The 57,671-nt window shown below is 57.1% G+C and carries 48 protein-coding genes (2 of these 48 running past the window's edge); 12 read left to right on the forward strand and 36 right to left on the reverse strand.

Annotation, left to right across the window (positions count from 1 at the left end):
• Together PQR40_RS07790 and PQR40_RS07795 are read left to right on the forward strand one after the other, a co-directional pair.
• Positions 1-89: the 3' end of a CaiB/BaiF CoA transferase family protein gene (locus PQR40_RS07790; protein ID WP_408233214.1), read on the forward strand. The gene continues 1,111 nt to the left of window position 1, outside the view; 89 of the gene's 1,200 nt are visible here — the last part of the coding sequence; its start codon lies off the left edge, out of view; its stop codon occupies positions 87-89.
• Between the two features lie 2 nt (positions 90-91).
• Entirely contained in the window at positions 92-916 is an 825-nt protein-coding gene (locus PQR40_RS07795; RefSeq protein WP_408233217.1) for a citryl-CoA lyase, read from the forward strand.
• Here the strand turns inward: PQR40_RS07795 and PQR40_RS07800 are convergent.
• Both PQR40_RS07800 and bla read right to left on the reverse strand, forming a co-directional pair.
• Positions 904-1,668, reverse strand: coding sequence for an IclR family transcriptional regulator (locus tag PQR40_RS07800; protein ID WP_408508701.1), 765 nt, complete (start codon positions 1,666-1,668; stop codon positions 904-906). The two genes, PQR40_RS07795 and PQR40_RS07800, sit on opposite strands and share 13 nt — an antisense overlap.
• Before the next feature lie 183 nt (positions 1,669-1,851).
• A complete protein-coding gene (gene bla, locus PQR40_RS07805) occupies positions 1,852-2,790 on the reverse strand; it encodes a class A beta-lactamase (RefSeq protein ID WP_408508702.1) in 939 nt (312 codons plus the stop codon).
• 99 nt (positions 2,791-2,889) lie between these two features.
• Between bla and PQR40_RS07810 the strand changes: the two genes are divergently transcribed.
• Positions 2,890-3,777 carry a LysR family transcriptional regulator gene (locus tag PQR40_RS07810; protein ID WP_408508703.1) on the forward strand — a complete coding sequence of 296 codons (888 nt, stop codon included), beginning with the start codon at positions 2,890-2,892 and terminating at the stop codon, positions 3,775-3,777.
• Here PQR40_RS07810 and PQR40_RS07815 read toward each other — a convergent pair.
• Both PQR40_RS07815 and PQR40_RS07820 read right to left on the reverse strand, forming a co-directional pair.
• Positions 3,774-4,028, reverse strand: a complete 255-nt coding sequence (locus PQR40_RS07815; protein ID WP_408233229.1) for a hypothetical protein — start codon at positions 4,026-4,028, stop codon at positions 3,774-3,776. The genes PQR40_RS07810 and PQR40_RS07815 overlap by 4 nt on opposite strands.
• A 46-nt stretch (positions 4,029-4,074) precedes the next feature.
• Positions 4,075-4,578, reverse strand: a complete 504-nt coding sequence (locus PQR40_RS07820) for a lecithin retinol acyltransferase family protein (RefSeq protein ID WP_408391541.1) — start codon at positions 4,576-4,578, stop codon at positions 4,075-4,077.
• A gap of 458 nt (positions 4,579-5,036) precedes the next feature.
• Between PQR40_RS07820 and PQR40_RS07825 the strand changes: the two genes are divergently transcribed.
• Positions 5,037-5,324 carry a hypothetical protein gene (locus PQR40_RS07825; RefSeq protein ID WP_054035641.1) on the forward strand — a complete coding sequence of 96 codons (288 nt, stop codon included), beginning with the start codon at positions 5,037-5,039 and terminating at the stop codon, positions 5,322-5,324.
• A gap of 5 nt (positions 5,325-5,329) precedes the next feature.
• Positions 5,330-6,100, forward strand: a complete 771-nt coding sequence (locus tag PQR40_RS07830; protein WP_408508704.1) for a PP2C family protein-serine/threonine phosphatase — start codon at positions 5,330-5,332, stop codon at positions 6,098-6,100.
• 78 nt (positions 6,101-6,178) lie between these two features.
• Here the strand turns inward: PQR40_RS07830 and PQR40_RS07835 are convergent, their stop codons facing one another.
• The 9 genes from PQR40_RS07835 to PQR40_RS07875 form a co-directional block, all read right to left on the reverse strand.
• Positions 6,179-7,537, reverse strand: a complete 1,359-nt coding sequence (locus PQR40_RS07835) for a sigma-54 interaction domain-containing protein (RefSeq protein ID WP_408508705.1) — start codon at positions 7,535-7,537, stop codon at positions 6,179-6,181.
• Positions 7,534-10,590, reverse strand: coding sequence for a peptidase domain-containing ABC transporter (locus PQR40_RS07840; RefSeq protein WP_408508706.1), 3,057 nt, complete (start codon positions 10,588-10,590; stop codon positions 7,534-7,536). The genes PQR40_RS07835 and PQR40_RS07840 overlap by 4 nt, the downstream gene beginning before the upstream one ends.
• 88 nt (positions 10,591-10,678) lie before the next feature.
• Positions 10,679-11,431 (reverse strand): peptidylprolyl isomerase, encoded by a 753-nt coding sequence (locus tag PQR40_RS07845; RefSeq protein WP_408508707.1) that lies wholly within the window; start codon positions 11,429-11,431, stop codon positions 10,679-10,681.
• A 37-nt stretch (positions 11,432-11,468) separates the two neighbouring features.
• Complete coding sequence (locus PQR40_RS07850) at positions 11,469-12,842, reverse strand: beta-barrel domain-containing protein (RefSeq protein WP_408508708.1); 1,374 nt, start codon at positions 12,840-12,842, stop codon at positions 11,469-11,471.
• Positions 12,820-15,447, reverse strand: a complete 2,628-nt coding sequence (locus PQR40_RS07855; protein WP_408508709.1) for an FHA domain-containing protein — start codon at positions 15,445-15,447, stop codon at positions 12,820-12,822. Before PQR40_RS07855 ends, PQR40_RS07850 begins: the two co-directional genes overlap by 23 nt.
• A 217-nt stretch (positions 15,448-15,664) precedes the next feature.
• Positions 15,665-17,077: an efflux transporter outer membrane subunit gene (locus tag PQR40_RS07860; protein ID WP_408233399.1), complete on the reverse strand. Its 1,413-nt coding sequence runs from the start codon at positions 17,075-17,077 to the stop codon at positions 15,665-15,667.
• A 319-nt stretch (positions 17,078-17,396) separates the two neighbouring features.
• Positions 17,397-17,672, reverse strand: a complete 276-nt coding sequence (locus PQR40_RS07865) for a hypothetical protein (RefSeq protein WP_408339340.1) — start codon at positions 17,670-17,672, stop codon at positions 17,397-17,399.
• Between the two features lie 293 nt (positions 17,673-17,965).
• The gene (locus tag PQR40_RS07870; protein WP_408508710.1) at positions 17,966-18,400 is read right to left on the reverse strand and encodes a DUF4399 domain-containing protein; all 435 of its coding nucleotides are present in this window, start codon (positions 18,398-18,400) and stop codon (positions 17,966-17,968) included.
• Positions 18,401-18,446: 46 nt separating this feature from the next.
• Positions 18,447-18,950, reverse strand: a complete 504-nt coding sequence (locus PQR40_RS07875) for a DUF4399 domain-containing protein (protein WP_408508711.1) — start codon at positions 18,948-18,950, stop codon at positions 18,447-18,449.
• A 401-nt stretch (positions 18,951-19,351) separates the two neighbouring features.
• On the opposite strand from PQR40_RS07875, the gene PQR40_RS07880 reads away from it, so the two are divergent.
• The gene (locus PQR40_RS07880) at positions 19,352-21,370 is read left to right on the forward strand and encodes an SUMF1/EgtB/PvdO family nonheme iron enzyme (RefSeq protein ID WP_408508712.1); all 2,019 of its coding nucleotides are present in this window, start codon (positions 19,352-19,354) and stop codon (positions 21,368-21,370) included.
• A 97-nt stretch (positions 21,371-21,467) separates the two neighbouring features.
• On the opposite strand, the gene PQR40_RS07885 is transcribed toward PQR40_RS07880, so the two are convergent.
• Positions 21,468-23,678: a serine/threonine protein kinase gene (locus PQR40_RS07885; RefSeq protein ID WP_408508713.1), complete on the reverse strand. Its 2,211-nt coding sequence runs from the start codon at positions 23,676-23,678 to the stop codon at positions 21,468-21,470.
• 415 nt (positions 23,679-24,093) lie between these two features.
• On the opposite strand from PQR40_RS07885, the gene PQR40_RS07890 reads away from it, so the two are divergent.
• The 4 genes from PQR40_RS07890 (at position 24,094) to PQR40_RS07905 (ending at position 27,142) form a co-directional block, all read left to right on the forward strand.
• On the forward strand, positions 24,094-24,366 hold the full coding sequence (locus tag PQR40_RS07890; protein ID WP_408233270.1) for a hypothetical protein: 273 nt from the start codon (positions 24,094-24,096) through the stop codon (positions 24,364-24,366).
• Between the two features lie 88 nt (positions 24,367-24,454).
• Positions 24,455-24,739, forward strand: a complete 285-nt coding sequence (locus PQR40_RS07895; RefSeq protein ID WP_408339344.1) for a hypothetical protein — start codon at positions 24,455-24,457, stop codon at positions 24,737-24,739.
• Between the two features lie 183 nt (positions 24,740-24,922).
• Positions 24,923-25,150: a hypothetical protein gene (locus PQR40_RS07900; RefSeq protein WP_408508714.1), complete on the forward strand. Its 228-nt coding sequence runs from the start codon at positions 24,923-24,925 to the stop codon at positions 25,148-25,150.
• A gap of 339 nt (positions 25,151-25,489) precedes the next feature.
• On the forward strand, positions 25,490-27,142 hold the full coding sequence (locus PQR40_RS07905; protein WP_408508715.1) for an MFS transporter: 1,653 nt from the start codon (positions 25,490-25,492) through the stop codon (positions 27,140-27,142).
• Positions 27,143-27,192: 50 nt separating this feature from the next.
• Here the strand turns inward: PQR40_RS07905 and PQR40_RS07910 are convergent, their stop codons facing one another.
• Positions 27,193-27,675 carry a hypothetical protein gene (locus PQR40_RS07910; RefSeq protein WP_408233282.1) on the reverse strand — a complete coding sequence of 161 codons (483 nt, stop codon included), beginning with the start codon at positions 27,673-27,675 and terminating at the stop codon, positions 27,193-27,195.
• 1,014 nt (positions 27,676-28,689) lie between these two features.
• On the opposite strand from PQR40_RS07910, the gene PQR40_RS07915 reads away from it, so the two are divergent.
• Positions 28,690-28,905, forward strand: coding sequence for a hypothetical protein (locus PQR40_RS07915; RefSeq protein ID WP_408508716.1), 216 nt, complete (start codon positions 28,690-28,692; stop codon positions 28,903-28,905).
• Between the two features lie 394 nt (positions 28,906-29,299).
• Here the strand turns inward: PQR40_RS07915 and PQR40_RS07920 are convergent, their stop codons facing one another.
• The 16 genes from PQR40_RS07920 to PQR40_RS07995 all read right to left on the reverse strand — a co-directional run bounded on the left by PQR40_RS07920 (position 29,300) and on the right by PQR40_RS07995 (position 51,104).
• A complete protein-coding gene (locus PQR40_RS07920; RefSeq protein ID WP_408508717.1) occupies positions 29,300-30,280 on the reverse strand; it encodes a glycosyltransferase family 2 protein in 981 nt (326 codons plus the stop codon).
• A 124-nt stretch (positions 30,281-30,404) separates the two neighbouring features.
• Positions 30,405-31,364, reverse strand: a complete 960-nt coding sequence (locus tag PQR40_RS07925; protein ID WP_408508718.1) for a glycosyltransferase family 2 protein — start codon at positions 31,362-31,364, stop codon at positions 30,405-30,407.
• A gap of 44 nt (positions 31,365-31,408) precedes the next feature.
• On the reverse strand, positions 31,409-32,866 hold the full coding sequence (locus tag PQR40_RS07930) for a lipopolysaccharide biosynthesis protein (protein WP_408508719.1): 1,458 nt from the start codon (positions 32,864-32,866) through the stop codon (positions 31,409-31,411).
• Positions 32,867-34,096: 1,230 nt separating this feature from the next.
• Positions 34,097-35,152, reverse strand: a complete 1,056-nt coding sequence (locus PQR40_RS07935; protein WP_408508720.1) for a glycosyltransferase family 2 protein — start codon at positions 35,150-35,152, stop codon at positions 34,097-34,099.
• A gap of 8 nt (positions 35,153-35,160) precedes the next feature.
• Positions 35,161-36,231, reverse strand: a complete 1,071-nt coding sequence (locus PQR40_RS07940) for a glycosyltransferase family 4 protein (protein ID WP_408508721.1) — start codon at positions 36,229-36,231, stop codon at positions 35,161-35,163.
• A gap of 20 nt (positions 36,232-36,251) precedes the next feature.
• Entirely contained in the window at positions 36,252-37,394 is a 1,143-nt protein-coding gene (locus tag PQR40_RS07945) for a glycosyltransferase (protein WP_408508722.1), read from the reverse strand.
• A 71-nt stretch (positions 37,395-37,465) separates the two neighbouring features.
• The gene (locus PQR40_RS07950) at positions 37,466-38,788 is read right to left on the reverse strand and encodes a GH39 family glycosyl hydrolase (protein WP_408508747.1); all 1,323 of its coding nucleotides are present in this window, start codon (positions 38,786-38,788) and stop codon (positions 37,466-37,468) included.
• Position 38,789: 1 nt separating this feature from the next.
• Positions 38,790-39,995 (reverse strand): hypothetical protein, encoded by a 1,206-nt coding sequence (locus PQR40_RS07955; protein ID WP_408508723.1) that lies wholly within the window; start codon positions 39,993-39,995, stop codon positions 38,790-38,792.
• 39 nt (positions 39,996-40,034) lie between these two features.
• Complete coding sequence (locus PQR40_RS07960) at positions 40,035-41,213, reverse strand: glycosyltransferase (RefSeq protein ID WP_408508724.1); 1,179 nt, start codon at positions 41,211-41,213, stop codon at positions 40,035-40,037.
• A gap of 154 nt (positions 41,214-41,367) precedes the next feature.
• On the reverse strand, positions 41,368-42,288 hold the full coding sequence (locus PQR40_RS07965) for a glycosyltransferase (RefSeq protein ID WP_408508725.1): 921 nt from the start codon (positions 42,286-42,288) through the stop codon (positions 41,368-41,370).
• Positions 42,289-42,291: 3 nt separating this feature from the next.
• Complete coding sequence (locus tag PQR40_RS07970) at positions 42,292-44,505, reverse strand: succinoglycan biosynthesis protein ExoP (RefSeq protein WP_408508726.1); 2,214 nt, start codon at positions 44,503-44,505, stop codon at positions 42,292-42,294.
• A gap of 5 nt (positions 44,506-44,510) precedes the next feature.
• Complete coding sequence (locus PQR40_RS07975) at positions 44,511-44,951, reverse strand: low molecular weight protein-tyrosine-phosphatase (protein WP_408508727.1); 441 nt, start codon at positions 44,949-44,951, stop codon at positions 44,511-44,513.
• Positions 44,948-46,141 carry a polysaccharide biosynthesis/export family protein gene (locus tag PQR40_RS07980; RefSeq protein WP_408508728.1) on the reverse strand — a complete coding sequence of 398 codons (1,194 nt, stop codon included), beginning with the start codon at positions 46,139-46,141 and terminating at the stop codon, positions 44,948-44,950. Before PQR40_RS07980 ends, PQR40_RS07975 begins: the two co-directional genes overlap by 4 nt.
• Positions 46,142-46,550: 409 nt before the next feature.
• A complete protein-coding gene (locus tag PQR40_RS07985; protein ID WP_408508729.1) occupies positions 46,551-47,267 on the reverse strand; it encodes a carboxypeptidase regulatory-like domain-containing protein in 717 nt (238 codons plus the stop codon).
• A gap of 19 nt (positions 47,268-47,286) precedes the next feature.
• Entirely contained in the window at positions 47,287-49,665 is a 2,379-nt protein-coding gene (locus PQR40_RS07990) for a YjbH domain-containing protein (protein WP_408508730.1), read from the reverse strand.
• A 23-nt stretch (positions 49,666-49,688) separates the two neighbouring features.
• On the reverse strand, positions 49,689-51,104 hold the full coding sequence (locus PQR40_RS07995) for an undecaprenyl-phosphate glucose phosphotransferase (RefSeq protein WP_408508731.1): 1,416 nt from the start codon (positions 51,102-51,104) through the stop codon (positions 49,689-49,691).
• Positions 51,105-52,016: 912 nt separating this feature from the next.
• Here PQR40_RS07995 and PQR40_RS08000 point away from each other — a divergent pair.
• The gene (locus PQR40_RS08000) at positions 52,017-52,172 is read left to right on the forward strand and encodes a DUF3309 family protein (protein WP_201073954.1); all 156 of its coding nucleotides are present in this window, start codon (positions 52,017-52,019) and stop codon (positions 52,170-52,172) included.
• A 102-nt stretch (positions 52,173-52,274) separates the two neighbouring features.
• Here PQR40_RS08000 and PQR40_RS08005 read toward each other — a convergent pair whose 3' ends face one another.
• From PQR40_RS08005 to PQR40_RS08025, 5 genes are all read right to left on the reverse strand, one after another.
• The gene (locus tag PQR40_RS08005) at positions 52,275-53,636 is read right to left on the reverse strand and encodes a four-carbon acid sugar kinase family protein (RefSeq protein ID WP_408508732.1); all 1,362 of its coding nucleotides are present in this window, start codon (positions 53,634-53,636) and stop codon (positions 52,275-52,277) included.
• Positions 53,637-53,666: 30 nt separating this feature from the next.
• Complete coding sequence (locus PQR40_RS08010; protein WP_408508733.1) at positions 53,667-54,965, reverse strand: ribulose-bisphosphate carboxylase large subunit family protein; 1,299 nt, start codon at positions 54,963-54,965, stop codon at positions 53,667-53,669.
• Positions 54,962-55,501, reverse strand: coding sequence for a VOC family protein (locus tag PQR40_RS08015; protein WP_408508734.1), 540 nt, complete (start codon positions 55,499-55,501; stop codon positions 54,962-54,964). Before PQR40_RS08015 ends, PQR40_RS08010 begins: the two co-directional genes overlap by 4 nt.
• A 104-nt stretch (positions 55,502-55,605) precedes the next feature.
• A complete protein-coding gene (locus PQR40_RS08020) occupies positions 55,606-57,492 on the reverse strand; it encodes a TRAP transporter large permease (protein WP_408508735.1) in 1,887 nt (628 codons plus the stop codon).
• Between the two features lie 123 nt (positions 57,493-57,615).
• Positions 57,616-57,671: the final stretch of a TRAP transporter substrate-binding protein gene (locus PQR40_RS08025; RefSeq protein WP_325047203.1), read on the reverse strand. Its footprint extends 970 nt past the window's final position; the window shows 56 of its 1,026 coding nt (coding positions 971-1,026); its start codon lies off the right edge, out of view; its stop codon occupies positions 57,616-57,618.

A 57,671-nucleotide genomic window follows, 5' to 3' on the forward strand; every position in this document is an offset into this window, starting at 1 on the left:
TTCTGTCGGCTCACACGCGTGAGCACCTCGCCTCGCTCGGTTACGACGACGCGCAAATCGACCACCTACGCTCCGAAGGAGTGATCTGAATATGACGCAAGCATTCGACGCCGCCAAACTCGCCGCCGAGTACTGGAGCACCTCGATCATCGATATTCATCCTGGCTCGATCAAGGTGCGTGGATTCCCGATTCAGGAGTTGATTGGCAACGTCAGCTTCCCACAGATGATCTGGCTGATGCTGCGCGGCGAACTCCCTGATGCCGCACAAGCGCGTTTGTTCGAGGCGGCGCTGGTAGCGTCGGTCGATCATGGTCCGCATGCGCCGTCGATTGCGATCTCGCGGATGGCGACCAGTTGCGGTTTGCCGTTGAACGGCGCGATGGCCTCGGCGATCAATGCGCTGGATGACGTACATGGCGGCGCTGGTCAGCAAGCGGTCGAACTGTACGACTCAATTGCCGAACGCATGAAAGCAGGCGCCACGTTGGAAGAAGCCGTCGAGCAAGGTGTCGATGCGTTTACCGCCGAACATGGCAAGTATTTGCCCGGCTTCGGGCACCGTTTTCACCCGGTCGATCCACGGGCCATCCGGCTTCTTTCTCTCGTGGACGAAAGCGTCGAACAGAAAAGTATTGGCGGCCAATACGCCGCTATCGCGCGCGGCATTGAAGCGCTCCTCAAGCAGCGCAAGAACAAACCCGTGCCGATGAATATCGACGGTGCAACCGCCGTGATTTACGCGGAACTCGGTTTTGCACCGGAACTGGCACGCGGGGTGTTCTGCCTGTCACGCGCGGTCGGCATTCTGTCGCATGCATGGGAGCAACGCGGACGCAACGAGCGCAACAAAGGCCCGATGCCGCGTCAGATGAGCTACACCTACACGGGCAAGCCCGAGCGTCACCTCTCCTGAACCGCGGCCGCGCGCCGCTGCGCGTTGCGCATCGCGCGCGAGTCGCCGCCCAATGCATCGGTTGCGCGCGCAGCGCAATCGAACAGCGCGCCGAGATTGCCCTCCAGAAACGCCTGATCGATGCGGGAACTCGGGCCCGCGAGTGTGAGCACGCCACGCACACTCTGGCGCACGCCGAATACCGGCATCGAAATCCCGGCCGTCTCCCGATCGCGCTCGCCGATCGACACACAGTAGAAGTCCTCGCGAATCTTCTCGTACGGATCGCCCGGCATGCCGCCGAACGCCAGCAACGCAAGGCCGCCCGAGCCGCTTTCCAGCGGCAGCACATCGCCTTCGCGCACGTGAAAACGCACCGCATGCGTCGAGTCCACACGGTGCAGGCACACACGCACCGCCTCGTCGCGTACATAGAAGGACACGCTTTCGCCGCTCGTTTCCGCGAGTTCGCGCATCAGCGGCACCAGAATATCGCCGAGGTTCAGGCTGCGCTGGTACAGCGCGCCGAGCATGAAAGTCGCGGAGCCGAGTTGATAGCGGCCGTCGTCCAGACGCAGCAGCAGGCGGTGCTGGATCAGCGAGCCCGCGAGCCGCAACAAGGTGCTCTTGTAGAGCCCCGTGCGCGCCGCGAGTTCGGCAAGCGTGAGCGCCGCGTCGTCCGGTCTGAAGGCGAACAGAATCGCGCAAGCACGATCGATGACGGCAACGCCTTCGCTTTCCTTAGAGCTTGATTTGTCCGCTGGCGTTGGCATGAGTTAGCGTAAGTCACGTCGCTTCATATCGAAGCTGAAATTTTACGCCATGACGCGGGGCTGTCATACCTGTCAGCGGTTGTTCTGAGCCGAAACGGCGAGAAAACGGGGGACATGCGCCATTTTTCCCGACAGCAGGCACGCTTACACGCCCACCGGTTCATCCGCGGCTCGTACTCGCCACTATTGCACCGACGCCACCACCAGCGCGCCGACGTTTGCAATCGCCGCATTGCAGCGCGCCGCGTCGCCGTTCGTTCCGGTCAGGTAGACGGTGACGAGAATCGGCCCGCGTCCCGGTGGCCACAGAATCGCGACGTCGTTTGCCGTGCCGTGATCGCCCGTGCCGGTTTTATCGCCGACGCCCCAATCCTTCGGCAGCTTCGCGCGAATCCGTTCGCCGCCGGTCTGATTGGCGGCGAGCCAGGCAAGCAGCTGCGCACGCGACGACGAGGACAAACGCTCGCCCAGCAGAAGTTCGCGCAGGTTGCCGAGCATTGCGTTGGGCGTGGTGGTGTCGCGCGGATCGCCCGGCGTCGCTTCGTTGAGCGTCGGCTCGTTGCGGTCCAGACGCGTAATGCCATCGCCGATACTCCGTGCGAACGCAGTCAAGGCGGCGGGCCCGCCAAAGCTCGCCAGCAGCAGATTGGCCGCAGTGTTGTCGCTGAGCGTAATGGCCGCCTTGCACAAGTCGGCGACGCTCATCCCTGCGTCACCAGTGAGCTCACGGGTGTGCTTACTGGTGGCCGGCGAGTACGGCACAAGATCGCTTTTAGAAAACACGACGCGCCGCTGCAAGTCCTCCTGACCGCGATCCGTGCGCGTCAGCACGAATCCCGCCGCCAGCAGTTTGAACGTGCTGCACATCGGAAAACGCTCGTCCGTCCGCAAACCGGCGTGCAACCCGGACATCGTGTCGACGATCGAAACGCCGAGCCGCCCGCCGCTTTCCGCTTCGATCTGCGCGAGCCGTTGACGGATAACATCCGCCTTGGCCATGCCGCCGTCCTGCTTCGTGGCGCCCGCCTTCACCACTTTTCCGAAAGCGCCTCCACTCCCAACCGCAATCCCTGCTATCGAAACGCCAAGCATCCCACCCGCGAACTTCCGTCTTGTGATCATCGCCGCTCCTTATGTGAAGCCGCAACTATCGGTTTTCCTGCATCCGCTGGCAAACGATGATAAGTTAGTCGATACCCTAGAAAATCTTATGCTTCCACCATGAGACCGTATCTCCCGTTAAATGCGCTGCGCGCCTTCGAGTCGTCGGCGCGACATCTGAGCTTTACACGCGCCGCGCTCGAATTGAATGTCACCCAGGCGGCCGTGAGCCAGCAGGTCAGAACGCTGGAGGAGCGGCTGGGCACCGCGCTCTTCAAACGTCTGCCCCGCGGGCTGGCCATGACGGAAGAAGGTCTGGCGCTACGTCCGGTCCTCACGGACGCGTTCGATCGCATCGAAGCCGTGCTCAAGCAGTTCGAGGGCGGCCATTTTCACGAGGTGTTGACGGTCGGCGTGGTGGGCACCTTCGCGGTGGGCTGGTTGATGCCGCGGCTCAAGTCGTTTCGCGACGCGCATCCGTTTGTCGAACTGCGGCTGCTGACGAACAACAATCTGGTCGATCTCGCCACAGAAGGCCTCGACTTCGCGATTCGTTTCGGCGACGGCACCTGGCCCGGCTCGCTCGCCACCCGGCTGCTCGACGCGCCGCTCGCGATTCTGTGTGCGCCGGAGATCGCGCGGCGTCTGTCCGAACCTGCGGATCTCGCCAACGAAACCTTGCTGCGTTCCTATCGCGTCGACGACTGGATGACATGGTTCGCGGCCGCCGGCATCCCGCCCCGGCCGATTCGCGGACCGGTGTTCGATTCGTCACGGCTCATGGTGGAAGCGGCCATGCAGGGTGCGGGTATCGCGTTGGCGCCTGCGCTGATGTTCGATCACGAGATCGCCACGGGCCGGCTGGTGCGCCCGTTCGAGGTGGAAGTGCATGCCGGCAGCTACTGGCTGACGTGGTTGAAGGGCAAACCGATGACGCCGGCGATGTTGCTGTTCAGTCAGTGGATCGTCAAGGAAGCGGCGCTGCACATGCAAAGCACACCAAGCTAGCAAACTGTCGCGCGGCGATGGCCGTTCATGGCGGGCCGCTCGGCTTGCGGCGGGAACACGTTCCACGAGCCGTCGTCGTGACGAAAAAAGAAGATCGACAGCAAACCGCCCGGCCGCAGTGCTTCCACGCAGACGTAGCGCCGATGCTGCGACGCGCTGTGGCAAAACCGCACGACACGCGCGGGCATCGACGGTGTCGGCGCGAGCCATTTATCAACGGCCCAGTGCAAGGTCTTTTCTGCGGCAACCATGATGCGCTCCTTAAATCCTTGAATTCTTTAACTCGTTCCCACTCGCTCACGCGATCTGGGCGGCAACCTGACCATCCTTCACGCCACTTTCGACAAACGCCTTCACCAGACACACCAGCGCGCGCATACCGGCGCGGGGATGCCTTAAGCAGCAATGCACCTGTTCGCTGCGGCTTTCGCCAAGCAGGCACCACGCGCAAAAATGCTCGCAGTTGTTCGTCAGCAGGCGGTAGCGGTTTTCGCCGAGGCGGGAGCGCGCACGGCGTACGGCTTCATCGCCGATGTAGCGGGCGCTGGGCGTCGGGCGGATTGTCAATGGATGACCGGCGGCGAAGCGGGTTAATTCCACCTCTTCAACCGGGCCGCGATGCGCCGAGCTCGCGAAGCCTGCGTAATGGACTACGCGGCCATTACCAACGTAAATGCCGTGATGCTCGTAGCCGCTCCGTTGCGTGACGAGATGCGCGCCGATCGGCAGGTCGATGGTCGACGCTTCATTGCTGCATGCGTCGCGGCCTTCGCTGCTCGTCGGAAGATGGTTCGTGTTCATGGCCGGCCTCGCTTCGATATCCAACACTGTTGCGAGATCTTTTGCATCATCCGGGCCATGTGCGGAAAAGCCTTTGTTTAAAGGCGTGGCAGGAATTGCGAGGTGTTGTGAGCGCAGCATGTGTCCGTAGTGAGCCGACACAATTCAAGGCAATCTGTTGGCAAACGTCGATCATTTGAGGTGCTGGCTGAGCCGCAGCGAGTCGGCAAGTCAGGGGCCGGGCGTCTGCCCAATGTGTTGGGTCTCGCACCGTTGCGCGCGCCCGGATGTTGGTCGTATCCCAACCTCCGCACCTCCGCATGAACAGGCACCCCACGCCAAGCAGGCGGAATCGCCGCGCTATCAACGGGTTACGAGAAAGCGCGCGCTCGAACCGCAAATTGGCATGGCACTTGCACCATCACGTTCAATTCCTTTTCAACCGCATGCCCGACGCACGCGGCCAACCGGAGAACGACATGGCTTCCATCACAGTGAACGACCTCTCGCTGAACCTCGCGCTCGACCGTAAAGCCATGGCGGCAATCCGTGGCGGCGGCGGTGCGCCGTGGGTGTACGGCTGGATTCAGCCCTACGTGCGGGAAACGCCGAGTATCGGTCCGGTGGTGAACCTGTACGACATCTCGAACAACTTCTATGCTAACCAGATGATCAACACGTTCCAGTCGGTGGACGTGCGCAACACCGGCGCGAACTCGAATATCAACGTCTCGCCCGACGCACGCAGCAGAAACGATACGGTGTAGCCCTTGTGACCTGTCCGAGCCAATTTCGATGGACGTCGTCCGCACGTTCCGACGTCGGACGCGTCCGTGAAATCAACGAAGATGCCTGCCTCGACCAGCCCGAACCCGGGCGCTGGGCCGTCGCCGACGGCATGGGCGGGCACGCGGTCGGCGATCTGGCGAGCCGGCTGGTGATCGACGCGCTGAGCCGGCTCGCGCCGCCGCTCGCCATGAAAACCTGTATCGCCGACGCACGGGCACGGCTGCAAAAAGCCAACCGCCAACTGAGGGACGAAGCCGCGCGCCGCCAGGTGCAACGGATTGGCAGCACCGTCATCGTGCTGCTCGCGTGCGACCGCTTCTGCGGCTACCTCTGGGCTGGCGACAGTCGTCTCTATCTGTATCGCGAAGGGCAGTTGCGGCAACTCACGCGCGATCATAGTCAGGTGGAAGAGCTCAAGTCGCTCGGCATGATTACCGACGAAGAAGCGCGGCATCACCCGGCGCAGCACATGATCACGCGCGCGGTCGGCGCAACGGATGTACTCGAACTCGATGACGATGCAATCGAAGTCGCGGATGGCGACGTCTTCCTGCTATGCAGCGATGGTCTGAGCAACGAAGTGAGCGATGCGGAAATACTGGCAGTGCTGACTACGGCGGCGTGTGAGCGCGCGTCCGATGAACTGGTTGAGTTGGCCATTGCACGTGGCGGACGTGACAATGTCACCGCAGTCGTGGTGCAAGCTGAAGATCCGTATGCGTCCGACAAAACCTTGCTTAATCCGGCGCCTTGAAAGCATGGGCTTGAAAGCACTACGTCGAATACGGTAAAGGCGCCTTAGGGCACCTCCGCGTACCTCAGGCACGCAGCCTCAGCTATCGCTGTCGTCTTCATCGTGCTCATCAGCGCCGTTTTGGCTCGTGGGTGACGCATTCCGATTGCGAAAGTCCTTTGAATGCAAACCATGCTTCTTCAGGAGCATTTGCAAATGCGAGCGGTTCATATCGATGCGCCGCGCCAGTTCCGCAACGGTGCCGCTCACTTCGCGAAGGCCGCGCTCCAGGAAGGCTTTTTCCGCATCGTCACTCGCGGCGCGCTTCGCGTCGCTTAGCGACATCAGATTCGCCACGCTGATCTGCTCCTGCCCGGTCGCGGCGGCCGCATTCGACAAAACCGCGGCTGCGCCAGGCGCGGCCGGCCGCATATCCATCGGCAGATGATCGATATCCGCCATATCTCCAGCCAGACACGACACGCGATACATCACGTTGCGCAGTTCGCGAATATTGCCTGGATACGCATAGTTCAGCAAAAAGTCCCGCAGACGCGGCGTCAATCTAACCGGCCTGCGTTTTAGCGTGCCCGCGGCTTCATCGCCGAACCATGCGATCAGCAGCGGAATCTCATCGCGCCTTTCGCGCAGCGGCGGCAACGTGACGTGAATCACGCTGAGACGGTAGAACAAATCCTCGCGAAACCTACCCTCTTCGCTCAATTTCCGCAGATTGCGATTGGTTGCCGCGACGATGCGCGTATCGACGGCAATCGTCTCATCGGAGCCCACACGCTGGATCTCGTGCGCTTCCAGCACGCGCAGCAGCTTCACCTGACCGGCCAGCGGCAACTCACCGATTTCGTCGAGAAAGATCGTGCCTGTATGCGCGCTTTCGAATTTTCCCTTGCGGTCATTTGAGGCCCCTGTGAACGCGCCCTTGCGATGACCGAACAATTCCGACTCCAACAGATTCTCCGGAATAGCGCCGCAATTCACGGAGATAAACGGCTTATCCGAGCGCGAGCCATTTGCGTGGATCACCTTCGCCATCAGTTCCTTGCCGGTGCCGCTTTCGCCGTCGATCAACACCGGCAAATCGGTCGGTGCCGCTTTCTCGGCGATTTCGAGCGATTCGAGCAAACGCGGATTGTCGCCAAACGTCCCTTCAAAAATGAAACTGCGCTCGATCAATGCTTTTCTACGCGCGCCACGTGATTGATCGCCGGGCGCAGCAGGCTCAGCGGCCGTTGCGGCCTGCACAAACCGCTCCCTGTGCGAGAGCTGCATGACCTCGTCGCGCAACGACGTGGCTTGCCGGAGTAGTTTGTCGATGTCGGTACGCTCGAGACGGGATGACCAGCGCAGCGTCGAACGCAGAATTTCGATACGCTCGATCAGGCCCGCGTACGAAATCGCCGGGCTGGGCTCTTCTACCTGGTCGAGTATCTTCATCACGCGCTCAACTGTTTCTGGACCAACTGGTAGTACATGCCGCCGCGCTGGATCAGTTCATCGTGACAGCCCTGTTCGACAATCGCCCCTTCATACAGCACCAGAATCTTGTCCGCACGCATGATGGTACTGAGCCGGTGCGCAATGATCACCGCGGTTCTGCCTTTCAGAATGTCGTGCATATTGCCGAGGATATTGCTTTCCGATTGCGAATCCAGCGCCGAGGTCGCTTCGTCGAATACCAGCAGACGCGGATCGTGATACAGCGCCCGCGCGATGCACAGCCGCTGGATCTGCCCGCCGGATAAACCAATGCCGCGTTCACCGACAATCTGCTCGTAGCCGAGCGGCATCTTGCTGATGAACGCGTGCGCGTCGGCCATTTTCGCGACTTCTTCGATACGGCGCCGTTCGGGCGCGTCGTCGCCACTTGCTATGTTCTCGGCGATCGTGCCGGAAAACAGCAGATTGCTCTGCATGACATAGCCGATCTGCGCGCGATAATAGGCTTTGTCGACCACGCCAAGATCGTAGCCGTCGATGGTCATCTTGCCTTCGGTGGGGGCGTAGAAGCCGACCAGCAGCTTGGCGAGTGTCGTCTTGCCCGAACCGCTGCGACCTACAATCGCTACCAGTTCACCGGGCTTGATCTCGAAGCTGATATTTTCCAGGACATACGCCGAATCGTTCTCGCCGTAGCGGAAATAGACCCCGTTGAGGCTGATTTCGCCTTGCAGTTCAGGCAGCATCACGCGCGAAGGCAAATCCTGCGGCTTCTGTTCCGGTTCGATATCGAGCACGTCGCCGAGGCGTTCCATCGCCACGCCTGCGTCGTTCAGCATGCTCCATAAGCCGACCAGTCCCATCAGCGGACCCAGCACGCTACCCATGAACGCATTGAAGGCAATCAACTGACCGATGGTCATTTCGCGCGCCAGCACCAGATTCGCGCCGACCCAGAGAATAGCGATCGTTGTCGCCGCGTTCAGCAACTGGCTGCCAAGCCCAACAAGAATACTGAAGGCATGTGCCCGGTATTGCACTTCGAGCGCCTTCGCGTACTTTTTCTCCCAGCGCAACCGTACCGGCCGTTCGATGCCCATACCCTTGATGGTCTCGACGCCAGCGAGCGCTTCCATCAAAAATGACTTCGATTCGGTCGACGCCGTGAACACCTCACGCGCATAGTTCTTGATCTTCGGCGTGGCCAGCGCGGTCAGCGCCATGATCGGTATCACAAACGCGATTAGGACCAGCGTCATCTTCACGTTGTAGACGAACATGATCGTGAAGTAGATGAACACCATCAGCAGATTGAGCGCGGTAGTCACCGTGGATTCGGTGAGGAAGGCGCGGATCGTCTGGTTCTCCTGGAAGCGCGCGAAGATATCGCCGGTTTTCCGTTTGGCGAAAAACGAAAACGGTAGCGACAGGGTGTGCTTGAAGAACTGCGACATCATCGCAAAGTCCATATTACGCACCATAAAATTCGCGAGATACGCACGGATCGACGACATCAGTTGCGAAAACACATTGGCGATAATCAGGCCGCCGATCAGCAGATGCAGCAGGCTGACGTTCTGATGCACGATCACGCCGTCGAGAATATTCTGAATAATCAGCGGTGGAATCACACCAAGCACCTGAATCACGAAGGTGGCGAGGAACAGGTGGCCGAGAATCTTCTTGTACGGCCTGAGATACCCGACAAAGCGTATCCACGGCGAACGTGCGGCGGACATCTGCAAGAGATTCGGTCCACCGGTAAATAACAGACAAGTGCCGCTCCAGCCGCGCTCGAAATCCTCCACCGTCATTTTTCTAAAGCCGAGTGCCGGATCGGCAACCCACACGTATTCCTTCGAAAGCCCGTACACCACCACATAGTGATAACCTTCCCAATGCACAATGAAGGGCAGATCGAAACCGCGCAATGAATCGAATGTGCATTGCACGCCGCGTGCAGTGAAGCCGAGCGACTCGCCCGCGCGCGCGAGACTGTCGAGTGTGGCGCCTTGTGTCGTGACGTTGGCGAGTTCGCGCAGCTTGCCGAGCGTCATTGGGATGCTGTAGTGGCGGCATACCATGGCGAGACACGCGGCGCCACAATCCATTTCTTCAGCCTGTTCGACCAGCGCGAAGCGTTTGATGACCTTCTCGCCGAACTCAGGTTTGGTCTGTAAGTCGAGCATCAAGGGCAACTTGCGCCGCTGTTCGAGGCGCTTTTGCCGTTGCAATTCGCGGTCGCCGTAACGAATCCGCTCATCCAGAACTTCGCGCAGTTTCGGGTTGCGCTCCAGAATGAAGTGGACGGTTCGTTCGGGAATCACCAGCAGCCGCGTATCCGTCGTTGCCACGACTGACGCCATCTGCTCCTGCCGCATCAAACACGCTTTCTCGCCGAATATTTCGCCTTCCCCCAGCGTCGCAAGCGTGTAGTCGTGGCCTTCCTCATGACGGACAATGCGCACTTCGCCTTGCCGCACGACGTAGAGCCGCCGGTCGTCGCGCCCGTCCTGCTTGAGAATTTCCTTGCCGCCGGCCGCCCGCTTCACGCCGACGCTGCGCACATATTCTTCGAGTTCCGCCTTGTTGAGTTTGCCGCGCAGATCGAACAACTGTGCGACGAAACCGCCGGCCGAACTGATCGCCACGTAGCTCGCAATAAAGGCCAAGGCAGCCTGATTGCCGGCGAGCACCGGTTCGATCGCGGCGCGAGGAATGAACAGCAATTCGGTTTTCGCGGACGCCCGCACCGACGCCTCATGTACATACGCGCGCAACATCGCAATGTCGGCGAAAATCTCGCCGGTTTTGCGCACGCCCATGCTGGTTTCCTTGCCGTGTTCCTCGGTGAAGATACGTACCGAGCCCGAGCGAACCACATAAAGGCCGTCAGCTGTCTCGCCTGCTGAACACACTGTCTCGCCAAACGAATAAAAGCGTGCCTGCGCATATTCGGCAAGACGCTCGATCTCGTCGCGCGAAAACGGCGAGAGGATTTCCACCGAGGTGAGAAATTCGGCAGTGGGGGGCGCGGTCTGGGGTGCATCCATGTGCTTGCGGACCTCGGTTCGGCTTTGCGTTACCTGGTATTTCGATTTTGCGTTGCGGCGTCATGTGAGGTGACGCGATATACGCCGGCTAGCGTGCTTCGATCACGTGTTCCTGCGCGCGCGCAATCAGCCAGCTCTCACGCAGCAGGCGCCGCACTTCAGCGGCCACATCCGCGTCGAGCGTGGCGGGATATTTCGCCGTCACGGCGAAAATCTCGAAGCACGAGCGATCCGCGGACGGAAACGGCCCCAGCAGATCACCCACCGCTGCATTGAAAATCTTCGCCTCGATATCTGGCTTCAGCGATCCGCGCAGCACCTTGCCAATCACGCCGCCTGCTTCGCGGGTATCCGCAATTGAATGCTCGCGCGCCATGTCGGCGAAGCTCTCGGGATCGTCGTGCAGGTACGAGATCATCTCCTTCGCCTTGCCCTCGCTGTCGAGCACGATATGGCTCACCTCGATCGCGTCGAACTTCGGCGAATTCAGCGCGAAGTAATCCCTGATCGCCGCCTCGTTACCGACCACGTCGAGCATTTTTTCCTGATACAGCCCGTCCGTAATGAACGCCTCGAACTCGTCGAGACTCACGGCGAGCGCATCGAGGTACTGATTCATATCCGTCGCGCGATGCAAGCCGCGCACACGGCGGAACTGATCGGCGCGCTGCTGGATTTCGTCCGTAGTGACGGCAATGCCCTGTTTCTTTGCCGCATGCACCGTGAGCTTGTCGCGCACAATCTGCTCGATCAGGCTCTCGAACTGGCCGGTCAATTTCAGAAGACGAATGAACTCGGAAACGTCCACGACTTCGTCATCGATTCGCACTATCGCGGTCATGTCATCCGCTCCTTTGATTGACGTGTAATCGGCGCGCTCAACCTGCTACCTGCCTGAACGGGTCGAGACCCAGATCGATCAGGCGCCGCTCGCGCACCACGATCTCCGCGCTCGCCGTCATGCCGTAGCGCAGCGGATAGCGGGTGTCGGCGATCTGGTAGTAGTTCTTGTCGAGCGTGACGCGGCCTTCGTACACCGGCTGCTTGTCCTGCACGGACGGTTTGGTGGCCGGCGAAATATAGGCGAGCGTGCCGCTGATCAGCCCATAGCGCTGATACGGGAACGCGTTGAATTTCAGCTTCACGGGCTGGCCCTCGTGCAGAAAAGCACGATCGTGTTCGGCGATTTCGATCTTCAGCACGGGCTTCGCGTCTTTCGGCGCGATGCCGCCGAGCGGTGCGTTCGCCTGAATCTTGTCGCCCCGCTGTGTGGAGGTGACGTCGGTGATGACGCCGGAGACCGGTGCGAGGATCAGCAGGAAATTGTCTTTGTCGATGTTCTCGAAGCGGATCCGCGCGGCGGCTTCGGCCACGAGGCGCGCGGTCTGCAATTGCAGACGCAGCTTGTCTTCCGAGTCGGTGATATCGCGGACTGCCGAATCGTACTGGAGTTGCAAGTCGGTGGTCTGCTGCCCGCTGGTTTCGAGTTGCGCATTAGCTTGCGCGTATTCGTGGCTCAGGCGGAAATCCAGTTCCGCGAGTTTCGATTGCGCGACACGGTAGGCGTTATCCGCTTCCATCGCAGCGGTTCGTTTCTGCTCCACCTGCAACTCGGCGATACCGCCGCCACCCGGTTGGGCGAAAAGCCGCGAGTAGCGGTCCAGCTCCTGACGCGCCGCCTCGCGCGTACGGCGCGCGTTGTCGAGCACGCTGCGCGCTTCGTCGAGTTCGGCTTTTTGGCCCTCAGCGAGCTTGGTTGTGCCTTCGGAGACGCGGTTTTCGTGTTGATGCGATTCCACTTCCATCTGTGCCTTCAGCGCGGCCGCCTTGCGCTCCATCAGCGCTTTCTTCTCGGGGAACTGCTTCCAGTCGCGTTCGGCGTCTTCGAGTTTGAGCTGCGCCTGCAGCGCGTTGCTCGCTGCCTCGATCGCACCGCGCGCATTCAGCCGCGCCAGCACGTCGCCCTTCGATACCGGTTGCCCCTCGGCGATGTACAGATCGGCGAGCTCGCCGTCGATCGGCGCATAGATGCGGCGCACCTCCGATTCCGGCGAGAGCGTGCCTTGCGCGCTGACGATCACATCCGCGCGACCCACGAACGACCACAGCAAACCGGCCACCACCAGTGCGGCCATCGCCCAGATCAGCGCGCGAGCGAGCCGCACCGGCTCCGCGGTCAGAATCGCGATGCCTTCGACGCTATGGTCCTCCAGCGCCTCCGACAACGGTCTAGGGTGACTGTCGCGTTTCACTCTGCTCGCCTCCAATCAACGCCAGCTTTGCCTTCAACAGCCCAGGGTCCAGCACCATGCGCAAGTCAGTCAGCGAACGGCGCTGCAAATCCGCTTCGGCTTCGATATCCGCGAACAGGCGGTCGAAGTCGGCGGGATGATCCGCCTTCAGTTGCGTATAGATGCGCATGCCCTGTTGCGCGGCGGACTGCGCATCGGAAAGCAGACGCGCCTCGTTGCGAAAACCGGGCGAAATCCCCGCTTCCAGCCGTTGCGTGCCACCGATCGGACCGTTCGCCCGATACTGCTTCCAGAGGCTCTGCGCGCGCAGCAGCAGATCTTGCGCACGCGCGAGCGCTTTGTCGTGCAACGCGGCGACGTCTTTCTGGACCGATTGCACGAACCACGCGTCCGCCGTTGGGTCGAGACTGGCGTAGAACGACAGCAGGCGTTGGTCGTAATCCTTGCTGCCGCGTGTCTTCTGCAATTCGGTGAACTGGTCGAGCAGCGCTTTCTTGTGCGCCAGTTCCGCTGCGATCACGTCGGACCATGGCCCGGCAGGCATGGTCTGCAAACCTGTCAGCGCCTGTTGTGCATCGCCCCGCTGCCACGCCGCGCTCGCTGCGTCATGGCGCTGAATGACATCAGCCGACGGCAAGCGGCTCGCGGCCAGTTGCTGAAACTGCGCCTGAAATGGCGGCGTATTGAAACGCACCGTTTTCAGCAAGGCGAGCAACGGCGTCAATTGCCGACTAAGCGCGGCGTTCAGCACGTCGGCGTAGTGGCGCAAGTCTTCCCGTACACGATCGAGGCCGGCGAGACGCGGATAGCGTTGCGCATAATCGTCGAGGACGGCAGGCAGCGCGTCCGGCTTGTCGCGCGCCAGTTCGGTGCGAATGGTGCCATTCAGGCGGTCGATGGCGGCGATATACACCGAGTCGTCGCTCTCCAGTTTGCGCAAATGGCTCAGCGCCTGCGCGTACGGCTCCGCAAAAACAGGGACGTACGAGGCAATACGGTCGAGTGCGCGCTGATGGCTCCTGGTGTCGTCGTCCCAACGTTGCAGCAGGCCGCTAATCGTGGCCTCGTCGGTGTACATGCGGATCGGCGCGTCTGCCCCGCCGCGCCCCACCACGAAGCGCTCCAGGTCTCCTACCCACTGCAATTCGCCGACCAGAGAGGCGGCGTCCGCATTGTTTGTACTCAACCCGCTCATCTCCTTGAGCAGCGCGTCGGCCTGATCGAACTGCGCCTTTTGCAGCGTGTTCAGCCAGTTGGGGAGTTTCGCCTTGAGTAGCGCTTCGCTCGCCAATGCGCTGACTTTCGTGTCGGTGGGATGATTCGCCAGGTAGCCGTTTGCCGCCGTCACCGCGCTGGTGTAATCGCCGCTCGCCAGCATATTTCTCAACTCGCGCTCCGAAGAGCCGCGCATGTAGAGCGTCAGCGCAATGATCACCAGAACGACGAAGGCCGCGCCACTCCACCACGCGGCACGATGCACCATCGCGTGATCACTACCCGCAAAGGCCTTACTGAGTTCGCTCGCGAGTAGACGCCAACGCCGCGATCGGCCCTTCTGTGCGCTTGTTTCATTCGTGCCTTGCCGCGCATGTGCGCCGTTTGCGCCCTGCGTGCCGTTTGTTCTGTTCGTGCCCTTCGCGCCATGTGTGCCATTTACGCCGCCAACACCACCTGTCAGCGTGTCGCGCTTCGCGTGTGCCGATGCGGCCTGCGCTGCCTCGTTGACTTCGTCTTCGCGTTGTAGCCCCGGGTCGACGCAAAAGATATCGAGGAACGAATGCGCGGCGGCAACGAACGTGGTCTTGTCGGTATCGGCAGCTTCGTCGACGGCGGGATTGAGGAATACCTGGGTCACGGTGGGCTCGACTTCAGGGGGTTTTTGCAGTGTCACCCTGTAGACGAAGTGGTCGCCGCCAAATGCAAGGAGGTCCCCCTCCACAAGCGGCAGCGCGGTTTCGTCGAGCCGCTTTCCGCCGACGAATGTCCCGTTGGTGCTGCCCAGATCTTCGAGGTAGAGCTCGCCACTCTTCAGAAAGATGTGCGCATGGCGCCGCGAGATGTAATTGACCTGATGCGGATAGCGCTCCTTGTAGCGCGAGAAGACTTCGTCCGCCTTGCTGATGAGAAAGGGGAACGCCTGCACGTCGATCGGCTGAAGCCCGAGGTCGTCGCGTTGCGGCACCAGCAGCAAGCCGGGCACGGGAACCGCGCTGGCAGCAGCGACGATTCGCGCGCGCGGCTCGATACTCACGCGATAGCAAAGCTCGCCGCCGAAGCACAATTCGTCGCCGGCACGCACCCGCGCGGGCGCCTGCCGCACCGCAACGCCGTTGAGTGTCGTGCCGTTCTTGCTGCCGAGATCGGCGACATAGACAGCGCCATGTTCCGTAAAGATGCGCGCATGGCGGCGTGACAGGCGGGTAATCCGTTCAACGGGATAGTCGGTAAACGGCACCTCGCTGCGCCCGATCGCGAACAGATTATCGACGATCCGGATCGCATCGAGCGCGGGACGCTGCGCGGAGGCAACCGGCGACAGCACCACGTCGAATGTGGAGTCCAGTGTCGCGCGCATCTCAGCAATCGGAGCGTCCCCGTTGGCCATTTTATCTGGATCACTAATCGTTTACCCGCTGCGGCGAGAGCGCAACAGGAACGGAAAGAAGAGTTACGGCGAATAGTGGATGTTCTAGTGAGCCGTGCAGAATCCGGCTCCTTACAAATTTTAAGTCACGCATCGCAAGTGTCAATTTTCAAATCGTCGGTTGCAAGGGCCATTCATGCGTCATATGCAGCCGAAATACGCCGCGCCTCGGATTAGCTCAGTGTTCCTTTACTTCCGTTTGCACATCCACGCTCGGCCAGCCACCGCCCAGCGCCTTATAGAGCAACACCGTGTCCGACAGAATCAGTTGATGGTTGGCCAGCAATTCCTGCTGCGCCGCCAGCAAAGTCCGTTCGGTTTCGAAAACTTCCAGTTGCGACACCACGCCAAGGCGTAATTGCGACTGGATCTGATCGGCGACGATTTGCAGACGTGACACCTCCTGCTGCAACTCCACACGCTGCGCCTTGTGCGAATTCAGATTGACCAGCGCGTTTTCCACTTCCTCGAACGCCCCCATCACGGCTACGCGGTACTGTTGTTCGGCGACGGTCGATTGCGCCTGCGTGACCTTCACATGCGCCCGCACACCGGGATCGAGCAGCGGAATGTTGATGCTAGGCATGAATCCGTAGGTGAACGACTTCAGCAAATCGGTCAGCGCGAAACTCGCGGTGCCACCGTGGCCAGTGAGGTTGATGGTGGGCAGTTGCGCGAGCTTGGCCTGGCCGACCAGGTCGTAGGCTTCCAGCACTCTGAACTCGGCGGCCACCACGTCGGGGCGCCGTGCGAGGAGTTGCGCGGGCAAACCGTCGGGCACTACGGGCAGTTGCACGCGTTGCTGCAAATGTCCTTTCGGTAACTGGAACTCGCCCGCCGGCACGCCGAGCAGCGTGCATAGCGCGTTGTTCGCGAGATCACGCGAGCGGCGCAGTTCGAGCAACTGATTCGTCAGACGGTTGATCTCGGCCTGTTGCCGTAACACCTGAGTTTGCGGCACGAGGCCGTTGCGGCGTTGACCGTCATAAATGGTGAGAATCTGCCTGTTCGTGACGAGCGTGTGTTGCTGCTGCTCGATCTGGTCGTCGAATTGCAGGATCTGGAAATAGGTACTTGAGACGTTCGACACCAGTTCCAGATAGCCGGCGCGCCAATCCGCTTCGCTCGCGTGGAATTCGGCCTTTTGCGCCTGTACGCCCTTCTCAACTTTGCCCCAGATATCGATGTCCCAGCTCACTTGCGTCGCGACGTTGTACTGTTTTGCAAACGTCTGACCCGTACTCTTTTCGAAATCGGCACCGCCGCCGAGATCCATGGTCGGCAATGCGCCCGCTTTGGCCTCACCGATCTGCGTGCCGGCCACGTCGATACGTGCGGCCAGTACCTTGATATCGAAGTTGCTGGCGATCGCTTTCGCGATCAGCGTGTCCAGATACGGATCGTGGAAACTTTTCCACCAGTCCGGCTCGATGGTCGCCGCCGCCGATACTGGCGAGCCCTTCTGATCCGACCACGACGCCTTGGCCGGTGTATCCGGCCGCTTGTAGTCGGGCATGCTGACGTCGATGCACGCGCACAGCGACAGCGCGCAGGCCGTTGCAGCGCAGAGTCCGCGCAGCGCCGCGGCCATACGGCTTGCACTCGCCGGTTGACGATCCACACAGCACTGCGCCGAAGCGCTGAAAGAGTACTGACGGACCACTGAATCAAGCAACGCTGACACGATTTTCTCCGATGACACCGGCTACGCTGCACGAGGAGAACGCGCTGTTTAAGTAAAGCATGTCCTGCCCGGCTTCACCATCGAAGCGGTGCGGAAATGTCGGCGCGGGGATCGGGCGGTGACGCCAGGCTCGTGTGAAAAGAACGATTGGATGCGAGATCTTTTTGACGCGTTGAGGTGGCGCGTCCCGCGGAGGCCTGAGCGCCTCCGCGGCGGCGGGCGCCGTTCAATACACGTTGATGTTGTTGCTGGAGCTCACATGCGGGTCGATCGTGGTGGTGACACCGGCAACGAACGCTGCGTTGTTGCCGTTCGCGTTCTGAATGTTCATCGTGGTGCTGATCAGTTGCGTGGCGTCGACGGTCTTGCTGTTGTTCGGCGCGTACACGGGCATGAAGTTGAAGTACGACGAAGACGGGCCGAAGCCGCCGCGCACGCCGCTCATGGCCTTGCTGTCGAGTTGGGCGGTGAGGGACAGGTCTTTGATCATTAGCGTGTTCATGGTAAATCTCCTGGAAGGGAAACAGCACAGTCTTGCGGTTGGGTTCGAGCATCTTGTCTGCTCGAGTGTCACTAATGCATGGGCTGTGCCAGTTTCGCTTTCCGTTCCCAAGAAATATTCCGAACGGCTGTAGATAAGGGACTTCGGGGATGGTGTGCCGTTAGACGCAGCGCGACGGCTGCAAAGCACCAGGTTCGCACTGGTGGATCGCAACCAACAACTCACGCGACGGTGTTGGTTGCAACGTGACACTGAAATGGAAAGCCGATCGCACCAACCAAAACCAATACAGGTCAACGCGCAATGACCGTGATCTTCTTCGAGTACACCGGCGGATTGTGCGGCATATGCATGTCGTCGCCCATCAGCAGTTGCAACGTGTGCTTGCCAGGTGGCAGTTGAATCATCGTTTCCGTTTCGCCCGCGCCGAAATGCAGATGATTGCGGTCATTTGGAATTTCCTGGTCCATCGGTGGCAGGTCAGTATCGATCAACAGATGGTGGTGCCCCGTGTTCGGATACTTGACGCCTTTAGGCGCCACACCCATATAGCGCAAGCCGAACCACACCCGAAACGGTTTATCGGCCTGCACCACCTGCCCGTCGTTCGGATAGCCGATATAGACATGCGCGCCGGCCGGCGACGGTGTCGTGCCGGCCGTGGCGAAATTCGGCGCGGCCAGTGACGCCAATGTCACAAGCGCCGCGAGCGCGATGATCCTGTACATGTTGGTCTCTCCGTCCTGACGGACCCGCTTTGAATGAACGGGACAGCTAGTCTTTTAGTACGGTGATGGTGATCTTCTTCGAATACACCGGTGGTACGTGCGGCACGTGGTGATGGTCACCGAGAATGAGCTGCAATGTGTGCTTGCCCGGCGGCAACTCGATGCGCGCGTCGGTTTCGCCCGCACCGAAATGCAGGTGATTACGGTCCGATGGAATTTCCTGGTCGAGCGGCGGCAGATCCGTGTCGATCAGCAGATGGTGATGCCCGGTGTTCGGAATCGCCACGCCCTTCGGGCACACGCCCATGTTGCGCAGACCCATGCGGACCCACAGCTTGCCGCCGTGAATCACCGCCCCGTCCGACGGCCAGATGATGTATTCCTCGGCGCCCGGTGGCGAAGGCGTTTGTTCGGCAAGTGCGAATTCGGTCGTTGACGCAATACCGAGCAGGAGAGAACAGGTGGCGCACAAAACCGTGCAGAGCTTTGCAAGGCCCACCTTCGTTCCATAACGTATGTCGAGCACGCCAGGTGTGAGGGTTCTTCGCATTGCGCACTCTCCCGAAGATTGGTCATGGCTGCCTCGGCTGCGCAATGCGCAGCCGGACGCTCCGGCTGAATGTCGCGGGCGCTCGCGTAGTTTCACGTGAGTTCACGGGGCGGATTCACGTCGATGAGCGGCAGTACTATTAAAACGGCCGTACTGCCCTACTTTGTGAATTAGCTTAGGACGTAACTTGCCAAAAAGATACGCCACACTCGTTAACCGTATAACGCATTGATGAGGTGCGGACAGTTGTGACGCGCAAACCGCGTGCTATCGTTGTTCATAGGTTGTCGATGGAGAGTCGATAGCGGCATCGATGCTGCACCCGATCCACTCCAACGGCTGACGCGGGCGTCTCTGTCGTCGAAACCCTATGTTCTGTCCGGAATAAACAGGATACGAATATGTGGCGAACATTCCTGCTGGTGTGTATGGCCGGGGTCATTCAGATGCATTGGGGTAACGCTTACGCCGCGGCGCAGCGTGAGGGCGCGGAGCACGGCGCTGCCGCTATGCGTGCGACAGCCACGTCCATCACGCCGCTCGCACTGAAAAAAGACAATACGTTGCCGCCGCGCATCGCGCTGGTGATCGGCAATAACACCTACAGTCAAGATTCAGACCCGGTCCACGATAATGCGCTGCGCGACGCAGAAGCCATGCGGGACACACTGCGCGCGCACGGCTTCGACGTCATCATGCGCGGCAATGCGACGCCGCAGCAAATGCGGCAAGCCGTCCGCGAATTCGGCCAACGTCTGCGAGTTGGCGGCACCGGACTCTTCTATTTCGCGGGACACGGCATGCAAATCGGTCGGCAGACACTGCTCGTGCCCGCCGGCCTCGATGTACGCACGCCGGCACGGCTCGTCAGCGAAGGCGTCGATCTGAATACCGTATTGCAGGCAATGCGCACGCCGCGTGCCGGTGCACTCAATCTCGTGATTCTCGATACGTGCCTGAACAACCCGTTCTCCAGCGACGTAACGCTCGATGCGTCCGCGCTGCCTGCCAATACGGTGATTGCGTATGCCACTGCGCCGGGAGGGTTTGCAGCCGACGGCATGCATCACGGTGTCTATACGAACACATTGCTGCGAACACTCGACGACGCTTCTTCATCGCAGGATCTTGCGGGATTGTTTCAACGCGTCGCGACGCAGGTTAGCGAGGCCACCGGCGGTGAGCAAACACCGTGGATCGCTTCGTCGCTTGCCAGCGACGCGAGCCTGAATGGGCCGGTATCCCGCACGGCTATGGCGGCACTCACATTCGCTGCCAGCGACAACCCCATTGTCGCGCTGCACAGCAGAGGTATTCTGCCCAAGGACAGCAGCGAGCAATACGAAATCACCTTCTGGGATTCCATCAAGGACAGCAACTACCCCAGCGACTACGAGGCCTATTTGAAGGCCTACCCGAATGGCCGCTTTGCCACGCTCGCCCACGCGCGCATTGACCGGTTGCGCGCTGCGGCGTCGGCGAGTGCGCCATCTACTTCGCCATCTGCCACGACATCTGCTGCGCCACTGGTTGCGCCAGCGATTGCACCGGCACAGCAAGCCGCGCGACCCACCCCGCCCGCCAGCGCGGCGCCGCAGGGCCACCCGCACGCCGCCGTGCCGCCGCCAACTGCGTCGACCGCTCCACCTGGCGCACCTTCCACGCCGGCGGTAGCACAAAAGCCCGCGACGCATGCACCAAGCGCAGGCGAAAGCCGCGATTGCGCCACCTGCCCGATCATGATCGCGTTGCCCGCGGGCGCGTTCTCGATGGGCAGCAGCACCGACGACCCGTCCGAAAAGCCCGTCCATCACGTGACCATCGGCGCGCCGTTCGCGATCGGCAAGTACGAGGTGACCGTCGAGCAATGGAACGCGTGTACCGCCGCGAACGCCTGTCAAAAGCTGACGCCCGAGAACAATACAAACAAAGCGACACCGGCACGCGACCTCAGTTGGGACGACGCGCAACAGTACGTGAAGTGGCTGAGCAAAACGACCGGCAAACCGTACCGCTTGCCCACGGAGGCCGAATGGGAATACGCGGACCGTGGCGGCACCACGACGGCATACTGGTGGGGCGATCAGATGCGTAAGGGCAACGCCAATTGCAAGGACTGCGGCGATCCCTGGCACAAGGAGGGGCCCGAAGCGGCCGGCTCGTTCGCGCCGAATCCGGTTGGCCTGTATGACATGAACGGCAATGTCTGGGAATGGGTCGCCGATTGCTGGCACAACTCCTACCAGGGCGCGCCCGCCGACGGTCACGCGTGGGACAGCCCAAGCTGCGACATGCGCGTGATTCGCGGCGGTTCGTGGCGCGAAGGCGGGAGCTACATGCTGAGCGCGACGCGCTTCAAGTACAGCGCGAGCGTGCGCCAGTCGCAAGATGGCTTCAGGGTGGTCAAGGATCTGAAGTAACGCGGTGGCGACCACAGTGGACGCGGGTCATGCTGGGCGGTGGGTGCGTCTTGGGCTGCGAGCGCTTTGGAAGCTGCGGACGATCTCGGCGCGCCTCTTAAGGCGTGTGCGGCTTGGTCGTGATTGGCGCGAAGTCAGCGACGATGTGATCCTGACCGTATTTGCCGGCGATCTGCGCGAGCCGCGTATCCAGTGCGTGCAGATAATCGGCACGTGATTCGCTTTCGGGCCGCGGCTTGTCGAATAGCGGCGCGGGCGTAATCAACAGCACCACCATCTCCGATCCAAACGGCTTCGAAATGATCCAGTCACCGGCGCTGCCGATCGTGGCCGAATAGTGCGGGGGCGCCTGATTGTCTTTCGCACGCGGACTCGGCACCATGTGCACGACGCTGCCGTCGAGCTGGTAGTAGTCGAGGTTCACGTACGAGTCGTAAGCGGGCGTGGTCACGTCGACGACCAGCGGATCGCCTTCGCTCAACTGGCCGCCAGGCGGCCGCACATGCAGCGACGCAACGTGGCCCGCCTGCCAGTTGCGGGTCCAATAAGGGGCGAGCGCGTTGATCGTGGCGCATTTGTCGTCGGCGAGTGGCTCAACCTGGAGCGTCAGCGTATCGACGCCCGGCAATGCCGCCAGGGTGTCCTTCAGATGCGCCGCGCCGTAGCGCTGCGAAACGTAGCCGCGCACCGTCAACGTGTGGTCTTGTGCTGAAGCGGACAGCGCCGAGCACGGCACCTGCGCCAGAACCGGCGCGACGGCGGCCAGGGTCAACGCGGGTTGGGGCGCGGGTGGTTCAGGAGGTTGCGCCTGGGGTGATGACCCGGGCCCCATTGCGGTTAGCGCTGAGGTTGTCCCGACAGATGAGCCTGCGGTCGGTTTTCCGGTGCCCCCAGCGATTGGCGCGGTTGTCGAAGGGGGTTCAGGCGCGCTCGCTACCGTTGCTGCAGCAACAGGCTTCGCGACCGAAGCCGCTTGATCCGCTGACACCTCCGAAGCCGGCTGCGCAGCACTTTGCCGATTCGGCGCTGACCGCAACGCAAACACGCCAACAACCGCGGCACACACCACCGCAAAACCCGCGAACCCTGCCTTGACCAACGTACCCGACTTCTCCGCACGCGCTTCGTTGTCGAACTCCGCGATGAAGCGCACGACGCTCGGCATGCGCGTGGCGCGATCGAACGAAAGCGCGGCACGCAATGCGCGCCACTGTTTGGCATCGAGATTGGGCGGCCGCTGCGGCTTGAAGTCCGCATTGCGGGCCTGTGTCGCCGACAATCGGTCGAACGGATGGTGGCCCGTCAATAACTCGTAGGTAATGCAGCCGAGCGCGTAGATATCGTCGCGCGGGTCCGGCTCGCGATGCTCGATCATCTCCGGACTCGCGTACGCGGGCGTCAACGCGCCGAGACTGCCGGGGTCGAAGACAGTGGCGTCGCTCTCCTCCTCCGGCCGCTGGAACACGCGGGCGATGCCGAAGTCGATCACCTTCACTTCGGCATTCGTCGTGAGAAAGACGTTGGCGGGTTTGAAATCGCAATGTACAAAGCCGTGTTCGTGCGCATAGGCGAGCGCATTGCACATGCCGCGCACAATCGGCAGCGCGGCGCGAACCGGCATTCCCTGATAGCCCGGCGTGCGCAATAGCTGGCTCAACGGCTTGCCGGTAAGGTACTCCATCGTCAGGTAGACGATCGGTCCGTCGCGGTCGAAGTCGTACACTGCGATGATGTTGCGGTGCGCCAGCACCTGCGCCTTGCGCGCCTCGCGTTGCAGCGCGACGAGTGAATTCGGATTGCCGCGAAACTGGACGTTGAGCACCTTGACCGCGAGATACGGTTTGCGATCCGACGCCTCGAGCTTGCGCAAATCGAGCGCCTTGTAGACCGTGCCCATCCCGCCGACACCCAGACATTCCTCAAGGACGAAGCGGTTGTTCAGCGTATCGCCGGTGCCTTTGATCTGATCGTGTCCCGGCGCACTGGCGGCGCTCCCGGCACTTGTGGAGCCTGCCGCGTTCGCCCCACTCGCCGAGCGTACCGACGGTATCTCGACGGTGGTCTGCATGCCGGTTTCCTCGCCGCCGGCCGCCACGTTCGAGACGCGCAACTGTTCGATGCGCCGCCGCACCTCGGTGTAGAGATCGTCGGGCAAAGGGGCTTTGCGATGCGCTGCGCCGAGCATGTCCAGCAGCTGCGTGGGACCGAGTCCTTCGGTCGTCAACGTGCTGTCGAGTTGAGCGACGAACTCGTCACGTGACAGCTCGCCGCTCTGATAGTCGCGAATCACATGCGCAAGGCTAGCCATTTGTGCGAAGCGCCCCCGCTGCCGTTGGACCGGATCGCATGCGACCGGAGCCTTTCGGGCTGATAGAAAACCTGTCGTAACCAGTTACATGTGCCGCTTCGATACTAGCTCCCGACCCGCGCTTTCGCAAACCAGGATTGCCCCGCTGCGTGCACGCCCGGCGAGTGTCTTGCGACATCCAACAGAATCCGGCGCGATGTTGGGTACGCGCCATCAGCGGACAGTTATCTTCGAGTGGCCTTGTTGCGTCTCCGACGCGGCGGCGTGACGCGAAAGCCTTGTGCATCAAGCCTCTGTCAACTTTATTAGGAGGCACAAATGAAACTGGCACAGCCCATGCATTAGTGACACTCGAGCAGACAAGATGCTCGAACCCAACCGCAAGACTGTGATGTTTCCTTCCAGGAGATTTACCATGAACACGCTGATGATCAAAGACCTGTCCCTCACCACCCAACTCGACAGCAAGGCCATGAGCGCCGTGCGCGGCGGCTTCGGCCCGTCCACGTCGTACTTCAACTTCAGCCCGATCGTCGCGCCGAACAACAGCAAGCAGGTCAGCGCCACGCAGTTGATCAGCAACGAAATCAACCTTCAGAACGCCAACGGCAACAATGTCGCGTTCGCGGCAGGCCTCGATACGTCGATCGTTCCCTACGTCACGTCGAGCAACAACATCCACGTTTAAAGCCTGATTCGGCGAAGCGGAGGAGCCCTCGGCAATCTCCGCTTCGCTTCGATCACGCCCGTCTTCCGCGCACCTTTGGAGAATCACCATGTCATCCCTCATGATTCGCGATCTGTCCCGCACCCGCGAGCTCGACCGCCGTGCAATGTCAGCGGTGGCCGGCGGCACCGGCAGCAGCGTACCCGGCTTGCCTTCGATGCCCGGCCTTGGCAGCGTCGCCAATGTCAACGTCTCGGTGGTCCAGAACCTCAGCCAGATACAAACCGTCAACGTCGCCGCGCTCAACAACATCGGCGTGATCGGTGCGGGCTTCGTACCGTTGAACCTGAATGTCAGCCCTTCGCTGTGGGCCGCCAATTACGCCAACATTTAATGGCATGCAGTAGCGCGGAGCCGGGGGCTTCCCTACTGCGGCCTGTTGATATCCCACAGGCGAGCTGCAAGCAGATTTCCTATACTGATAGTGCGACGAGACCTCAGCACACTTAAAGACACACTCGGGCGGCGGCTGGAGAATCCCACCAGCCCCCGGCCCGATCGCTTCCCTGGAGCCGCCATGGCAAAGCTCGTTATCAAGGACCTCACCGACAGCGTCGAACTCGACCGCGAGGCGATGGCCGCGATTGTCGGCGGTGCACGGATCGGAGCGCGGGCGAGCGTCGCCGTACAGGTGGTGCCGGGATCCGCACGCGTTGTCGACTATCCGCCGGGTTTCCCTGCAGCACATCAGACGATTGCCGATGTGGCCGCTGCTACCTTGGCGCGCAGTTCGCCGCGCAGCTAGACCGCCGTTCAGACACTCGCAGCAACGGCACGCGCTTAACGCGCGTGCCGTTTGCGTTTGATGCCTATGCGCTTGACCCGCTTGCCATCCGCATGCGTGCCGGTCGTGCCGGCACCCTGCATGGCGCGCTTCGAACCAGATCGACACTGACATCTTCGACGGCCGTATTAAAAGGTCCCTCTTGTAGGACGCGCGAGATGCCTGCAATTGGAAACAAACGCGGCGGGCACGCTTTCCCGATGGCGGGCGCTTTGTTCGGTTGACCTGGCGAATGTCCGCACGCAGCGACGTTGGCCGCCGCGCACTCGCTTATGATGCAAACTGGAGACACGCAATGAAATGCATCGTGCCATGACGCCAGCGCTCGACACACCTCTACCCAGCGGACAATTGCTGCCGTTTCGCGAGTCGCTGCTGGCGATGCTGGGCATTGCCTTCGTCTCGATGCTGGTGGCCCTCGATCAGACGATTGTCGGCACGGCACTGCCACGTATCGTCGCCGATCTGAAGGGCTTCGATCTGTACGCATGGGTCGCGACGTCGTACATGCTGGCTTCGGTGATCACGATTCCGATCTTCGGGCGGCTGGGCGATCTGTTCGGCCGCAAGCCATTTCTGATCGCCGCGATTCTGTTGTTTACCGGTGCGTCGGTATTGTGCGGGTTCGCCACCAGCATGCTGTTGCTAGTAATTTCGCGCGGCCTGCAAGGGATCGGCGGCGGCATTCTGATCGGCACGGTGTTCGCCACCGTCGCCGATCTGTTCCCCAATCCGAAGCTGCGGCTGCGCTGGCTGGTGTTCGTTACGTCTGCGTTCGGTGTCGCCAATATGGTCGGACCGACACTCGGAGGCGTGCTCACACAATACGGCGGCTGGCGGTTGGTGTTCTTTGTCAACGTGCCGGTCGGCCTCGTGTCGCTGCTGTTCGTGCAGCGCTTCTTGCCTCCGCTGCATCACCTGCGGCGCAAGGGCCCTGTGCGGCTCGACTGGCTCGGCGCGTTCGTGCTCGCGGTCACGTTCGGCGCGCTGCAATTGCTGATCGAATTGTTTCCAAAGCACGGCGTCGACACGCTAACAATCGTGCTGGCCGTCGTGGCGCTAAGTTGTGCGCTGATTTTGTGGCTATGGGAGCGGCGCATCGCGTATCCGATTGTTCCGGTGGATATGCTGATGGATCGTAAGCTCTCCGCGCTCTTCGCAATGTCGGTGCTCGGCGGATTCGCGCTGTTTTCGCTGGTGTTTTATGTGCCGCTGCTGTTTCAGGGCGGCTATGCGATGTCTGCGCACGACTCGGGCATGCTGATCACGCCGCTGCTGCTCGGCACGACTGTAGGCAGCGTGGTGAACAATCGCATCGTCACACGGATTCGTCGCGCGAACGGCATCATGTATGTCGGTTTCGCGCTGTCCGCGCTGGCGTGTCTGAGCGTGATCGTACTGAGAGGCACCGAGCCGCATCTCGTGTGGATGTCGTGCATGGGTATCAGCGGTCTCGGGCTCGGTCTGGTGGCGACCAGTCTGACGGTCTGTTCGCAGCAGATCGTCGAGCGTGATCAGCTCGGTGCGGCGACGGCGCTGCTGCAATCGCTGCGTACTTTTGGTGGGATGCTGGGCACGGTAATGACCGGTGCGTTGCTCGGGCATCTCTACACGCAGGGTGTGCATCGCTCGCTTGCTTCGTATCAGGCGACGCAGTGGTTCAAATCGTTTGCGAGCCCCGAACTGCTGGTGGATCGCGCGGAACAGGCCGCGTTGATTAATCGTTTGGTGAGCGCGGGACATGCGGGCGATGCGATGATGAATTCCGCACGCGATGCGCTCGTGCAGTCGATTCATATCGGTATTCTGATGGCGGGTGCGGCCGCGTTGATCGGGTTGTGCCTCGCGTGGTTCGTGCCGCCGGTGCGGATCAGTTATCCGGAAGCGGAGGTCGTGGCAGGTGGAGGCGCGGCGCAAGCTGATGCGCTTCCGCCGCGGGGGAATGCGCTTTAACGGCGTCGGGTTTGGGGTTTGGGCTTCGGCCCCGATGCCTCTAGTATGTCTCAGTGCGCGGTGACTGTTATTGGCTCGGCAGTTTTCGCAAGTGTTTGCTCACGTAGCCTAGCGTTGGATCTTCTGACGACTTTCACTTTTTTCACCAGTGTTACTTCGTGATCGGCTGTTTCGTCTGTGACTTCGACTCTGCGCGGGCGGTTTCCGAGCACGGCAGCACGCGCTTCATCGTCAAGCAGGAATTGACTGTCGGTTGCGATGATTGAAAATGCGATGTCTTCCAGATCCGCCTGCTCCTTGTACTGTTCAGCACAGTCGACGAGGGCTCGCGCTAACTGCGCATAGTCGTCCAACTTGACTTTGCTCGCCAGCATGACCGTTTGCAAGGTTCTCGCCAACGCGGCGAGATTGGCGAACTGTGCTGCATGTCTCTCGCTCAAATCGGCAGCGGCGCTCGCGATGCGTTTGACCCTCGCGTGAGCGTCAACGTTGTGCGGTTGCTGGAGGGGTGAGGTTTCGACGGATTTGCTCATGGTGCGATTCCCGGTTGCTTCCTTGGATCGCCCGACACTCGCTAGACAGATGGGGTGAGCGGGCACGTAGCAAGGTTGACAGACCGGGAGATGAACCAAACCGGCGGGCCTTGCGGCCCCCTCACTAGCGCCCGCCCATTGAAATGGCACGCATAGCTGAGCACTACCCACTTTCGCAGATAGTGCGGTTCATCTCAACAGGCTGTCAAACCTGCACCGTCTTGTCTGACGGCAGAAGCAATTTAAACCATCCGTTTTTTGGGACGATCGCCGGACGGGTTAATCGCGCGAATTATAACGAATCTTTACATTGCTACCTGAATCGACACCTTCGCTCGCTGCGATGCAGCATGTTGAACGCTTGAACGATTCCATCCGTTAAACACCGATCGAGAGTGAAGAGCTTGACGTTGAGTCTCGTCGCCGTGGAAAAAATGACGAGACTACGGTTGTCGGATGAGGTGCGGGATAGGTAGGCGTTTTGCCTGTCTTTGTGCTGTCAGACGTGCCCTCATTGGCTCCACCCTTGCAGGCGTTTGTATTGCTACCTTTGTACTGCGTCTGCCGGACGAACTTTGTAGAGAACTGCTGCTTTGGTTCGCCAACTCAAACGGCTCTTTCGCCATGATAGTGATGCGCTCAACGCATGACCTCACGTTGCCGGGCCACCCCACGTCCACTCGTTCTTTGTTTTTCCGCCTGCGTCTTCAGGTTGGGAGACACTCACTTGCGCCGTTTCACATGAGTCGTTCTGATGCGATCTTGCGGGCAGAGGCATCATCATTGAAGGCTAGAAAAGCTACGCCTTGAAATGCTTCCGCGATCGAAATAGCCCTGAAATCAAGGCAAATTCGAATCGCCGTTCATACGAAATTCGGTAAGATACCTTGACCTGGTGATTCTGATTTCTTACTATTGGCGTCGACGTTTGCGCAGCTACTAAGAACCGATTCTCACCAAAGAGCGCGCACATAAAAATAAAAGCTAAACATCGAGGTCTTTCGGGGTTCTTGCATGACCATGGATGAAGACATCGCGCACGTCGCGCGTGTGATGGCGCCGTCGCTGCGCGCCTTTCGGGGTGAACCTGTGCTGCCGCCGGCTTATTGGCGCAAACGATTACAGCGCATACAGGATGAGTTCCCGCTGACCGCACTGCAAACGTTTCAAATCAGGCATCTGCTTGGGGAGTTGGATCGGTTTGAGGCGGAGAGGGGGGGGAAAGTTTAGAGGGCGGACGGGCGGCTTGCCGATGATTGCGCCGTACATGTAAGCAATGCGCCCAAGAAAATCGCCGCACATCTCTTCTTACCACGCGAGACTCACCGTAAGCGCCCCACAAAGGTCGTAACAGATTTTCTCGTGCGTAAACTGCATGGAACTGGTCTGGGCATCAGCGACTCGCGGGACGACCTGCAACATCTACGTCGATCAATCAAAGTTGCGGTCTCCACGCGCGGCCCGATGCTGTCAAGACGTTGTTGCGGCGATACTTACATTGAGAGCGGACCTTCAAATGTAGAGATCCTCTCCGTTCAATAAATCGTCCTATAAAAACAACCTCGTCTGCTATTTCCACTCTCGCCGCCAGCGCCAGATAAGTCGAGTGCGCGTTACGGAGATTTTACCGTTCCCCGAAGCGCCGTACAAAGCTGTAAAAGATTCTCGGATGGATTTTGAGCAGGCACATCACGAACGTCAATCTCGGACGACTGTCAACATACATATGATAAAGATGCTGAAGCCGCAATCTTTCGGAAACCGTTCGCAGGATTGGGCTAGCCAGTTGGTATGTGGGTGCTCTCATCGCCACCTGGAAGGCAATCGTTCGAAATCCATAGATGTATTTCAGCCTGAAAAAACGCCGACTCCAGTTCGCGATCGGGAGAGACGCCGTGGTCTTCTCCACAAGGTCCATTATCGTGACAAGATCGAGAATTTTTGGATTGAACCGGGTCGAAATGCCACCTTCGCGCAAAACATAGAAATACAGGTGGTCGGGTATCAATCTCACAGTATTGGATCTCCCCAAGGTCTGCACCGACACGCATAAGTCTTCGTAAATGAGCCCGCTCGGATGGTGGACTCCGACGAAGATCGAGCGCCGCACAAGCTTGTTCCAACAGTACGCCTGCAACGAAAGATCCATGATTCTCTCGACCGCCTCGACCCCAGTTATCACATTGTCTTCGCTGTCGATCTGATAATTTACCGTATCATCGGGATTGACGTTGGTTGCCGCGAAAATCACCACATCGGCATTATGCTCAACCGCCTCCTCAATGACCCGTCCTATCAGACGCGGATGAACGTAATCGTCACTGTCGACGCACAGCACATAGTCACCGATAGCCTCCATGGCCGCAATTCGGCGCGTTTCAGCAAGCCCCTGATTGCTTTTATTCGTTATTAGCTTCCATGCCACTTTGTCCTGGGACTTCAAAACGCGGCTCACAATCTCGCCAGATCGGTCCGGGCTGCGGTCATCGACGGCAATGATCTCAAAGTCTGTGCAGGTCTGTGACAAAAGGGACACGAGGCAATCTTCAACGTACGGTTCGACATTGTAGATCGGCAGCAAAATGCTTACTTTTGGCATTGACATAGGTGGAGGATTCTAGATTGAGGTTTCAGACTGCTATTCCTGAGATTTGTCCTTCCCCGTTTTGCTCCAGAGCCATAGCAGGGACACTCAAATCGCCCCACACACCCCGGATCCAAGCGGTAGATCAGCGTTTGTTCCGAAGCAGATACAGTTCCGGAAATAACGCGAATAGCAAGCGTTTTATTGTCAATAATCGAACATCTACGCGCCTAGCGACATGCCATATCGACTTAAGATTCTTGAGGCGCACGTCTAACCCAGCTCCCAGTATCGCACTAGTAAAATGCAGTTCCCGCAACATGCCTCCGATAAGGTCAGCCTTAACGCGCGCACGGGACGCTGACTCCACGGCAACGAAACTCAACGCCGACATTTCCCGTACTAGCCGGTAAAGGCTCTCGTAGTTCCTCATGCTTCGCTCTGACGACATAACCGAATTCGGGCGTAGTCGTCGCAAGAATAGACTACGACTCGAAACTGCAACTTTCAATTTTTTATTTAACATCAACGCCGCGAAGAAGTGATTGTCTTCGTAGATGACGCCTTCGATAAAACGCTGCGCTCCTATTACGAAACGTCGCGCAACGAAACAGCATGGAGACACGAAGTATCGATTCTGCTTCAGCGATTCGATTACAAATTCGTCCGACGAAAGAGGAGATTTTATTTGCGGACGTCGATAGTATTCGCGATAGCGTTCATATGCAGGAGCATCTGTCGGGAAAACATCCGCGCAAAAAAGGACAATATCCGCCTCGTGGGCACTCAATTCACTAGAGCACACTTCCAATGCGTCCTCCACCAACAGATCGTCGCCGTCCATGTAATAGATAAACGCCCCTCCTGCCATTGAAGTACCGACGTTGCGAGCGACAGACGCACCGCCGTTTTCCTGGCGAACGTATTTAAATCGAGAATCGCTCAAGCAGAAAGCCTCTGCGATCTCGCCACTGCCATCGGTCGAGCCGTCATCAACAACGATGGCCTCGAAATCTATGAACGATTGTTCCGCAACGCTCTTCAGCGCGTCGGCAACGTACTGCCGGACGTTGTATATCGGTACGATTACAGAAAATAGTGGCATGACTATCCTCAATAAGAAATTGTTGCACACCACGATACCGCGCCTTATATAGCAACCCGGCGCGTCCGCACTGCCAACGCCCGCCGCAAAAAAGCGGCGTCGCCGGTCACGAAAATCAATCCGAAGTACATCGTACCTACTACCAAAAGTTTGGTCGCGAGACGAACGAATGCATTTCCAGGCAAAGAATAGAGATAGTCCTGCGCTGCAATTGCGATCCCACCAAGGATCACAATCCCAAGGATAAGCCAGCCAGCGGGCCGAAAGAGTTCAACAACCGAGCGCCCAAACCCTTCTCGGGCTAGCATATGGAATCCCTGCAGCGCGTTGACAAAGAAGCTCAGAACCAGTAACCACGAAAGCAATAGTAGATCGGCCGTGTAGACGCCGAAGCCAATTGCGGTAACGGTCGTCGTCGTTGAAAACATACCGCACTTGAACAACTCCTTGGTCTTGCCTAACGCCTGAAATACGGATCCGGTCGATGAGAGCACAACCTGCACCACGATTGATACACTCAAAATTGAGAACACGGGTATTGCTCGGACCCATTTCGCGCCGTAAGCTAGCGTGATGATCTCCGGGGAACATGTGATTCCAACTAAACCCATAAGCCCCCCTCCGATCAATAGAACACGAATGAGTTTTTGATATGACAGAAATATAATGTCTGAATTATTTCCATGGGCTGCATATACGGGTTGAATAGCTGGGGTTACCACGTGAGTCAGGTTAGCAACGGGCATCAGCATGAGCCGGTAAGACATGTCATACAAACCCAACTGAGCACTACCCAAAAATTTTCCTATTAGCAGTTTGTCAAGATTTCGCGTGAAATAGTTTACTAAATTGAACATGAATTGGTATGCAGAGTAAGACATTACATGTTTCATGCCCCGCACCGAAGGCGATATCATCGGTGGTCTTGCCCACACCATACACAGCACGAACATAGACAGAGCATTGGCAGTGCTTTTTACTACCAACGCTTCCACCCCGCTTCCGCGAAGAGCCGAATAAACAGCGCACGCACCCGACAGACCGGCGGACCCTATCTCGATTCCAGCAATGGTCGAAAACCGCTGACGTCGTCGTAGCAAGGCTAGCGGAACTATCGCCCAGCAAGAAAGCGCAACATTCAAACCCAAGCCGTGCGCAATCTGCACGTAAACGCCCTTCGCGTAAACGCTCGCAATCAGCGGACCGCTAAACGCTAATACTAATCCTGCAGTTGTGCCTACCGCGACGGTCATCCAGAACAAGCCAGCCAGTTGTCTTGACTCTAGCCCCTCGAATTGAATGATCGCCGGACCCAATCCCATCTCGCTTACAAACGAGAGAAAAACTGCGATGACGCTCACTACCGCCATGAGGCCAAAATCCTGAGGCGTCAGCGTTCGAGCCAGCAATGCAGTCACTACCAATTGAATACCGATATTCGAGTAGCGTCCAACCATGTTGATGGAGACGCTTCGACGCAGATTACGGTTGATTTCTGACATTATCTACGCCCTCTTCCCGACCACGCTCGAAGTAAAACGTCCAGGTCAGGTCGATAATCGACCCGAGTTCTTACTGGCGCTACGGCAAACTTCGTGACGTCGCATGCAGAGACACGCACTGACACGCGGTAACTCCGCAGTTCGCACGTCTCTATAGTTGCGTACCGCACGTCCGACAGCGCAATACAACGCCCGGAGATTGCATTAAAGCCCCCGCTTATCGCTCGCCCGATCACCAGCTGGACCGAGTTTTTTTCAAGCAGCGTCACAGACGCCGAATTTTTACCGGCGTTCATGATGTGACTCACACCCAGAAATCCTTTTGACATCATTCTTCACCGCCATGGTCCCAAGGCATACATTTAAATACTTTCACTATTCTCGTGTTCCAATACGTCTACGATTAATTCTCATTCGGTGGAGTGCATAGTCCCTGCTCATTGATTTCATCCCGGGTCCGTGGAGCGCATCAAGTTCGACGCCGGCCCGACTCAACACACATAGCCTCCCCACAAGAAGAGTCCCTTTGGCTTACAGTTTCACCCACACCACACTTGCGAAAAAATATGTCTTCGATATCCACAAGGTCCAGCGAGGACGGCAACAGACGTCTATAGACTTTTCGCGCAAAACTAGCGAGGATAGTGAAACATCGACGGATTTCCAAAAGACTCACTTGCATACCTTTCTACTATGAAAAATTCCCAATTTATCGCCGTCGTGCTTGTAATAGCAGCCTCTTCCCGAGCGAGCCATGCACAACTCAATAACGCCACAGACAGCGCGCTCCGGATGAAGCAACCTTCCAGCAGCCCTGTGGCGCCACACCACTCAAACAGCCAGGAAAAAAACTTCCCAAGCGAGCCCGCTTTATCTGCATTATTAGGCGGTCCCGCAACATTGGATGACGCGCAGACGTCCCAGTACCAAAGCGCAAGGGACCAATATCCTACCGTCGGCGAATCGCTAACTACCACATCTGCCACGAGCCGAACAAAAGAGTCGAATTCGAGGTCTACTCCCGACAAGGGTCCACAATCGTCCAACAAGTCGAGTAACAATATCGAAATATCCGACACACTTAATATCTATCCTACCCCGGGCCTTTCAACTTCACATGCCGTCAGTTCTTCGTTGCCGCCTCAATCAACCGTTTTTCACAGTCCGTATAGATTGCCGTGGTAACCTGGATGAGATAATTCAACTGCCATCTAATCAGCATTGCTGCCACTATAATTGGCCTCGCTGCCGTTTTTTTTGATCAAACATAACGAATATTCCCCGACCGAATATCACTGTCTTTAAAAATTTCTTCAATCTATTTTTATCAGATTCAAATCTTATAAAAAATAATATTTGGCATATTTTTAACGAAGCCAAAATCGCCTGGCCATCATGCAACTGAACTATTTTTTTGACAATTTCCTTTTTTGCCGCAATGGCCTCGCTACCCGAAAGATGGGATGTGACAAAACAAGCTCTACTCAAAATTCCATCAAATATCAAAATCCAATATTTCCTATCCATATCGAATTTATCTGACGCACCAAGAATATCATCCAACGAGAGACACAAATCTAAAACATCCTTCTTTTTAAAACATTGCGTTATGCTGTCTGTCCTCCTTCGATAGTTAAGCAGCGACACCGGTACGTAGAAAATTGTTTTCGCTAGTAGCATTAAACTTGGGACTGTCGCAGCATCTTCGTAATGCCTTCGTGTCGGAAAACGAATATTTTTCACCAAATTGCTTCTGAAAATTCGCGCCCAAGCAAAATTATGAAAACGGCGTGCGAAGTCTTCCCGCGCTGCTTCTGTTATCTCGCGAAACCCGTTGGCACTTTTGGGGCAAATATCCAGGCGCCCAATAAAGCCGTCCGATTCATCCACTATTGCCGCGTCAAATTCAATGATATCGGCCTGTTCGTCGCAGAGTGCCGGCAACACTTCCTGCACGAACGACGGAGACCATGAATCGTCCCCATCTAAAAAAACAATATATGGACCCACTGCATGGGTGACGCCAATGTTTCTCGCGTCGCTCAAACCTTGATTGATCTGTGTAATTATTTTGCACGTGACCGCTGGATAGTAATCCGCGGTCAATTTAATTATCTCGAGAGTCGAGTCCGTTGAGCCATCATCTACCACCACGACCTCAAACGCCCAACTCTCAGCTTGCGTAAACACCGATCGAAGGCACCTCTCTATGAAAGGCGCAACATTAAATGCTGCTATCACGACGCTCAATAGTGGAGCCCGCCGGAATGTCAATTCAGTATCCATTATGGGTATCAATTTAGCGCGACTTGTTTCAAAAACGTCCTAACGCTTTCCGACCAAACAAACTTCTTGGTTCTAGCAAAGCCTTTTTCCCTCAGTTGCTCCCGAAGGTCAGCATCTCCCAATATCTCAGACAATCGCTGGCGGATATCATCCACCGAATACGGATCGCAATATACGACAGCATCGCCGCACACTTCCGGGAGGGAAGCCGCTCGCGCAGCCAAAACAGGACAGCGGCAACGCATAGCTTCTAAAGGGGGAATACCGAAACCTTCATAAACCGAAGGAAATGCAAAACAGGCCGCGTTCTGATAGAGTGCTTTGACCTTTTGATCCGACACATATCCAACGTGGATGACGTTGGCGGCATTGCCGATATCCGACGACCTTGCCGCACTGAACACGGCTTCGTTAGTGCCGCCAACGATTACCAGCTTCATCAAAGGATCACTACCGAGGTTGGAGAAAGCTTCCACCAGCCGCGCAAAATTCTTTGTCGGATTAATGCTGCTCACGGCCAAGACGTATTGATCTCGCACCAAAGAATGCTGCGCCAAAATCTCATTGTCTGCTACGAGCCGATCAATGTGATCGCATCCTAAATGCATGACATGTATCGCCGATGGATCTACGCCGAGATGTATCGATAATCGGTCTCTCGAAAAGTAAGAGACCGTGAAAACCTTTTTTGACGTTCTCATCAACGTCCGAAACATCAATCGATACCACATTCTAAACAGCAGCGAAAAATGCTCCGGCATATCGAAGACTGCAGCATCGTGCAAAATCACAATCTGCCTCCGCTTAAAAATCGGGGCAGAGTTAGAAAAATTTATCAACGTGCTATTAGTGCAAAGCCAAGGTAGTATCAACTGCTCCCAAAAAACCCCTCGCCCCCCCCATGATCTCTGCGAACGAACACCGTCTATTTTCATGATCTCTCCGTCCGCAGGCAAAATTACTTCCACCGGCGCCCCTCCGCGCCCGCGTCCAATTTCCCTCAACAACTCCCGAGCAACACGCTGCACGCCTGTAACTCTCTGGCTCGCAAAGCGCCCGTTAATGGCGACGTTTTTCATATACCGATTTCCGATTTAAATTAACATACCAGGAGATTTTTAACCTGTTCGACAAAAACGGACCGGGAAAACCGCCCCTTAAAGGATTGCTTAATTTCCGTCACGTCCATCTTCACGCATGACCGAATCTTATTCGCGAATTCAATAGAATTGTCAGGATCAAAAAGTAACTCAGAAGGTAGATACTCCGATAACCCCGATACATTACCGGCAAGAACAGGTCGATCAGCAAAAATTGACTCGAGCAATACTAATGGAACACCTTCGTACGCTGAGGGCAGAACGACGAGATCACTCGCACGTAATATCTGCCAAACATCCGAGCAATGTCCAAGTGACAACATGTGGGATTGCAGAAATTTGTCTTCATCAATTGTTTTCTCAAGCACTTTACGATCCGGCCCATCACCCACGAATAGAAAAATAAAGTCTTCGAATTTATCCTGATTGGCTCTTACGGTTTCAACAAGAAAATTCTGACGCTTTTGTGGATAATTGATCCGCCCAATCTGACTAACAACAAATTTTTTGCTCGTGCTTACCCCCAATCTACCCCTGGCTGCCATCCGATCCAATTCATCTGAAGACGCCAAATTACAACAGTCAATATAATTTTCGAGGACCCGAACGGCTACCGAGGGCCTCAGTTTCAATATTCTTTTTCTCAAAAACGTGCTTAGCGTAATAAATTCACTAGGCAGATAATATAATTTTTTACGTAGAAATGATTTAAACAAACTGCGAAGATTCCCCTCTGTCGGGCTAACGTCATCCACCAGAGGTATATAGCTCACTGTGTGTATTCGCAATAGCTTCGATGCTAGCAATCCCGCTTTCGCAGAGGTAATATCCCCCTGAGCGATCAATATCTTGCGCGAATTACGTGAACGGAGGATCATCAATATTTCACGGACAGCATGCAAGAAATCCCAAGGACGCCTGTTGATTTTTTCCGCATCAAAACTTAACGTTTTGGAAGTCACACTTTTGTAGCGCATAGTCATGCATTCGGCAAACTGCATAAGCTCAGAATTATTGCGCGAAAATATCAACAACACCACTGCTCCGGGCGTGCTTTCCATCAGCCCTTCAATCATGCGAGTCAGCATAATTTCGTGGCCGCTAAAAACACTCGTATCACAATAAATTGCCAATTCATCCATTTTTCGCGTAGATCGTAAAGATTCACAAATTCCATTTCCGTCCAGGACAACATGGACCTAGACTCAACACACTAGTGCGGAATTTCAGAATACGTAACGTATACCGGACCACCGCCCGCGCTTATTTTAAAAATCTGCGCGTCACGGGCATTTTCTTTGGCGAGATCTTTTCCGAATAAATCTCCCACGTAGAGAGATCGATTCTTCCCGGGAGCCGGCACGCGTAGCGAGAACAGGCCGTCGCGAGACCAAGCCACGAATGAAATCGCGCCGGGTGATTTAAGAGCTAGAATAGATATTCTCTTGTCCTTGCTTATCCAAATCCTCGCGTGCGTTACCACCGCAGTGCGTTTCATCAATTCTTTTACTGCCACGAAGGCGGGTTTTGGAGTGTCATCACTATTCAACAAACCAAAGTTACTTTCACGGCTTTGACCGTTCGCCGTATCATCCCTCAGTTCGTAGAGTGCTGTTAGATTGACGCCCGCAATCCAATCGGCCAGCAACCGTCTCACGACATAGACCGCCTGTGCATTTCTAGCACCTTGGGATCGTCCATCGCTCCAGCGACTAACAAATTGATAACCGAAAGACGGATATCCCCATTCCGAATCCCATAACTCCGGACGAGTTATTCCAGCTTCCTTCAGGCGGGTCCGCAGCAACGCATAGTCTGCCAAAACACTTTCGGGATCCGCCTGTCTATAAGGATGAACGCTAATCGCGTCAAACTTATTCAGATCTACTGCTTTCGAGAGTTGTGCGAGATATCCCCAATCTATAGTAGAGACTCCTCCGGAAGAAATTTTTGTTTCCGCGCGTATTTGTTCGACACTCTTCAATGTTTGCACTGCCAACTCGCCATATTCCTTTGCGTTCGGCGGTTGAAGCCAGCCCTCCCTGGTGTTCGGCTCGTTCCAAAGTTCAAAATTGACGTCGCTAGCGTGCAAATCCGCTATCGCCCGATTTACGTATTTTGAAAAAGCTTCTATTTCACGTGGACTAGTCGGAGCTGCCGGACTGAATTCCTGATGCTTATATCCGAGAATGAACAATGCGCCCATTTGACGGGCTTCCAATCTGCGAAGAAGATCGTTGAATTTTTCGAAATTAAAATTATCGCCATGTTGGACCGCCTCCCAAAACAAGTCTGTCCGAACAAACGAAAATCCAGCTTCCTGTGCCTTTGTTAATAACTGGTCATCTCCAATATCGTGCAAACAAACGCCGGTTGTTTTGCGTGACCGCACGAAGTCGTCAAGCGGCATGTCTGGGCCGGGCAACGACCCATTCCCGGCGTCATCGAGGCCTACTAGAACATCCTGCTCGGCAGCGCGTTGTATAGGCGAAAAGCAAAGCAGCATGGATGCGAGGCAACTAATTAATATTTTCATCTTAGCCACGAGTCCTCCGAATATCGCGATTCAATCCACGCACGACTGACATGACAGATATTCCGAGCGCAATTTGGCAGGGTACCGACTCGGGAAGATCCGTTGTAATTCCGCTTAAAATCAAAAAAAGTATCATGCTCGCTTCAGATTTGAGCAGGAACCGACACCGCAGCTCAATCTTGAAAAACGAAAAAATATAGAAGACCAATCCCACGATTCCACAGGTCGCCATAACGTAGAGAGCTATATTGTCAGCGTACTCTGTGTTGAAAGTGGTGCCCGCGCTGAAGTAGTCGGTCGCCGAGCCAAATCCTCCCAACCCTCGACCTAGCAATAGATCCGAATTTTTATAAAGACCAGTGAGGATGTCTGGCCATGTTGCTACGATCCGATCCAGCAAAGACGAATAAACACTATATGCCGTTGGTTGATTCGTAATGTAGTCAGCCGCTGCCACCGAAACCGCAGGGACAAAAAGTTGGAGGGCAAACGCTACCCTACGCACCCTTGACGCTACGGTATTACTCGCGAACGAATGGACAAACGTCACGATCAGCAGGGCCAAAATGGACGTCTTGTTGGTCGTCAGCGCTAGTGCTAGCGTAGCGGTTCCAAGATAAATCCATTTCATCATCCAGGAACGAGCGCGGCAAATTAGCCAGACAGCCAGTACTCCAAGGATAAGTCCGGTCGAAGCGCTTGTTCTGCCTAAACCGGCTAAACGAACCGAGTCTCCCGCATAGGACAGCTTGCTTGCCTCTACGGAATAGTTGCCGACGTCAAAGGCACTGTCTATCCAAGGAAGCTCGACAAAATAGTTTGCAACGACCCCAGTCACGGCCGCAAAAAATAGAATCGCAATTGTTCGACTTCTCTCGTAGGGAGGTTCGTATATCGCAAGATTTTTAGGCACTAGCAAAGCAAATACCAAAGGCAGCATAATCCACAGTTGAAATGCAATCGCCGGAATCGTCACCCCATTCACCACCCCAACGAATGCAGCCAACGCGAAGGCACACGCTATGAACAGTGCTACCACATCAAAACAAGTCAGCAGCGAAAAGAAAATGTATATCGCCATTAAAATCTTAGGCAAATAAACGAGCTGCCCCGCGCCAATATTGCCGAGGAAATATCTCGCTGCCCCCGCTGCAACCTCATTTAATAAGACGAAAAATAGAGTTGCCCGCCAGATCCGATCCGCCATCACTTGCCCCTCATTGACAACGTCATACGCATTTCGCTTCTACAGCAGCACAGGTTCATTCGCGCCTGCGCCTATCATTGAAAGCTCGCTCCTATAAATATTCATAATCTTTTTGTTCATATCGCTGGATCGAAAATTCTGATGGAACCATTTTTTGCAACTTGGCCTTAATGCCCGAAGGACGAGCCCATCCAATTTCTCAAAAAACTCGACGACCCGCTCATGATCCTCAAAATCGATCGTAAATCCCGATGTTCCTGGAATAACAATTTCCGTCAGCGCGCCTATCGAACTAGCAATAACCGGTGTACCAGCACGAAAAGATTCTAAGGCGACGAGCGGTAATCCCTCCCATCGGGACGGCATGACCACTGCGTCTGATGACCCAAAGTGCAAGCCCAACTTCTCACGCGGAATCCATCCCAACAACTGAACGTTCTTCGGAATTTCGAAATCCGCCGATTTTTTACTCGGTGCCCCAACAATCGTCAATTCAATATCGTTCCGGCGCACGGCACTCATCACTTTCAGAAGATTATCAACGCCCTTCTGACGATCCATCCTCCCGACGAACAATAGTTTTAATTTACCTTCCACCTTAATCTCGTCTTCTTCGCCCGACTGGCACTGTTCGTTGAGACCGGTTCTGATTACCGCCAGCCGCGTCGGGATAAATCTCTTTTTTGATACCAGGCCATACTCGTAGTTCGTTAAACAAATAATTTTACTGCACCACCGTTGAAGCAGCCGTTCGACGTTGAGATAGATAGCTCTCAACGGCTTCGCAGCATCCATTTCAAAACTCCAACCGTGCGGCTGATATATCACTACGCCCTTAAATCGAAGAATGCGAAGAAGAGGCCGACCAATAAATCCGGGAAACGTGCTATGGAGATGAACGACATCGGGACGCGTTGTGACTATCGCTGCTTTTAGAGCAAGGCAATAATCCTTCCAGTCTTTCAGTCGGTTGCGCGAGACGGGACGAAACTCTATTACCTCGTCCGATACAATCGATTTTATGTCAGTACGCCAACCTGCTGGGAGGAGAAAATTTACTTGCTCAACATCGGATTCAAATCTTTGAAAGGATGCGACCTCGTCCAAATAAGACGCAATGCCTCCTTTTATTGCTTCTGTCACATGCAATATTCGCATAACTGCAACGCCCCGATAGTTTACTGATCTGGTCTTACCAGCATCATCCGGAACAGGCAAAAATCTTATTCCGACGATCAGCTGGCTCGCATAGCTTTTTTATATTTTCTGCTCAAGCTACCAAGGCCGTGGAAAGCTTGCGCCGATTAATTCAATCTGCCGCGTATAAATTCAGAAAGTCTTAAAAAATCAAAGATCCGCGCCTATTTTAAATTCATTTAAATAGAATATTTCTAGCCATTTGTTTGGCCACTTCGTACGCATATTTCCGGTCTTCGAAAAGAATTGACATAAAATCCATGGGATTAATTGACTTACTTCCATAGAAAATGTAACTTGCGCTTAAGAATGCCTCCAATTTTTCTCCGTTATACTCTGGATGTTTTTTCAAGAAAATCCGGTGCGCAGCTCTTATTTTCTGTTGATTGTCCGAAATACGGTCTGGCGCTGAAACTGTGTCTACAAAGTATGAGTAATTATCTAGTCGTTTCGCCGATCCGAACTTCTTTATAAGTCGAATCCACATGTCATAGTCCTGCCACGCTGGCAGTAACTTGTCGAACGAGTCGATCTCAAGCATGCGCTCTCGAGTTGTAAATATCTGATTTCCTAGGCAATTTCTTTTCAGAATGTGGCGATGCGTGACTTCATCAATTTCAGAAATCCAATTAAAAAGGAAGTCTTCGCCCCGTCTTAGCGTCTGGTACCTATACCCGGTGAACAAGCATGAGTGAGAGGTCAAGAGATTTGCAACGGCAACGAATCTGCTGATGCGAGAACCCTCGAAAAAGTCGTCGTCATCCAGCCCAGTAACGTAAGTACCGGTAGAGATTTCGATCGCCTTGTTCCTTGCCTGACATGCGCCATTCGAGACGTCGTTCTTGTAATACTTAACTGATCTAGTCGAACCGCGTTGGTTATTAAGAAACGTTTCGACGAGTTCTTGAGTGCCATCGGTCGATCCATCGTCCACGATGACGATTTCGATATTCTCGTAATCCTGGTCGGCAACGGAACGCAGGGCTCGACGGAGTGTCTCCTTCCTATTTTTTGTAGGAATGTAGACCGATACTAGGGGACTCTTCTCCATCTTCACTCCGGCACTGCAGATTTCATTTGAGCGTTCGGCTGCCATTGTTTACTCCTGCGTACTTGCGTAACCGTAATACCCAGAGTAGTAGGCACCCGAGCCAATTCTTCGCTGCGGGACGTCCGTCATTAAGACTCCGCGAACCACCACACCGCTGTTGCGCAATCGCTTCGTGGTCTCTGCAATTTCCGGCAAAGGATGGCGAGCGTGCCGCAGTACCAACAATGTCGTTCCCGCATGCTTGCCAATCAAAGTTGAATCAGTGACCGCTAGGACCGGGGGAGTGTCAACTATGATCAGGTCGTACTTCGCAGAAAGCTCATCAAATAGTGCTCGGAATCGTTCGCTCATTAAAAGCTCTGCAGGATTTGGAGGCAGCTTCCCCTTGGGTAACAAATCTAGGCCCGGCAGTACATCGGGAACAATGGCCTTTGTTATGTCTAAGCCGCGAACCACGTCGGAAAGGCCTGGCTGGCGCGATGCACCGAAGTATTCGTGTGCGCTGCCTCGGCGCATGTCAGCGTCGATCAGCAAGACACGCTTTCCCCCGCTCGCAAGCACCGCGGCCAGATTGACCGACATAAAAGACTTACCCACCTCAGGACGAGGTCCTGTAAGGACGACAATGTTGTTCTTTGCATCCAGCAGACCAAACTCCAACGCCGTACGCAGACTCCGAATGCCTTCAATCGCGACATCTTCTGGAGAGCTTGTCGCCAGTACATACCGGCGGTTGCGTGCTTTTCTCGAAACGGATTGCAATCGTTGCTGCGCATCGCTATGGGGGATAACAGCGTAGACCGGCAGGCCGATCGCCTGTTCGATCTCTTCGCTGTATTCAACACCGCCAAACAGATTTTTCCTGAGAAATGCAGAAAACGTTCCCAGCACAAGACCGAGAATTGCTGCAAGAGCAACGTCCAGTTTTTTCTTTGGTTTAACGGGAAGCTCAGCCGTGACCGCGTAGTCCACGACGCGTACATTTCCGACCTGTCCTGCCTTAACGACTCTCAACTGCTGCGCGTTGTTGAGGAAGTTGGTATAAAGCTCCGTATCGACGCGGACGTCTCGCAGCAAGCGCAATGCGGCTTGTTCCGTGTCCGGTAGCATTGAAACGCGCTTGTTCAAACTACCCTGCTCCGACTCCATTGAAGCGATTTGTCCATCAAGTGCAACAATCGCCGGATGCGTTTCGGTGAAACGCTGAGCCATTTCTATGCGTTGTTGCCGCAAGTCCGCGAGCTTGGTTTTCCTTTCGACGATCTGCTGTAAGAGGATGTGGCTCTCTTCACTAAGATCTACGGTTCCATTCTTGTTTCGAAAGGCGTTGTACCTGTCTTCTGCCTGATCCAGCTCCTTTCGTAGTTGCGGAAGCTGCTGATCCAGAAATGTGAGCGTATGCGCTGCTTCGGTCTGCTTTCGATCGACGTTTTGCTGCACGTATGCGCGCGCAATGGCGTTCACAATGTCCGCAGTTCTTGCGCTGTCGTAACCGTCCAATGACACGCCAATTACACCGGATAACTTAGTTTTTTCGCTTATAACAAGGTCCGATTGCAGCCTGTCAATCGTAGCTAGCGTCGACTCACGTGTTATAACGAACTGAGTGCCTTCCCTCGCAACCAAGTTGTCCACTTCGATCTCCACGGCGCTGACCTGCCCGCCTCCACTAACTGGCTTTCCGACTGCTCCGTTGAGAACAGGGTCATCGTCGTGATTGAACAACGCGAATCGTCCGTTTTTTAGTGCTACCAAAGTGAACTTGTCACCATACTGCGCTCGAGGAACATCAAAGCGAACCACGTTGATCTGCTCGCCGCCGGTTGCGAAGCGGCTGAGGCCAAAGAGCGGAGGCGCCAATTCATCACCATTTGCATGACGAGCAAGAACAGCGCCTATCACTGGAAAATAGCGAGGAGTGACGCTGATATCGAGATGCAAATCCTTTACAGTTTGAGTAACCACAAGCCGCGACCTGATTAACTCCATTTCCCCGGCGGCGGTCTGCTTCGTATCAAAAATTGATGCAAGATTACCCAATGCGTCGTTAGCCGCATTGGCACTATCCTCTACTTGTATCATCGCGTCCGCGCGATACACTGGGCGGGCAATCAATGCATACACCCCACCAAGGATAACGCTGGCAATAGTAAACACCGCTATCATCTTCCAGTTTTCAAAGATGACCGTGAGATACTCTGAAAGATGCACCTCGGCATCGTTCGATGACTCTATAAGTCGATCATGGTTTAAGGTGGCCATATTTTTTATTTTCCCAATCTATCGATAGCTTGAATCCAGCGATCCGCGCCGTTCTCTATCTGTGCCAAAGCAGCTTGAAAAACGGTTTTTCCCTGACCAAACGGATCGATTACATCCGTTCGGTCATGTTCTCCCAAGCGGTATACCTTCCCTTTAGCGAACGGATAGGTAGCCTCTACCCGCTTCAGTTGGATCTGGTTCATAACGAGTACCAACTGCACAGAGCGTACGTGGCTAAGATTCAGACTTGCTGCTTTGTGGCCCCCGATATCGATGCCGCGCTCAGCTAGTAATTCGATAGCAATTGGATCGGCACCATGTCCAACTAATGCACCTAAGCCCGCAGACAAGATCGTCGCGTCGGGCAACCATTTCTTAAGAAGACCTTGTGCCATCGGGCTCCTACAGATATTGCCCTCGCACACCACGAGAATGCTATCGATCATTTCGTCACTATCGCCGCAGTAAGTCCAGCATTGATTGCCGGCATGAGAAGGCTGAGCACGCGGCTAAAGCGAACTAAGCCGTTGCCGTCCGCGTACACAATGTCCTTTGGTTGAAGCTCGAATTGATTAGCGAGAATCATTGCGACAGGCGAGCGAGCATCGAGGTGGTAGACCTCAGGTACGCCGCCATTTTGTGATCCCCGAATGACGTACAGTTGCGCAGCATCTGCGCTATTCGTATTCAAACTCCCCGCTTGAGACAAGGCATCGCTCAGGGTTAGTCTTCCGCTCTTCATTGGCACCGCCGTAACCGGCTTATTGACCTCGCCCATTACGAATGACCCGTTGTCGTCCCGAGAGACGACCCTTAGCAGATCGCCGTCTCTAAGTAGAATCTTCGCCACGTTTTCGCGACGATCCATCATTTTCGGAAGATCCAGTGTGTATGACACCCCTCTCCGAACCAAGATCATTCGACTTTGATCCGCCGCGGCTGTAAATCCGCCGGCACGACTGATAGCTTCGAGCAAAGTCATGGGAATGTCATTGATCGGCTGTGGTCCAGGAGTGTGCACTTCCCCGTCCACGTAAACTTGCTTTGATCGAAACGACGCAATCCGCACTGTTACCTGGGGTTTTACGAATACCTTCGATAAATGTTCTATCAAGCTATCCTGAGCTTCGTCCAATCGTATATTTGCAAGATGGATCCTGCCAACATAAGGAAATTGGACATCGCCATTACTGTCGATCACGAATCCTTGTGCTGGATCTGAGGGGCGGTTGTTGGCGGCCGTCTGCCCCCCCAACGCCGTGACCAATTCCGGGTGATCCCAAACCGTGATCTGAAGCACATCTCCCGGTCCAAGCCGGTAAGGCGCCGGAGAGCTGTCGAACAAAGTCTGCGTTTGGACGTCACTTACTTTGGCTGCATCAAGGCGCAGCTTGTTTATAAGTGCAAGGTTGATATCCGTCATTGGCACTGCCGCTTCGACACTTGCGTTCTCATCGCTGGCGCTGGCATTCTGCGCGGCAATACTGGGCGGCTTCTGCATGCGCATACCCGGTGCGACTGCACATGCCGACAGAAGCATGCAGGCGAGGACTGCCACTGTCATAAGCAAGGTGCCAGATCTGCCTTGATTCAGTGACAAAACACCTTTGATACGTGCCGCAGAAAAACTCATCATTACCTCGTGCCAGTTTTGATTTTTTTGAAATTCCCAACAACCATCTACGTAGTACAGTCAACCGACCGGCGACTATCTACTTCCAATCTTGTTGCCGTTCATGTCCACAATGGATCAATTTACTGCGCCTGGTCCAAAGCGACTTTACAAAAGGCCAAGTCGCAACTTCTGAAACGAAAGTAATTTTCCTCATAAACTATTTTTCACAACTTGCTCTCTAATAGGTTCGAGAACAATATCCATCAATTCTTCAAACTTCCCGAACGACCTCTTCAGCATTGCTAGTACTAACGCAACCCGCTAACTTCAGTGTTTTTAATTGCATTCTGTCGGTACACGTCGACGGGTGGCTGCCACCCGTCGAATGATCGTATCCACTCAGGATTCAGGCCGGATGACGCTACCTCGATTACTTCCCCGTCCCCCCCGTCCCACCCGTCGACCCGCCGCTTCCGCTCGAAATCGGAGCCGCTGCCCCAGCCGCCTGCGCAGCCGCAGCCAACGAAGCCGCCGGCTGTCCATTACTCGTAATCGCCCCAGCCTTCAGCAACGTATCGAGATCCGCATCCGCACCCGGCGCGCCGGGCGTAAACGAAACCGTCAGGAACGAAGAAGAGGAAAGCGTGATCCCATACGTGCTCTTGATCAGCGCCACAACCGCCGCCTCAGCATTCGCAATCACCGTGCTATTCGACAGCGCACTTTGAAACGACGCGTTCGAAGTGATCCCCGAGAGCAGCCCGCTAACAGTCGTGCCCAATTGCCCTGCGATGTAGTCCAACAGCAATTCCGTCAGCGGCGTCACGTTGAACGTACCCGCGCCGGCTGCAAACGAGTGAATCGTGATCGCGCCGCCGGTCGCCGTAATCGTGCAAGGACCGTCAAACGCGAACGTCGCCGAATACGCACCGTTGGAATTGGCCGTTGCGCTACCCGAGCCGTTCTTGCACGCCAGCGTGATACTGGCGTTGGCCAGTGCCGCACCAACTGCCGCCGTACCGCTCACCGTCCCAACTGGCGAGCCACCACTACTGGTTCCGCCACCGCATGCGACCAGCGCACTGGTTGCGAGAGCCATCGATCCGAATTGCAGCGCGCGCAGCGTGGCGCCGTTTAGAAGCTTCATCGCTTATCTCCAAAGAAAGTCATTCACAATTGACCGGCACCAACGCCCGTCCGTCGCTTACACCCTGCAAACCGCTTCCGCAGACGCCATGTGAAAGCGCGACGCCCGTCGATACAGCAGGCACGCTCACTTGCGGCTTCGGCTTTGTTCCGTCACTACCTGGTCGCCCGTAACGCAGATACGCATCGCGCATCCGGTAAAGCTGAGTCGAGAAGTACTCGCCGCTAAAGCGGCCCTGATTCAACAAGTACTGCTGCGTGCTATACGGGAAAGCCATGTTCTCCGCCGCATTGGCCGACAGGTAATTGGTCGATCCCACTCGCGTGCGGAAATCCAGCCCGAACTGTTCAGAGCCGTACACCTGGCTGATCCCTGGCTTCATGCCCTGACGCAACGTCAACGGGAAGCTGATTGCGGCACCCACAAACGTTCCCTGCCCGCTATGCTCGCCATGCACACTCACCGATACGTCGTCGAACCAGCGCGTCAGCGTCGCGACCGGACCCTTGTCTCCACCAACAAAGCGCGCCACGCCCGCTTCGATCCACAGCTTCCAGGACGGCTGCACCCAGCGGTAAGTCAGCTCGGCATTCTTCTCACTCGGCAGTTCGTCGTGACCCGGTTCATGGTGCAAATAGGCGAGCCGCAAACGAATCAGATCGGGGCGCCCCGGCACGAACACGGTTGTTTCGTTTTGCACACCAACGTACGAGTAATCGAACTTGCCGATCGATGCCACATTGAATACTTGCGGCATGACCCAGAAGCTTTGTGCCAATGCGACCGCATTCAGGCCGCCGCGCAGGCGGTAGTCACTAAACACGCGGCCTTCGTCCATGTTCTTTGTGTTGTAGAGCGGTGCGATATAACTCGCGTACAACTCCGCACCACGCCAAAGCGGCACGAACCCTTCAATGTTGGCGCCGAGCGAGATATCGAAGTTGCCGTACTCAGTGCCGTACAGGTAACTGACAACCGGCTCAATCTGAATACGCGTCAGTCCATGCGTGTGTTCATTGCCATGCCATGCGATCGAGTCCGCGTCGTATGTCGGGCGCGTGCGCATTGTCATTGAGGCGCTTGCAGCCGCCGGCGCACCGCCCTCAACGAACTGCTCAAATGCGTCGCGATCGACAATGACTTCGCCTAACGGTTCATTGGCTTTCTTGATGACCACGTGAATCTTGTCCGTGCCGTGCGGTGCATTTACGCTCGCCACACCGAGCACAATGCCGAGTGCGTCAGCTTCGTTCTGGTTGTAGCGATGGTTCTCGTACTCGACCACCAGATCGCGACCGCTCATCCCGACACGCACGCGCTCGAGGCCGGCCGCAAATAGTTGTGCAGCGATTTCGTCAAGCGCGGAGGTGTCCAGCGCCTCCGGAATCGCAGGCGACTGCGCTCCGGACGATTTGGCCGCCATCACATCACTCAACATCACCGACGCATACGACTGCAGCGGCGGTACATACGTAATCGGCGCCGCGGCCAACGCGTTGCCGTTACCCGTGGCAGTGCGCGTGTCCACCGGTTGCAGGCTGCCGAGACGGATCAGGCCGTCATCGTCGGCGTCCGCTGTCTGGGCTGCGGGCACTTGCGGTCCCTCGCACAATCCGTCGGCACAACGTGCACCGCTAAAGCGTTTGCCCAGCGGAATCTGAATGCCCACCGAGAAAGACGTGCGCGGCGACACACCATCCGTCGAGCGGATCGAACGCATGAACGTGCCGATCACGTTCGCATCAGCTAGCCAGCTAATCCGCGGAGACTGATAACGCACGCCTGCATAAGGCGTTTTCGAATCGTCTTCCGCGAGCAGAGACAAGCCTGTGTTCCACAGCGAGACTTGCGCGCCACCGAACAAACCATCGAGGCGATCGCCCTGGCCGTAACCCGCCGTCAATGTCATCGGTCCAAACGCTTGCGACACCACGCCGTATTTCGAACGGAAGAAATGCGTCTGGCCGCCAATGTCGGTCACACCGAATGCAATGCTCGGCTGATACTTGAAGAACTTCGGCACTTCGAACTTGACGTCGCCCATCAGATGACGGAACAGAAAGTGGTCGGCATTGCTGAATGGAGCCGGGACATTCGCCGGGTAATTGGCAAGTCCACCGGACAACTCCACATAAGGCAGCAAGCCCACTGCTCCCCAATACATCTGCGCGCCCGTCGCTTTCTTTCCGTAGCGCGGATCAATGTAGTTGTTGTACTGCGTCTCCACTGTCCCTTCGGGCAATGCAAACGCGTATGGAATCACCAAGCCGCCCGCTTGCCCGAGCGCATTGAGCGCGGGGTCGGCCGCTTGCGCTGAAGCGGAGAACGCTAAAGCTGAAGCTAGCGCCAGCGCTCTCGGCGCCGACCGGGGTTGTTGTCCGCGTAATTTCTTGGCCATGTGTTTTTTATTGTGTTCAGGTGTCAGTACGCGTTGCTATGAACCAGACCCTTCGCTATCGTCGCCGCAACAATCCGCATGTCGAGCCCAAACGACCAATTGCGCAGGTAATACAGATCGTGTTCGACGCGCCCTTGCATCTTCTCGATCTGGTCTGTCTCCCCTCTGAATCCGTTGACCTGCGCCCATCCGGTGATCCCCGGCTTGATCCGGTACCGGTGGATATAGCCGTTCACTACTTTCTGATAAAGCTCGTCATGTTCAATCGCATGAGGCCGGGGCCCCACTACCGACATATCGCCCCGCAGTACATTGAAGAACTGCGGCAACTCATCCAGGCTAGTCCGCCTGAGAAACGCACCCACTCGCGTAACACGCGGATCGCCGCGCGTGGCCTGCTTCACCTGACCCGCTTCTACGTCATGAGGACGCATCGAGCGGAACTTGTAGATCTTGAAGATGCGTCCATCCGCACCCTTGCGCTTCTGCGTGAAAAACACCGGTCCACGCGAAGAGAGCTTTACGGCAATTGCAATCGCGATCAGCAACGGAGCAATCGAAAGCAGCGCGCAGGCGGCGAACGCGCGATCGAAGATCTCTTTCTTCACCAAAGCGCGAGCCGGCACCGGCGACGCAACCAGGTTGATCGCGGGCATGCCGATCAGGTCGATCATGCCGCTGTCGAACAACGCCACACTGCGCATATCGGGCACGAAACGCACGTTGATGAGGTCGTCGCGAAACTCAGCCACAAAACGCGACAGCGTGCGTTCCTCGGAGAGTGGCAACGCAAGCCACAACTCCTGCACATCGTGTGTCCTCACGTAAGCGGCGAACTTGGTGATGTCGTCGTACACCGGCACACCTGAGCCTATCGTCCCCACCACCGGCCGCACATCAAAGGCCGCCACGGCACGAAATCCGCTCGTCGTCGAGCCTTCGATACTGCGCACGACCTGGTGGCAATGCGACCCACACCCCACAACCGCTACCCGGCGGAGATTCATCCCTGCGTGCCGAACGCGTGCAAGCACAGCGTGTACAACCAGACGCGACACAATCAGCGCGCCGCCCGTGATTGCCATCCAATAGGCAAACCAGAGACGCGAGATGAAATCCGTGCGATGCAGCGAGAACATCAGCACCAGACCACAGCTTTGAACCACGAGCCACGCCAGCGACACCTGACCGGCCATGCGCAGGCGTGCTCGCCCACGCCATGAACCGTAGACGCCGAATACGGGAAACAGAACCAGCGTAAAAGCTGCGGCAAACGCGACAAATGCGGTATCGATACGGCTCTGCGTGAGATCTTCAAATCGCACTTGCGACGCAGCCACCGCCCCAAGGACGACAAGCATCACATCGAGCAAGCGTGCGATCAGGCTTTGCAACCCCGGAATCGTTCTTCTTTGATGCGCAAAATTCGCCGTATCCATTCTTATCCCCGCGCTGGTCTCTCGCGCCAAACGTTCTTGTCGAGCTGCTGAACTTGTGTTCGCTCCAACAGCTCATGTCTCTCAGGCTTCAACCACCACGCTCTTCGCGATAACAACACCACCCCGGCACGCGAAGAAGCGCGCAATGCAATCAACTTTGAATTCACTCATCCAGCGCGAAACCAAACGTCTGGACGTTGCTAAACAACAATGGGGGATTCACTGCAAGCCGCTCGCACCCGTGCAACCTGGGTACTCAGGCAAAACGCCGCCACGATAAGATCCGAACAAAAGATCCCACCGCTTGTGCGCTGAGGAGACAGACCTGATAACCCCCGACCAGGCCAGCCGTTGACTCGAACTTCAAAACCACCTACTGCTTGTCTTGTCTGTGTTGTGCACCGCACTACCTATAAAGCAGCAAGCATGCCAATCGTCAGATTTCTTTCACAATTGATCTGGGGATATGGGGCAAACCCTTGTCATATATGCGTTTTCTCCTGACCTTGGGCCTCAGAAGGGCCGCAAAAAAGGCGCGAAATCGTGTTCGGTAACGCGCTCGTTACGTAACACCGCCCGTAACGGCCCCCATCAATCAGGTGGCGGAGGTGGCGAGTTGTACGACGCGGTAAAGGTATGAAGAATGGAGGAAGAAGACGTGCTTTTACGCGACCAGACAGATCGCGAGATGTGAGTTGAACCGCTCGTCTGTCGACCGATCGGAACAGTGCGCGTCGTACGAACGAGGAACCTCAACGGCCGTTTTAAACAATTCACCCCGCGCTTTTCGTCTTGGGCACATGGCTTGCTGAATCAGGACATCGATACTGCCTTCTCGCAAGCGCGCCTAAGTGCGTGCTGCATGGCTGTCGTGACCGGAAGGTCCTATCAACCCAAGCGGAGGTGATTAATATGTTGGGAACTATTCTTCTGATTGTGCTGATCCTTCTCCTCATCGGTGCGTTTCCGACGTGGCCGCATAGCCGTTCATGGGGTTATGCACCGACTGGCGGTATCGGCATCGTGGTGATCGTCGTGATCGTGCTGGTCGTCGCAGGCGTGATATAGCCGGCGTGAAGCACTCGGGTCAGCAGTTCAAAACCAGGTCGGCCGCCGGATATCGATGCAGTTCGCTGCATCGATATCCGGCGGCCGACGTCAGTTCAGGCATCACGTATGGGTGTTGTAGCCGTTCAGCAGTTGCTCGAACAGATCGGCGTCGCCCATTTGGCCGCCTTTGAGCATGATCTCCATGCCGTCGAGCTCTTTTCTATCGGCATGCAGGCGGCACACGGTAACGCCTGCCGATAGAGGCGAGAGATACGACAGCCCCCACGCATCGAGTGCGCGGACGGCAAAGCTCGATGTATCGCCGCCTGCAATTCCGATGCGTTGCAATCTCACCTTGCTGAGTACCGCTTTCAGCAGCGCGGCACACGCGTGGGCGAGTTGCGGCAACGCGCTGTGCGCAGCATCGTCTGCGTGCGCCGCGCGACGCGTCGTGAAAGCGAGCACGTTGCGGCCGTCGCGCAATGGCCCGGCGATTGCGGCGACACGCGTGGCCAGATAGTCCGACGCGGCGTCGCCGGTCATTTGCAGCGGGTCCAGTTCTACACGCAGATAGGAATGCGCGGCGGCGATCTGCACTTCAGTCAGAGGCGAAAGACTGCCGGCCAGCACGAACACCGGTCCGCGTGCACGAGCCAGCGAAGCGGGCGCAGCATTCACTTCTCCACGTTCACCCGCATCGTTGAGTGCACAGGCGTAGGCCTGCGCCACGCTGCTCGCCCCGACCGCCAGCAATGGCGCTCGTGCCGTGGCTTGACCTGCAATCAGACGACCAATCGCACGCAAATGCGAGTCGTCGAGCACGTCGAATAGCACGCCGTCAGGTTTCGATTCGAGTCTGTAGGCCAGTTCTGTTTGCAGCGCCGCGTCGCCAAGTGCATAGCAACGCCAGTCGATCGATTGCACATTTTCCAGCCCCTGACGTTGCAGATGGACCCGCAAGTCCGCTTCATTCATCGGTGTGACAGGGTGACGGCTCATGGTCGGATGACGGTCGATCCTGTAGATCGACTGTTGATGATCGTCCGCACCGGCCGCCGCGAACAGTTCGCCGAACACGCAATAGCGACGCAGATTCGGTTGACCGCCCACCACCGCAACCAATGGATTCGCACAGTACGCTCGCAACGTGCGAATGGCCACGCCGATGCTGCCGGTCTGCGGCGCGCTATCGAAAGTCGAGCACACTTTGTAGTGCATCACGCGCACGCCAAGCGCGGCGAACGCGGCGCCCACGCGCGCAAGCTCCGGTTGCTGCTCGTGCGGTGGCATGGTCCGCGCCGCGCCCGCGATGCCAACTGCGTCAAGCCGCCCCAGCATCGAAAGCCGAGCGGCATCCGGCGGGGCGAAGAACAACATGGTGCGCAAGCCGGCGCGGGCGAGATGAGCAAGCGTGTCGGTCGCGCCCGTAAAGTCGTCGCCGTAGAAGCCATAGGCGGGACCATCGCCGCTGATGTCACTCATTGCCGCTCGCCTCCCGTTCCGGTGTATCGCTCACGTACGGCTGCCGAAAAATTCCAACGCGCGCCGCAATTCCGGCATATGTTCGGCGTAAATCTCCAACGGCGTGCGCGCCTGCACCGCTTCCCATGCCTGTCGAACACTCGTGACGCCCGCCGCAGGACCGTCCGGATGCGCGAGAATGCCGCCGCCCGACATGAACAGCAAGTCGGTGGAACGCACGGCGTCGAACGTCGCTTGCACGGTGCCCGCCCATTGTCCTGACGAAAACGCAGGCAGCACGATATCGTCGCAACCCGGCGCGAGCGGCGTGGCGCAATCGCCCGCGGACTCGATCACTTCGGCATCGCTCTGCGCGAATTTGCCGGCGAGGCCGTGCACATGCATATGGTCGACACCCGTCAAACGCCAGAGCGTTTGATACGCCTGAAACGACATGCCAAGCGCCGGATCGCGCGACATCATGCCGTAGCCGTTGCGATGTGCGTGCAGCACGAGCGGCGTTGCGCGACGCAGTGTCTGGATCGCGGAAAAGCCGCACCAGTTGATGCTCGCCATCACGCAACTGCCGCCTTCCTGCTCGACGAGTTCAGCATGCCGGCGCATAGCGTCGAGGTCGTCGGTGATATTGAATGCGACCATCACCGGGCGGCCGCTGCGCTCGCGATAGTTGCGCACTTCCTTCATCACCGCGCGCACGCGCTCGGCGAGCGGAGCATGCGCTGGATTCGCGCACACCTCATCGTCCTTGATGAAATCGACGCCCGCTTCGCATAACTCGCGCACCAGTGCTGCTGTTTCTTCAGCACTCAGGCCGACGTTCGGTTTGATGATGGTGCCGATCATCGGCCTGCCGGCGACTTGCGTCAGCGCCCGTGTACCGGCTACGCCATGACGCGGCAATTCGAAGCGCGCACGATATGACGCCGGCAAGCGCAACGACAACAAGCGCATGCCGGTCACTTCGCCGAGGTCATACAGATTGCCAGCGACGGTCGCGGCAAGCGTCGGCAGATTCGCCTCGATGTTGGCCAGCGGAAACGACAGCGTGACACGCGCGCGCCGCCACGGCCCCGGCGTGCCCTGACGCGCAAGCCATGCACTCGGCAAACTGGGCTGCGCGGCGGACTCGAGTTCTTCGATCCGCACCGCGCTCGCGCGGCTGCGCGCGCGCAGTGCGTCAGACTCGTTGGCGACCCGCACAAAGGTGCCGCTCGACTGCTCGCCTGCCATCACATCGGCAACACGTGCAGGATCGAGCGGCGTCTCGATCAGATAGTCGGCTTCGAGGCAATTGTCGTTGACGCTCTGCTGTTGCAACGTTGCGTTCATAGCGCGCTCAGATCGGGAAACCGGCGCACTGGACCACGGCCGTCCCAATCACGCGAGGCCGCATAGATCATGTCGAACAGCTTGCCTTTTGGTCCGGCGATTTCCGACAACTCGATCACCGTGCCCGGATGATTTTCGGTGTCGAAGTAAACGAAGCGTCCGTTGCGCCCCACTTCGCCGCTCATCGCGACTTTGAAGCCCTGCTCCTGCAAACGCACGAGGTCTGCGTCGAATGAAGTCGTCCAATACGCGTTGTGCTGCAAACCAGTGTGGCCCGCAGCAAGAAAGTCGCGATACATGGACGGCGCATCGTTGCGTGTCTGGATCAGCTCGACCTGTAACGAGCCCGAATTCGCCAACGCCACCGAGTTATGCACGTCGTACGATTGCCCGCGATACGTGTAATTCTCGATCGGCACGCGTTCGTTGTAGAACCACGGACCCACGCCGAGCACACGGCTCCAGTAGTCCATTGCGGCCTCGATATCGCGGACCACATACCCCGCCTGACGGATCTCGCCAAAGAAACGACTCATAAAACTCTCCCGATGCTGCCAGTTTTTGAAAGACGAGCGACGCCCCGGCGCAGCGCGAACGCAGCACCCGAATGTCGAACCTGTTTAGAGACTTAAAAGAGACCTTAGAGAAAACCGATAGAAATCCAGGGAATCGCCGCGACCAGAATCAGACCGACGATCAAAGCACCCATGTAGCCGATGATCGGACGAATGCCCGCATCGGGATTGACCTTGCTGATTGCGCATGCCGAGTAGTAGCCCACCCCGAACGGCGGCGAGAACAGACCCACGCCCATCGACAGAATCACGACGATCGCGTAGTGCACTTCGTTGACGCCCGCGAGTCGCGCGATCGGAAACAGCAGTGGCCCGAACAGCACGATGGCGGGGATCCCTTCGAGCACACTGCCCAGCATCACGAATACGACGATCGACACCGCGAGAAAGCCATACGCGCCGCCGGGCATCGAACCCATCAATTGCGCGAGGTCCTGCGAGAAGCCGGATTGCGTCAGCGCCCACGCCATGGCCGTTGCGCAGCCGATAATGAACAGGATCGCGCCCGATAAGGTGGCCGCGTCCACCAGCATGCGGCCGAGGCGCTTCCATTCGAACCGCCGGTAGACAAGCAGCCCAATCACCATCGAATACGCGATGCCGATGGTCGACACTTCAGTCGCCGTCGCCACACCTTCAACCACCGCCATTCTGATTACGAACGGCAACGCCAGCGCGGGCAGCGACACGACGAACAGGCGCCCGATCTGCCGCTTGTTGAAACGCTGCGCGCCGCTCAGGTCCTCTTTGCGATAGCGCCACCACACCACCACGCAGAGAATCAACGCGAGCACGGCGCCCGGCAACATCCCCGCAGTGAAGAGCGCGGAAATCGACAACCCCGTCACTGAGCCGATCGTAATCAGCACGATGCTCGGTGGAATGGTTTCGCTTTGCGCGCCGGTGGTGGCAAGCAGCGCGACCAGATCGCCTTCAGAAGCGCCGCGTTTTTTCATTTCCGGGAACAGCACCGGTGCAATCGCCGCCATGTCCGCGACTTTCGAACCGGAGATGCCCGACACCAGATACATCGCGCCAATCAGCACGAACGACAAACCGCCGTGCAGGTGACCGACGAGGCTCGCAAGAAACTCGATCATTGCGCGCGCCATGCCGGTCATTTCAATCAGCAAGCCGAGAAACACGAACAGCGGCACAGCCAGCAATACCAGATGAGACATGCCCTCATCCACGCGGCCGACCACGACCTCGAGCGGCGTGAAGGTCGAGAGACCGAGATAGCCGAACGTGGCAAGCGCGAAAGAAAATCCGATGGGCACGCCCGAAAAAATGCCGATCGCGACCACGCCGACGAAGAAGATCACCAGGTTGACCTTGCCGAGCGTCTGGAACCACGGACCGCCGAACACAGCCACCACGCCTAATAGGGCAACCATCACGAGCACGATCAGCACGTCGCGCACGCGGCTCACCTGCGCGAGACGAATCAGCCCGACGATCAGCATGAGGGCGGCACCGATCGGCAACGCGAGCGCGCGCCATGCGTTGCTGATCTCAAGCGCAGGCGTAATGATCGCCGCCTCGCCGGACGCATAGTCGTACGCAGGTCCGATCAACAACGCGAGTAATGCAATCGATGCGGCAATCGCCAGCGTATCGACGAATGCGCGCCGCTCCGGCGAAAGGCGGCTAACGAAAGCCGTCATTCGCATATGTTCGCCGCGCCGCAACGCGAGCACGGCGCCAAGCATGGCGAGCCACAGGAACAGAATCCCGGCGAGTTCGTCCGACCACACCAGTGGCTGATGCAACGCATAACGCCAGATTACGCCCGCCAGCATCACGACGATCTCCACCGCCAGCAGCGCCGCCGCACAGACTTCGACGAGCGCAATCAGCCCGCGATCGAAGGTTCTCAGCCAGCGGCGCGGCAGGCTCGCCGCGTGCAACGCGACGGCCGCCTCGGCGGGATTCAATGCGTGATTCGACATGCGGATGCCTCCTCGCGGCCGCTCGCCGCGTTTCGTCTCTTGCTCACCGGTGTGCTGCACGGTCAGGGCCTACAACTCAGCATTCACGCTTCGCGCTTCACGATTCACGATCACGACTCACGCCTAAGCCAGCTTGCCGACCGATTGTTCGAGCAGGTCCCACGCCTGCGTACCGAACT

The organism is Paraburkholderia sediminicola (genome assembly GCF_046026855.1).
In the GTDB taxonomy this organism is placed as follows: Bacteria; Pseudomonadota; Gammaproteobacteria; order Burkholderiales; family Burkholderiaceae; genus Paraburkholderia; species Paraburkholderia sediminicola_A.

Bases quoted from the DNA above. Each gene is read 5' to 3' on its own strand.
- PQR40_RS07950 (WP_408508747.1), bottom strand. From the start codon at position 38,788: ATGAAAATATTAATTAGTTGCCTCGCATCCATGCTGCTTTGCTTTTCG.
- PQR40_RS07825 (WP_054035641.1), top strand. From the start codon at position 5,037: ATGGCTTCCATCACAGTGAACGACCTCTCGCTGAACCTCGCGCTCGAC.
- PQR40_RS07905 (WP_408508715.1), top strand. From the start codon at position 25,490: ATGCATCGTGCCATGACGCCAGCGCTCGACACACCTCTACCCAGCGGA.
- PQR40_RS07895 (WP_408339344.1), top strand. From the start codon at position 24,455: ATGTCATCCCTCATGATTCGCGATCTGTCCCGCACCCGCGAGCTCGAC.
- PQR40_RS07910 (WP_408233282.1), bottom strand. From the start codon at position 27,675: ATGAGCAAATCCGTCGAAACCTCACCCCTCCAGCAACCGCACAACGTT.
- PQR40_RS07810 (WP_408508703.1), top strand. From the start codon at position 2,890: ATGAGACCGTATCTCCCGTTAAATGCGCTGCGCGCCTTCGAGTCGTCG.
- PQR40_RS07815 (WP_408233229.1), bottom strand. From the start codon at position 4,028: ATGGTTGCCGCAGAAAAGACCTTGCACTGGGCCGTTGATAAATGGCTC.
- PQR40_RS07985 (WP_408508729.1), bottom strand. From the start codon at position 47,267: ATGAAGCTTCTAAACGGCGCCACGCTGCGCGCGCTGCAATTCGGATCG.
- PQR40_RS07900 (WP_408508714.1), top strand. From the start codon at position 24,923: ATGGCAAAGCTCGTTATCAAGGACCTCACCGACAGCGTCGAACTCGAC.
- PQR40_RS07995 (WP_408508731.1), bottom strand. From the start codon at position 51,104: ATGGATACGGCGAATTTTGCGCATCAAAGAAGAACGATTCCGGGGTTG.
- PQR40_RS07875 (WP_408508711.1), bottom strand. From the start codon at position 18,950: ATGCGAAGAACCCTCACACCTGGCGTGCTCGACATACGTTATGGAACG.
- PQR40_RS07990 (WP_408508730.1), bottom strand. From the start codon at position 49,665: ATGGCCAAGAAATTACGCGGACAACAACCCCGGTCGGCGCCGAGAGCG.
- PQR40_RS07920 (WP_408508717.1), bottom strand. From the start codon at position 30,280: ATGTCAATGCCAAAAGTAAGCATTTTGCTGCCGATCTACAATGTCGAA.
- PQR40_RS07915 (WP_408508716.1), top strand. From the start codon at position 28,690: ATGACCATGGATGAAGACATCGCGCACGTCGCGCGTGTGATGGCGCCG.
- PQR40_RS07935 (WP_408508720.1), bottom strand. From the start codon at position 35,152: ATGGATACTGAATTGACATTCCGGCGGGCTCCACTATTGAGCGTCGTG.
- PQR40_RS07980 (WP_408508728.1), bottom strand. From the start codon at position 46,141: ATGATGAGTTTTTCTGCGGCACGTATCAAAGGTGTTTTGTCACTGAAT.
- PQR40_RS07865 (WP_408339340.1), bottom strand. From the start codon at position 17,672: ATGAACACGCTAATGATCAAAGACCTGTCCCTCACCGCCCAACTCGAC.
- PQR40_RS07930 (WP_408508719.1), bottom strand. From the start codon at position 32,866: ATGTCAGAAATCAACCGTAATCTGCGTCGAAGCGTCTCCATCAACATG.
- PQR40_RS07860 (WP_408233399.1), bottom strand. From the start codon at position 17,077: ATGGCCGCGGCGCTGCGCGGACTCTGCGCTGCAACGGCCTGCGCGCTG.
- bla (WP_408508702.1), bottom strand. From the start codon at position 2,790: ATGATCACAAGACGGAAGTTCGCGGGTGGGATGCTTGGCGTTTCGATA.
- PQR40_RS08005 (WP_408508732.1), bottom strand. From the start codon at position 53,636: ATGAGTGACATCAGCGGCGATGGTCCCGCCTATGGCTTCTACGGCGAC.
- PQR40_RS07925 (WP_408508718.1), bottom strand. From the start codon at position 31,364: ATGCCACTATTTTCTGTAATCGTACCGATATACAACGTCCGGCAGTAC.
- PQR40_RS08020 (WP_408508735.1), bottom strand. From the start codon at position 57,492: ATGTCGAATCACGCATTGAATCCCGCCGAGGCGGCCGTCGCGTTGCAC.
- PQR40_RS07800 (WP_408508701.1), bottom strand. From the start codon at position 1,668: ATGCCAACGCCAGCGGACAAATCAAGCTCTAAGGAAAGCGAAGGCGTT.
- PQR40_RS08000 (WP_201073954.1), top strand. From the start codon at position 52,017: ATGTTGGGAACTATTCTTCTGATTGTGCTGATCCTTCTCCTCATCGGT.
- PQR40_RS07840 (WP_408508706.1), bottom strand. From the start codon at position 10,590: ATGGATGCACCCCAGACCGCGCCCCCCACTGCCGAATTTCTCACCTCG.
- PQR40_RS07965 (WP_408508725.1), bottom strand. From the start codon at position 42,288: ATGGCAGCCGAACGCTCAAATGAAATCTGCAGTGCCGGAGTGAAGATG.
- PQR40_RS07885 (WP_408508713.1), bottom strand. From the start codon at position 23,678: ATGGCTAGCCTTGCGCATGTGATTCGCGACTATCAGAGCGGCGAGCTG.
- PQR40_RS07870 (WP_408508710.1), bottom strand. From the start codon at position 18,400: ATGTACAGGATCATCGCGCTCGCGGCGCTTGTGACATTGGCGTCACTG.
- PQR40_RS07975 (WP_408508727.1), bottom strand. From the start codon at position 44,951: ATGATCGATAGCATTCTCGTGGTGTGCGAGGGCAATATCTGTAGGAGC.
- PQR40_RS07820 (WP_408391541.1), bottom strand. From the start codon at position 4,578: ATGAACACGAACCATCTTCCGACGAGCAGCGAAGGCCGCGACGCATGC.
- PQR40_RS07855 (WP_408508709.1), bottom strand. From the start codon at position 15,447: ATGGCCAACGGGGACGCTCCGATTGCTGAGATGCGCGCGACACTGGAC.
- PQR40_RS07880 (WP_408508712.1), top strand. From the start codon at position 19,352: ATGTGGCGAACATTCCTGCTGGTGTGTATGGCCGGGGTCATTCAGATG.
- PQR40_RS07940 (WP_408508721.1), bottom strand. From the start codon at position 36,231: ATGAAAAACGTCGCCATTAACGGGCGCTTTGCGAGCCAGAGAGTTACA.
- PQR40_RS07970 (WP_408508726.1), bottom strand. From the start codon at position 44,505: ATGGCCACCTTAAACCATGATCGACTTATAGAGTCATCGAACGATGCC.
- PQR40_RS08015 (WP_408508734.1), bottom strand. From the start codon at position 55,501: ATGAGTCGTTTCTTTGGCGAGATCCGTCAGGCGGGGTATGTGGTCCGC.
- PQR40_RS07845 (WP_408508707.1), bottom strand. From the start codon at position 11,431: ATGACCGCGATAGTGCGAATCGATGACGAAGTCGTGGACGTTTCCGAG.
- PQR40_RS07955 (WP_408508723.1), bottom strand. From the start codon at position 39,995: ATGGCGGATCGGATCTGGCGGGCAACTCTATTTTTCGTCTTATTAAAT.
- PQR40_RS08010 (WP_408508733.1), bottom strand. From the start codon at position 54,965: ATGAACGCAACGTTGCAACAGCAGAGCGTCAACGACAATTGCCTCGAA.
- PQR40_RS07795 (WP_408233217.1), top strand. From the start codon at position 92: ATGACGCAAGCATTCGACGCCGCCAAACTCGCCGCCGAGTACTGGAGC.
- PQR40_RS07945 (WP_408508722.1), bottom strand. From the start codon at position 37,394: ATGGATGAATTGGCAATTTATTGTGATACGAGTGTTTTTAGCGGCCAC.
- PQR40_RS07890 (WP_408233270.1), top strand. From the start codon at position 24,094: ATGAACACGCTGATGATCAAAGACCTGTCCCTCACCACCCAACTCGAC.